General features: G+C 72.9%; 52 protein-coding genes. 21 read left to right on the top strand and 31 right to left on the bottom strand.

The features are described from left to right. The 6 genes from KGA66_RS13035 to KGA66_RS13060 form a co-directional block, all read right to left on the bottom strand. A partial coding sequence (locus KGA66_RS13035) for an MMPL family transporter (RefSeq protein ID WP_211468175.1) occupies positions 1 to 1,044 on the bottom strand: 1,044 nt, incomplete at its 3' end. Between the two features lie 304 nt (positions 1,045 to 1,348). Next, positions 1,349 to 1,834 carry an MFS transporter gene (locus KGA66_RS13040; protein ID WP_211468177.1) on the bottom strand — a complete coding sequence of 162 codons (486 nt, stop codon included), beginning with the start codon at positions 1,832 to 1,834 and terminating at the stop codon, positions 1,349 to 1,351. Between the two features lie 83 nt (positions 1,835 to 1,917). Further along, the gene (locus KGA66_RS13045; RefSeq protein ID WP_211468179.1) at positions 1,918 to 2,133 is read right to left on the bottom strand and encodes a hypothetical protein; all 216 of its coding nucleotides are present in this window, start codon (positions 2,131 to 2,133) and stop codon (positions 1,918 to 1,920) included. Between the two features lie 59 nt (positions 2,134 to 2,192). Beyond that, positions 2,193 to 3,425, bottom strand: a complete 1,233-nt coding sequence (locus KGA66_RS13050; RefSeq protein WP_211468181.1) for a GDSL-type esterase/lipase family protein — start codon at positions 3,423 to 3,425, stop codon at positions 2,193 to 2,195. A 54-nt stretch (positions 3,426 to 3,479) separates the two neighbouring features. Further along, complete coding sequence (locus tag KGA66_RS13055; RefSeq protein WP_211468182.1) at positions 3,480 to 3,770, bottom strand: hypothetical protein; 291 nt, start codon at positions 3,768 to 3,770, stop codon at positions 3,480 to 3,482. Positions 3,771 to 3,885: 115 nt separating this feature from the next. After that, positions 3,886 to 4,317, bottom strand: coding sequence for a hypothetical protein (locus tag KGA66_RS13060; protein ID WP_211468184.1), 432 nt, complete (start codon positions 4,315 to 4,317; stop codon positions 3,886 to 3,888). 89 nt (positions 4,318 to 4,406) lie between these two features. On the opposite strand from KGA66_RS13060, the gene KGA66_RS13065 reads away from it, so the two are divergent. Both KGA66_RS13065 and KGA66_RS13070 read left to right on the top strand, forming a co-directional pair. Beyond that, the gene (locus tag KGA66_RS13065; RefSeq protein ID WP_211468186.1) at positions 4,407 to 4,823 is read left to right on the top strand and encodes a DUF3151 domain-containing protein; all 417 of its coding nucleotides are present in this window, start codon (positions 4,407 to 4,409) and stop codon (positions 4,821 to 4,823) included. Positions 4,824 to 4,903: 80 nt separating this feature from the next. Then, the gene (locus KGA66_RS13070; RefSeq protein WP_211468188.1) at positions 4,904 to 5,383 is read left to right on the top strand and encodes a YbaK/EbsC family protein; all 480 of its coding nucleotides are present in this window, start codon (positions 4,904 to 4,906) and stop codon (positions 5,381 to 5,383) included. Between the two features lie 34 nt (positions 5,384 to 5,417). Here the strand turns inward: KGA66_RS13070 and KGA66_RS13075 are convergent, their stop codons facing one another. Together KGA66_RS13075 and KGA66_RS13080 are read right to left on the bottom strand one after the other, a co-directional pair. Continuing rightward, a complete protein-coding gene (locus tag KGA66_RS13075) occupies positions 5,418 to 6,176 on the bottom strand; it encodes a dioxygenase family protein (RefSeq protein ID WP_211468268.1) in 759 nt (252 codons plus the stop codon). A 152-nt stretch (positions 6,177 to 6,328) separates the two neighbouring features. After that, complete coding sequence (locus tag KGA66_RS13080) at positions 6,329 to 7,009, bottom strand: GTP cyclohydrolase II (RefSeq protein ID WP_211468190.1); 681 nt, start codon at positions 7,007 to 7,009, stop codon at positions 6,329 to 6,331. Positions 7,010 to 7,193: 184 nt separating this feature from the next. Here KGA66_RS13080 and KGA66_RS13085 point away from each other — a divergent pair, with 184 nt between their 5' ends. Both KGA66_RS13085 and KGA66_RS13090 read left to right on the top strand, forming a co-directional pair. After that, a complete protein-coding gene (locus KGA66_RS13085) occupies positions 7,194 to 7,733 on the top strand; it encodes a YbhB/YbcL family Raf kinase inhibitor-like protein (RefSeq protein WP_211468192.1) in 540 nt (179 codons plus the stop codon). 52 nt (positions 7,734 to 7,785) lie between these two features. Continuing rightward, positions 7,786 to 8,406, top strand: coding sequence for an RNA 2'-phosphotransferase (locus tag KGA66_RS13090; RefSeq protein ID WP_211468194.1), 621 nt, complete (start codon positions 7,786 to 7,788; stop codon positions 8,404 to 8,406). 34 nt (positions 8,407 to 8,440) lie between these two features. Here KGA66_RS13090 and KGA66_RS13095 read toward each other — a convergent pair whose 3' ends face one another. From KGA66_RS13095 to KGA66_RS13105, 3 genes are all read right to left on the bottom strand, one after another. Next, positions 8,441 to 8,842, bottom strand: coding sequence for a YjbQ family protein (locus KGA66_RS13095; RefSeq protein ID WP_211468196.1), 402 nt, complete (start codon positions 8,840 to 8,842; stop codon positions 8,441 to 8,443). A gap of 87 nt (positions 8,843 to 8,929) precedes the next feature. Next, a complete protein-coding gene (locus tag KGA66_RS13100; RefSeq protein WP_211468198.1) occupies positions 8,930 to 9,724 on the bottom strand; it encodes an SDR family NAD(P)-dependent oxidoreductase in 795 nt (264 codons plus the stop codon). 109 nt (positions 9,725 to 9,833) lie between these two features. Continuing rightward, complete coding sequence (locus KGA66_RS13105; RefSeq protein WP_211468200.1) at positions 9,834 to 10,703, bottom strand: helix-turn-helix domain-containing protein; 870 nt, start codon at positions 10,701 to 10,703, stop codon at positions 9,834 to 9,836. Between the two features lie 317 nt (positions 10,704 to 11,020). On the opposite strand from KGA66_RS13105, the gene KGA66_RS13110 reads away from it, so the two are divergent. The 6 genes from KGA66_RS13110 (at position 11,021) to mscL (ending at position 19,135) form a co-directional block, all read left to right on the top strand. Next, positions 11,021 to 11,590 (top strand): ATP-binding protein, encoded by a 570-nt coding sequence (locus KGA66_RS13110; protein ID WP_211468201.1) that lies wholly within the window; start codon positions 11,021 to 11,023, stop codon positions 11,588 to 11,590. Positions 11,591 to 11,809: 219 nt separating this feature from the next. Further along, positions 11,810 to 12,586: an SAM-dependent methyltransferase gene (locus KGA66_RS13115; RefSeq protein ID WP_211468203.1), complete on the top strand. Its 777-nt coding sequence runs from the start codon at positions 11,810 to 11,812 to the stop codon at positions 12,584 to 12,586. 435 nt (positions 12,587 to 13,021) lie between these two features. Further along, positions 13,022 to 15,904 carry a helix-turn-helix transcriptional regulator gene (locus tag KGA66_RS13120; RefSeq protein ID WP_211468205.1) on the top strand — a complete coding sequence of 961 codons (2,883 nt, stop codon included), beginning with the start codon at positions 13,022 to 13,024 and terminating at the stop codon, positions 15,902 to 15,904. A 490-nt stretch (positions 15,905 to 16,394) separates the two neighbouring features. Continuing rightward, on the top strand, positions 16,395 to 17,303 hold the full coding sequence (locus KGA66_RS13125) for an NADP-dependent oxidoreductase (RefSeq protein ID WP_246507686.1): 909 nt from the start codon (positions 16,395 to 16,397) through the stop codon (positions 17,301 to 17,303). Between the two features lie 98 nt (positions 17,304 to 17,401). Then, positions 17,402 to 18,391 carry a MerR family transcriptional regulator gene (locus KGA66_RS13130; protein ID WP_211468209.1) on the top strand — a complete coding sequence of 330 codons (990 nt, stop codon included), beginning with the start codon at positions 17,402 to 17,404 and terminating at the stop codon, positions 18,389 to 18,391. Positions 18,392 to 18,628: 237 nt separating this feature from the next. Beyond that, positions 18,629 to 19,135, top strand: coding sequence for a large conductance mechanosensitive channel protein MscL (mscL, locus tag KGA66_RS13135; RefSeq protein ID WP_211468211.1), 507 nt, complete (start codon positions 18,629 to 18,631; stop codon positions 19,133 to 19,135). Between the two features lie 50 nt (positions 19,136 to 19,185). Here mscL and KGA66_RS13140 read toward each other — a convergent pair whose 3' ends face one another. Further along, a complete protein-coding gene (locus tag KGA66_RS13140) occupies positions 19,186 to 19,755 on the bottom strand; it encodes a VOC family protein (protein ID WP_211468213.1) in 570 nt (189 codons plus the stop codon). Between the two features lie 70 nt (positions 19,756 to 19,825). Here KGA66_RS13140 and KGA66_RS13145 point away from each other — a divergent pair, with 70 nt between their 5' ends. Beyond that, positions 19,826 to 20,464, top strand: a complete 639-nt coding sequence (locus tag KGA66_RS13145) for a MarR family winged helix-turn-helix transcriptional regulator (RefSeq protein WP_211468215.1) — start codon at positions 19,826 to 19,828, stop codon at positions 20,462 to 20,464. A gap of 916 nt (positions 20,465 to 21,380) precedes the next feature. Next, positions 21,381 to 23,501, top strand: coding sequence for a putative bifunctional diguanylate cyclase/phosphodiesterase (locus tag KGA66_RS13150; protein ID WP_211468217.1), 2,121 nt, complete (start codon positions 21,381 to 21,383; stop codon positions 23,499 to 23,501). Between the two features lie 51 nt (positions 23,502 to 23,552). Here KGA66_RS13150 and KGA66_RS13155 read toward each other — a convergent pair whose 3' ends face one another. Together KGA66_RS13155 and KGA66_RS30075 are read right to left on the bottom strand one after the other, a co-directional pair. Then, positions 23,553 to 24,605 carry a Gfo/Idh/MocA family oxidoreductase gene (locus KGA66_RS13155; RefSeq protein WP_211468219.1) on the bottom strand — a complete coding sequence of 351 codons (1,053 nt, stop codon included), beginning with the start codon at positions 24,603 to 24,605 and terminating at the stop codon, positions 23,553 to 23,555. Positions 24,606 to 24,835: 230 nt separating this feature from the next. Continuing rightward, entirely contained in the window at positions 24,836 to 25,114 is a 279-nt protein-coding gene (locus KGA66_RS30075) for a DUF6230 family protein (protein WP_246507697.1), read from the bottom strand. A gap of 300 nt (positions 25,115 to 25,414) precedes the next feature. Between KGA66_RS30075 and KGA66_RS13160 the strand changes: the two genes are divergently transcribed. From KGA66_RS13160 to KGA66_RS13175, 4 genes are all read left to right on the top strand, one after another. Then, a complete protein-coding gene (locus tag KGA66_RS13160) occupies positions 25,415 to 26,113 on the top strand; it encodes a TetR/AcrR family transcriptional regulator (protein ID WP_246507687.1) in 699 nt (232 codons plus the stop codon). Between the two features lie 136 nt (positions 26,114 to 26,249). Continuing rightward, entirely contained in the window at positions 26,250 to 26,888 is a 639-nt protein-coding gene (locus KGA66_RS13165) for a hypothetical protein (protein ID WP_211468221.1), read from the top strand. Positions 26,889 to 27,018: 130 nt separating this feature from the next. After that, complete coding sequence (locus KGA66_RS13170; protein ID WP_211468223.1) at positions 27,019 to 27,933, top strand: DUF929 family protein; 915 nt, start codon at positions 27,019 to 27,021, stop codon at positions 27,931 to 27,933. Then, on the top strand, positions 27,930 to 28,502 hold the full coding sequence (locus KGA66_RS13175; protein ID WP_211468225.1) for a vitamin K epoxide reductase family protein: 573 nt from the start codon (positions 27,930 to 27,932) through the stop codon (positions 28,500 to 28,502). The genes KGA66_RS13170 and KGA66_RS13175 overlap by 4 nt, the downstream gene beginning before the upstream one ends. On the opposite strand, the gene KGA66_RS13180 is transcribed toward KGA66_RS13175, so the two are convergent. Beyond that, a complete protein-coding gene (locus tag KGA66_RS13180) occupies positions 28,497 to 29,333 on the bottom strand; it encodes an SCO family protein (RefSeq protein WP_211468227.1) in 837 nt (278 codons plus the stop codon). The two genes, KGA66_RS13175 and KGA66_RS13180, sit on opposite strands and share 6 nt — an antisense overlap. A 188-nt stretch (positions 29,334 to 29,521) precedes the next feature. On the opposite strand from KGA66_RS13180, the gene KGA66_RS13185 reads away from it, so the two are divergent. Together KGA66_RS13185 and KGA66_RS13190 are read left to right on the top strand one after the other, a co-directional pair. Further along, positions 29,522 to 30,235: a phosphotransferase gene (locus KGA66_RS13185; RefSeq protein ID WP_312886894.1), complete on the top strand. Its 714-nt coding sequence runs from the start codon at positions 29,522 to 29,524 to the stop codon at positions 30,233 to 30,235. Further along, the gene (locus tag KGA66_RS13190; protein ID WP_211468230.1) at positions 30,232 to 31,056 is read left to right on the top strand and encodes a pentapeptide repeat-containing protein; all 825 of its coding nucleotides are present in this window, start codon (positions 30,232 to 30,234) and stop codon (positions 31,054 to 31,056) included. Before KGA66_RS13185 ends, KGA66_RS13190 begins: the two co-directional genes overlap by 4 nt. A gap of 44 nt (positions 31,057 to 31,100) precedes the next feature. Here the strand turns inward: KGA66_RS13190 and KGA66_RS13195 are convergent, their stop codons facing one another. The 15 genes from KGA66_RS13195 to KGA66_RS13265 form a co-directional block, all read right to left on the bottom strand. Next, positions 31,101 to 32,234, bottom strand: a complete 1,134-nt coding sequence (locus KGA66_RS13195) for a zinc ribbon domain-containing protein (protein ID WP_211468232.1) — start codon at positions 32,232 to 32,234, stop codon at positions 31,101 to 31,103. After that, positions 32,231 to 32,863 (bottom strand): phage tail protein, encoded by a 633-nt coding sequence (locus KGA66_RS13200; RefSeq protein ID WP_211468234.1) that lies wholly within the window; start codon positions 32,861 to 32,863, stop codon positions 32,231 to 32,233. The genes KGA66_RS13195 and KGA66_RS13200 overlap by 4 nt, the downstream gene beginning before the upstream one ends. After that, the gene (locus tag KGA66_RS13205) at positions 32,864 to 34,879 is read right to left on the bottom strand and encodes a putative baseplate assembly protein (RefSeq protein WP_211468236.1); all 2,016 of its coding nucleotides are present in this window, start codon (positions 34,877 to 34,879) and stop codon (positions 32,864 to 32,866) included. A gap of 5 nt (positions 34,880 to 34,884) precedes the next feature. Further along, complete coding sequence (locus tag KGA66_RS13210; RefSeq protein ID WP_211468272.1) at positions 34,885 to 35,280, bottom strand: GPW/gp25 family protein; 396 nt, start codon at positions 35,278 to 35,280, stop codon at positions 34,885 to 34,887. A gap of 16 nt (positions 35,281 to 35,296) precedes the next feature. After that, the gene (locus tag KGA66_RS13215) at positions 35,297 to 35,689 is read right to left on the bottom strand and encodes a PAAR domain-containing protein (protein ID WP_211468238.1); all 393 of its coding nucleotides are present in this window, start codon (positions 35,687 to 35,689) and stop codon (positions 35,297 to 35,299) included. A gap of 48 nt (positions 35,690 to 35,737) precedes the next feature. Further along, a complete protein-coding gene (locus tag KGA66_RS13220) occupies positions 35,738 to 37,513 on the bottom strand; it encodes a VgrG-related protein (protein ID WP_211468240.1) in 1,776 nt (591 codons plus the stop codon). Then, positions 37,510 to 38,199, bottom strand: a complete 690-nt coding sequence (locus KGA66_RS13225; protein WP_211468242.1) for a CIS tube protein — start codon at positions 38,197 to 38,199, stop codon at positions 37,510 to 37,512. The genes KGA66_RS13220 and KGA66_RS13225 overlap by 4 nt, the downstream gene beginning before the upstream one ends. Continuing rightward, positions 38,196 to 38,633 carry a phage tail protein gene (locus KGA66_RS13230; protein WP_211468244.1) on the bottom strand — a complete coding sequence of 146 codons (438 nt, stop codon included), beginning with the start codon at positions 38,631 to 38,633 and terminating at the stop codon, positions 38,196 to 38,198. Before KGA66_RS13230 ends, KGA66_RS13225 begins: the two co-directional genes overlap by 4 nt. A gap of 70 nt (positions 38,634 to 38,703) precedes the next feature. After that, positions 38,704 to 40,626, bottom strand: a complete 1,923-nt coding sequence (locus tag KGA66_RS13235) for a hypothetical protein (RefSeq protein WP_211468246.1) — start codon at positions 40,624 to 40,626, stop codon at positions 38,704 to 38,706. A gap of 34 nt (positions 40,627 to 40,660) precedes the next feature. After that, complete coding sequence (locus tag KGA66_RS13240; protein ID WP_211468248.1) at positions 40,661 to 40,882, bottom strand: DUF6760 family protein; 222 nt, start codon at positions 40,880 to 40,882, stop codon at positions 40,661 to 40,663. Next, on the bottom strand, positions 40,879 to 41,301 hold the full coding sequence (locus tag KGA66_RS13245) for a hypothetical protein (RefSeq protein ID WP_369015864.1): 423 nt from the start codon (positions 41,299 to 41,301) through the stop codon (positions 40,879 to 40,881). Before KGA66_RS13245 ends, KGA66_RS13240 begins: the two co-directional genes overlap by 4 nt. Before the next feature lie 32 nt (positions 41,302 to 41,333). Further along, positions 41,334 to 41,774 carry a phage tail protein gene (locus KGA66_RS13250; RefSeq protein WP_211468252.1) on the bottom strand — a complete coding sequence of 147 codons (441 nt, stop codon included), beginning with the start codon at positions 41,772 to 41,774 and terminating at the stop codon, positions 41,334 to 41,336. A 54-nt stretch (positions 41,775 to 41,828) separates the two neighbouring features. Further along, positions 41,829 to 43,373: a phage tail sheath family protein gene (locus KGA66_RS13255; protein ID WP_211468254.1), complete on the bottom strand. Its 1,545-nt coding sequence runs from the start codon at positions 43,371 to 43,373 to the stop codon at positions 41,829 to 41,831. 94 nt (positions 43,374 to 43,467) lie between these two features. Further along, entirely contained in the window at positions 43,468 to 43,992 is a 525-nt protein-coding gene (locus KGA66_RS13260; protein WP_211468256.1) for a hypothetical protein, read from the bottom strand. A gap of 14 nt (positions 43,993 to 44,006) precedes the next feature. Continuing rightward, positions 44,007 to 44,777 carry a Pvc16 family protein gene (locus tag KGA66_RS13265; RefSeq protein ID WP_211468258.1) on the bottom strand — a complete coding sequence of 257 codons (771 nt, stop codon included), beginning with the start codon at positions 44,775 to 44,777 and terminating at the stop codon, positions 44,007 to 44,009. A gap of 168 nt (positions 44,778 to 44,945) precedes the next feature. On the opposite strand from KGA66_RS13265, the gene KGA66_RS13270 reads away from it, so the two are divergent. Together KGA66_RS13270 and KGA66_RS13275 are read left to right on the top strand one after the other, a co-directional pair. Continuing rightward, positions 44,946 to 46,328: a COG1470 family protein gene (locus KGA66_RS13270; RefSeq protein ID WP_211468260.1), complete on the top strand. Its 1,383-nt coding sequence runs from the start codon at positions 44,946 to 44,948 to the stop codon at positions 46,326 to 46,328. After that, the gene (locus KGA66_RS13275) at positions 46,325 to 47,371 is read left to right on the top strand and encodes a hypothetical protein (protein WP_211468262.1); all 1,047 of its coding nucleotides are present in this window, start codon (positions 46,325 to 46,327) and stop codon (positions 47,369 to 47,371) included. The genes KGA66_RS13270 and KGA66_RS13275 overlap by 4 nt, the downstream gene beginning before the upstream one ends. Positions 47,372 to 47,418: 47 nt before the next feature. Here KGA66_RS13275 and KGA66_RS13280 read toward each other — a convergent pair whose 3' ends face one another. Then, positions 47,419 to 48,156: a helix-turn-helix transcriptional regulator gene (locus KGA66_RS13280; protein WP_211468264.1), complete on the bottom strand. Its 738-nt coding sequence runs from the start codon at positions 48,154 to 48,156 to the stop codon at positions 47,419 to 47,421. Positions 48,157 to 48,450: 294 nt separating this feature from the next. Here KGA66_RS13280 and KGA66_RS13285 point away from each other — a divergent pair, with 294 nt between their 5' ends. Further along, complete coding sequence (locus KGA66_RS13285) at positions 48,451 to 50,154, top strand: S8 family peptidase (RefSeq protein WP_211468266.1); 1,704 nt, start codon at positions 48,451 to 48,453, stop codon at positions 50,152 to 50,154. The last annotated feature ends 31 nt before the right edge of the window (positions 50,155 to 50,185 follow it).

The following is a 50,185-nucleotide window of genomic DNA, read 5'->3' on the forward strand; positions in this document are numbered from 1 at the left end:
CTGCCCGCCCCCGCCGCCGAGCGCCAGCCGCCGCCGCTCGCGCCGGCTGAAGACGCGCAGCCCGAGCATGCCCAGCAGCGCGGGCAGCAGCGTGAGCGCGGCCAGCACGGTGAACCCGACGGTGATCGACGCGGCCAAGGCCACGCCGTTGAGGAAACCGAGACCCAGCACCATCATGCCGAGCAGCGCGATGCACACCGTGCCGCCGGCGAACAGCACGGCGCGGCCGGAGGTGTTCACGGCCGTGCCGATCGCCTCGCCCACCGGCAGCCCGGAGCGCAGCGCGCTGCGGTAACGGCTGACGATGAAGAGCGCGTAGTCGATCCCGACGCCCAGGCCGATCAGCGCGCCGAGGGTCGGCGCGAAATTCGCCACGTTGAGCGTGTGGCTCAGCAGGCCGATCGCCAGCAGCCCGCCGCCGACGCCCGCCACGCCGGTCAGGATCGGCAGCGCCATCGCGAACAGCGAACCGAGCGCGGCGAACAGCACCACCGCGGCCGCGAGGATGCCGACCAGTTCGCTGTGCGTGTTCGGGTTCTGTTCAAGCTGCTGCACCGCCGAGCCGCCGACCTCGACGTCCAGGGCGCCCGCCGAGGCGTTCTGCGCGGTCCGCACCAGGGTCTGCAGCGCGCCCGCCGAGGGCGCCTTCACGCCGTCCACGAGTTGCACGGATGCGTAGGCGGTGTGCCCGTCGGCACTGACCTGCCCGGTTTCCGCAGCCACATAAGGACTTGAAACGCTCAGCACACCGGGCAGCCGGGCGATCGAGTCCAGCGCGGTGGTCACCCGCGCCTTGACCGCCGGGTCGCGCACCGGGGCGGCGGAGTCGTGCCACACGACGGTGGCCGAGTCGCCGCCGTGGCCGGGGAACGCGGTGTCCAGCAACTGGGAGGCCTTCGCCGACTCGGTGTTCTTCAGCGAGAACGAGTTCGAATACGAACTGCCCGAGGCCAGCACGGCCGAGCCCAGCCCGACCAGCAGGGCGATCCACAGCAGGACTACGACGAGGCGGTGCGCGTGGCACCAGCGCGCGAGTGCGGTCACTCGGTCTCCCGGGGTCGAACAGCGAGTGTCGCGCGCGGTGCGGAAACGTGCTGTTGTGCGAAAGCGGACTATGCGGTTGGCGGTGGGCCGGTCCGTGCGCCGGGCAGCGCGGCGCGGCTCGCCCGCGCCCAGGGGTACGGGACAAATCGTGATCACTCGGAGCTATGCGCTTCGAGCGGTACACAACGGCCAACTCGACTCACCATGCCAGAACGAACCGGATACCGGGACGGTTCCGGGAATATTCTTCTCGCCGTTTCAGCGCTTTACCGCGGGGGCGACGATCTGACGTGGTTTTATAACGCTAAGAGAGCAAGCGGTAACGCCGGAATGCGGGTGATTCAGTGGCGAGAATCACAACGCCGGCGAGCACGGCGAGCCCGCCTGCGGCCACCGCGGTCCGCGCGCCGAGCGCCGCGCAGGCCAGGCCGTGCACCAGATCGGCCGGCCGCGGACCGCCCGCCACGACCACCGTGAAGACCCCTTGCATGCGCCCGCGCATCTGGTCGGGTGCCGCGGTCTGCAGGATCGAGCCGCGAAAGACCATCGAGACGAAGTCCGCGGCGCCGCCGAGCGCGAGCGACAGGCAGGCCCACAGGATCGAACCGGGCAGGCCGAGACCCAGCATCGCCGGGCCCCGGACGGCCACCGCGCCGATCGTCATCGCGCCGTGCCGGCGTGCCCGGGTGAAGGTCCCCGGCAGCAGCCCGCCCGGCAGCAGCCGGTTGGCCCCGACGAACCGGAAACCGTCGGCCACCTGCGCCCAGCCGGTGCGCCGCGCCGCGACCATCCCCGCCGGGCCGGGGGAGAGGCGGCCGCCGGCCGGCAGCGGCGGCAGCGTGGGCAGCCGGTGGACCGCCCTCAGCGTGGCGGTCAGCCCGACCGCGTCGAGCAGGTAGAGCGTCGGCAGGCCCGCGATCGGGTCAGCGCGCCCGCGGCCATGGGCCCGAACAGGGCACCGGCGAGCAGGACGGTCGCGCCGAGCGAGTTGGCCGCCGGAACCTCCCGCGGCGGCACGAGTCGCGCGACCGCCGAGCCGCGCGCCGCCGAGTTGGCCCCGAACAGGCCCTGCTGCACGGCCGGCAGCACGATCAGCCGCCAGATCGAGTGCGGACCGAAGGCGGCCTGGGCCCAGAGGGCGGCCGTGCCTACGCCGCGCTGTCCTGACGGGTCGGGTGCCCGCCGAACGCGCCCTGCGGGCCGAAGACGAGGTCTGCGAAACGTTCCCCCATGCGGCGATATCCGGCCGCGTTCGGGTGCAGGTTGTCGGGCAGGTCCGCCACGTCGCCGGGTCCGAACAACAGCCGCCCGTCCAGGTAGTGCAGATTCGGGTCCTGCGACGAGCGTTCGGCGACGATCCGGGCCAGCGTCCCGCGGATCACGCCCAGGCTCAGGCGGCCCAGCGCGGTCTGCGACGGGTCGCTCGAGGAGACGAACCACGGTTGCGCGCGGCCCGGGTCGGCGATCGTCGGCCCCGGCCGGTCCTCCACCGGCGGGCAGATGATCGGCGAGACGACCAGCAGCGGGGCCTTCGGGTGGCCCTCGCGGACCGTGTCGAGGAAGCCGTGCACGGCCGGGATGAACGCACGTAGCCGGAACGAGTCGGCGTTGACGATGTTGATGCCCAGCTTCAGGCTGATCAGATCGGCCGGCAGTTGCCTGATGGCCCGCGCGGTGAACGGGTCGAGCTGCGCCTGGCCGCCGAAACCGAGGTTCACCACCTCGACCCCGGCGCGCCGGGCGGCCAGCGCCGGCCAGGTCTCGGTCGGGCGCAGCGCCGCGTGGCAATGGCTTATCGAGCTGCCGTGGTGCACCCAGCGCAACTGGCTGCGGCCGGCCGCCGCGGCGGGCCGGATCGGGGCGCGCGCCCGCAGCGCCACCAGCTCGACCCGGGTGTGGTGCGGCAGCCACAGCTCGATCTCCTTCGGCTGATCGCCGAGGTCGTCGAACCGCACCGTGCCGACCCGGCCCGGCCGGCGTTCGGCGATCGCGCCGGTCCCGTCGCGCAGTTCGAGCGCCCCGGTGACCTCGCTCGCCCCGGCGCGCCGCACCACCGAGTCGATCACCAGGTCGAAGCCGTCCGCGCGGGTCGGGACCGGGTCGCCCGGCCACACCGCCTGCGTGGTCAGGACATCCAGTTCGATCGCGTCGGCGGCCGTGCTGAAGGCCAGGCGCACCCCGGAGGGCTGCACGACCATGTCCTCGACGCCCGGCTCGGGGTACTGTGCGCGGGTCCACCTCGGCAGCCGGCGCGGCAGCCAGCCGGACTCGGTGCGTTCGAGGTCCAGCGCCCCGCGCAGCAGCACCGGGCCCGCCGCGAAGTCGGTGACTTCGACAGCCCAGGCCCGGTGCGTGCCGTGCGTCGCGGTCGGTTCCGTCATGGCGCTGACTTTACCGATTCAGTTGTGCTCGATCAGAGGCATTCGATCCGTGTTTCACACGCGGTTGACGAGAGTGGCCACGATGCGGCCGACCGCGAGGTAGAACAGTGCGGCCAGGCCGTAGTTCACGACCACGGCGAGTTTCGCGTTGGAGGGGGTGAACAGGTCCCTGAACCAGGCGGCGAGCGTGCTGGCCCAGTCCGCGTCCGTGCTCACGATGCTGTTTCCACCGTTCGCGCCGACGAGAACGAAGATGATGTGCAGCACGATGATCGCCGCGATGACGATGGCGGCTAGCTCCACGATGTGCCCCGCGGAGCTGCGGCGGGTAGCGTATTCGGCCATGCCCGCGGATGCCCGCGAAAGCCGCATCGAAACGTGCTCATCGCAGGTGGGGCAGGTGGATCCGGCGGTGTCGGTCGAATCCTGATGCGCAGGGTGCGCGATCGCTGACGCTCGGTCAATCCGTCGGCGGCCGCAGGGCCACCGCGTCGGCCGGGGGCGCCGGATTGGGCCGGCGCGGCTCGCGGACCCCGCCGAGGAAGCCGGGGTCGTCCGGGAAGAGCCGCTCGTGCCGCCCGCCGCCGCCGTCGCGCCGTCGCGCGCTGCGGCTGCGCAGCAGGTGGTGCAGCCGGGTCCGCACCCAGCGCGCCGGCGCGGTGAGCGCGATCACGAACGGATGCAGGGCGAAGTGAAAGAGCGCCAGATTCACCCGGTAGCGGGCGGCGGTCAGCGGACCGCGGTGGCGCCGTCCCCACGGGGTCGCCGCCGCGCGCGCGCTGTACCGATGCCGTTCAAGCGTCGGCTCTCCCGCCAGGAGCACGACGGGCGCCAGGAGGAGGGCCAGCAGACCCATCGCGACGAACCAGCCCAGACCGGTGAATCTACCCATGGGTCCATCGTGACCTCGCATCCGGGTCTGGGCGGCTCTGCTCGCGCACAGCGAACGCCTCGCGACCGAAACGTGATAAACAAGCGGGCATGACGGCTCATGAGAACCTGCTCGGCGGCCCGCCGCCGACCCTGCTGCCGGAAGATCCGGCCGCGCGCGCGGCACTGGCCGGGGACGCGGATCCGCAGAAGGTGGCGGCGGATCACCCGGCGTCGTCGCTGGCGTGGGCGGTCCTCGCGGAGCGGGCACTGCATCAAGCGGAGCCGGTCCAGGCGTACGCGTACGCGCGCACCGGTTACCACCGCGGCCTGGACGCGCTGCGCCGCAGCGGTTGGAAGGGGCACGGTCCGATTCCGTGGGAGCACGCGCCCAACCGCGGGTTCCTGCGCGCGCTCGGCGCGTTGGCACGGGCCGCCGAGGAGATCGGCGAACAGGACGAAGCGCGGCGCTGCGTGCAGTTCCTGCGCGACAGCGACCCGGCGGCGGCGCGGGAACTGGGGCTGTGACCCGGTGCGCGCGGGCAGGGTCCTGTTCCGGATGGCGGAAAACAGCGGGCGGTCCGCGGCGGCGCGGTTAGGATCGCGACGTGGATGAGATCGCCCGTCATCAGAACGTACGCGCCGTCGAGGATGCGCTGCGCGCGGCCGGGGCCGACCCGCAGGTACGTGTGCTGCCGGAGACCGCGCCGAGCGCGGCGGCCGCCGCCGAGCAGCTCGGCTGCCCGGTGGCCGCCATCGCCAACAGCCTGATCTTCGACATGGGCGGCGTGCCGCTGCTCGTGCTCACCAGCGGCGCGCACCGGGTGGACACCGGCAAGCTCGCCGCGCACCTGGGTGTGCCGAAGCTGGCGCGCGCGAGCGCCGCCTTCGTGCGCGAGCACACCGGCCAGGTGATCGGCGGCGTCGCCCCGGTCGGGCATCCGGCGCCCATCAGAACGCTGATCGACGAGACGCTGGCCGGGCACGAGCGGATCTGGGCCGCCGCCGGGCACCCGCACACCGTCTTCCCGACGACCTACGCGCAACTGCTCGCGGCCACCGGCGCCGAGCCGGTCGCGGTGAACTGACCGGCCGCCTGCTCGCCGGGCGCCGCCGCCGCGCTCAGCCGACCTGGACGGAGCGCTTGGCCATGCCCATCCAGAACCCGTCGATCACGCTGCGCTGCGTCGCCAGCTCCTCCTCGGCGGCGCCGAGCGTGACGAACAGCGGCGCGAAGTGCTCGGTGCGCGGGTGCGCCAGCCGGCCGGCCGGTGCCTTGTTCTCGAAGTCGAGCAGCGCGTCGAGGTCCTGCGCGGCCAGCGCGCGCCGCCCCCAGTCGTCGAACTCCGCCATCACCGAGGGCACCTGCCCGCCGAGGCTCAGGGCCCGAAGGTTGTGCGTGAAGAAACCGCTGCCCACGATCAGCACGCCCTCGTCGCGCAGCGGCGCCAGCCTGCGCCCGACCTCCAGCAGCCGGCGCGGGTCGAGCGTCGGCAGCGAGATCTGCAACACGGGGATGTCGGCGTCCGGGTACATCTCTGCCAGCGGCACGTACGCGCCGTGGTCCAGGCCCCGGTCCGGGACGTCCTGGACCGGCTGGCCCGCGCCGCGCAGCAGCTTGCGCACGCTTTCGGCCAGCCGTGGCGCGCCGGGCGCCGGATAACGCACCTCGTAGTAGTGCTGCGGGAAACCCCAGAAGTCGTAGACCAGCGGCGCGGTCGTGGTGGCCCCGAGCGCCAGCGGCGCGTCCTCCCAGTGCGCGGAGACCATCAGGACCGACGCGGGCCGGGGCAGATTCTTCGACCAGTCGGCCAGCTGACCCGGCCAGGTCGCGTCGTCCGCGAGCGGCGGCGCGCCGTGGCTCAGATAGATCGCCGGCATTCTGCCCGGCGTGCGGGCCGCGGCGTCGACCGCTTCGGCCCGAGTGTCCGATGCGGACTTCTCCGTGTGTGTGTTTCCTGTCGCGGCTCTCGCCGGGATCGTCGCCTCGTTCATCGCGGTCTCGCTGCTCCCTTTCGTCCTCTTGCTTTCCGTCACGCGGGCAGGTCGAGGGAGTGGTGCGTGTGTGAGACCTTCGCCTGCAGATAACGCAGGTTCGTCTCGGACACGTGCACACCGGTCGGCAACTGCTCGACGATGTCTACGCCCAGGGCGTCCAGCTGGAGCGCCTTGTCCGGGTTGTTGCTCAGAAGGCGGATGCGGTCCGCTCCGAGCGCGTGCAGCATCTGTGCCGCAGCGCTGTAGTCGCGTTCGTCGTCACCATGCCCGAGAGCGCGGTTCGCGGCGTATGTGTCGAGCCCCTGGTCCTGAAGGGCGTAAGCGTCCAGCTTCGCGTACAGGCCGATGCCACGGCCTTCCTGCCGCAGGTACAGCAGGTACCCGCCGGCCCGCGTGATCAGCTCGGCGGCTTCACGCAACTGCGGACCGCAGTCGCAGCGCCGTGAGCCGAACACGTCGCCGGTAAGGCACTCGGAGTGCGGCCGGACCAGCGGGGTCTCGGCGGCCGCGAAGTCGCCGAGGCCGAGCACCAGGTGCTCCTCGCCGTCGACCAAACCGGTGAACGTGAACATCTCGGCCTCGGTCTCCCAGCCGTCCGGAAACCGCAGCGGAACGCGCACCCGCGTGCGGACGGCGGCGTCGGGCAGCGGCGAGACGGCCCGCGGTATCGGCCGAGAGCACGGGTGTCGCTCAGCGACCGGGGTGACTGGGGACATTCTCGCGGCTCCTTGACCCAGGTGAATCGGGTTCCACGCTGCTGTAACCGCAGCCTGGGCCGATATATTTCAACTTTCAAGTTTCTTCGTGGCCGGGCCCCGGGGCACTAGGGTTTCCCCCGAAGGCGCGGGTGTTCGCGCGGACCCCGCGCCGCCGTACGCCGCCGAGAGAGGAACGAACCCGATGGCCGAGCGCGCCCCCAACCCGTACCAGTTCCTGCCGGACAAGCCGGCCTTCCAGCTGACCAGCGACGATGTCGCCGAGGGCGGCATGCTGGCCGAGCTGCACGTCTTCAACGGCTTCGGGCTCACCGGCGGCAACACCTCGCCTCACCTGCGCTGGTCGGGCGCCCCGGCCGGGACCGCCGGCTACGTCGTCACCGTGCTCGACCCGGACGCTCCGACGGGCAGCGGCTTCTGGCACTGGGCGGTGGTGAATCTGCCCGCCGATACCACCGAGCTGCCGCGGGGCGCCGGCTCCGGCGACGATGCGCTGACGGGCTCCGCCTTCCACGTACGCAACGACTACGGTACCCGTGGCTACGGCGGGCCCGCGCCGCTCGCCGGGCCCAAGCGCCACCGCTACATCTTCACCGTGCACGCGCTCGACGAGCCGCTGGGCGTCGACGCCGACACCAGTCCCGCCGCGGTCGGCTTCAATCTGTTCTTCCACACGCTCGGCCGCGCCCAGCTGATCGCCGAGTACGAGGTCCCGGAAGCGTAGACGGATATTCGCTGGCGCCCGGGCCGCGGCGTGGCGTAGAAGTTGCAGCCGTATGCATGAGAGCGGATCGAACGGATTGAACGGATTAGCCGACGAACAACTCGTTCGGCTCTCCAAATGGATTTCGCTGCGCCTGCGCCACGACCCGGCGGCCATCGCGCTGAACCTCGACGCGGCCGGCTGGGCGAGCGTCGAAGAGCTGATCGCGGCGTCCGCGGGCCGCGGCGTGCGCTTCGACCGGGAGGCGCTGGAGGCGGTCGTGGCCGGGAACGACAAGCGCCGCTTCGAGTTCGACGAGAGCGGCGCCCGGATCCGGGCCCGGCAGGGCCATTCGATCGCCGTCGATCTCGGATACGCCGACGCTGAACCGCCCGCGGTGCTCTTCCACGGCACCGCGACGCGGTTCCTGCCCGGGATCCGCAGCGGCGGGCTGCTTCCGATGAACCGGCACGACGTCCATCTGTCTGCTGACGCGACGACCGCGCGTAACGTCGGAGCCCGGCACGGCAGAGCGATCGTGCTGGCCGTCGATGCGGCCGCGATGGTGGCGCAAGGGCACACCTTCCGCGTCACGGGCAACGGCGTCTGGCTCACGGCCGCGGTACCGCCCCGTTACCTGAGCGAACCGGAACACGCCGAGCGGCATCACAGCGAGCCGGCGTCGTCGGACTGACGGACCGCGCGGCCGCGACCGTGCGCTTCCCGCGTCAGCCCGCGAGGAAGGAGATGCGCAGCGTGCGCGTCCGGTTGTCAGTGTTCGAATCCACGATGACCACGCTCTGCCAGGTGCCGAGCTGCGGTTCGCCGCCGAGGACGGGAAGCGAGAGCGACGGGCTGATGAACGCGGGCAGCACGTGGTCGCGGCCGTGCCCGGTCGAACCGTGCCGGTGCCGGTAGCGGTCCACCGGCGGCAGCAGGTCGTCGAGGATGCCCGCGAGGTCGTCCTCGCTGCCGGAACCGGTCTCCATCAGCGCCAGACCGCAGGTCGCGTGCGGCACGAACAGGTTGACCAGCCCGTCGCCGCGACCGCGGCACGCGTCGACGACGCGACCGGTCACGTCCGTGACCAGGCGGCTGCCGGTCTCGATTCTGACGATGCCGCTTTCCACCCGAACCCACCGCCTTAAGCGTGATTGGAACGTAACGTACAGATAGAGCGCGCGTGCGCGTATATCCGCGGGCGCCGGCTTCCTCTTCTACCAGCGTTTCGACATGCCGCGGCTGACGCGCGTCGTGATGGCGCGCGGCACGTAGCGCGTGGCCGCGGTGAGCACCTTGTACTGCGTTCCCGGGACGCTCACGCGCAGGCCCCGGCGCAGGTCGCGAAGCGCCGCCTGCACCACCTCGTCGGCATCCAGCCACATCCAGCCGGGGATGTCGCCGGTCTCGATCTGCGCGCGCTCATGGAACTCGGTGTGCGTGAATCCCGGGCACAACGCCATGCACCGCACGCCGGTGCCGCGCAACTCGGCGGCGACGCTCTCGCTGAACGTGACGACCCACGCCTTCGCGGCGCTGTACGTGCCGCGGGGCGCGAACGCCGCGACGGAGGAGACGTTGATCACTGCGCCGCGACCCCGCTCGACCATGCCGGGCAGCGCCGCGTGCGTCAGGCGCATCGGCGCGCGGACGAGCACGTCCAGCAGCAGTTCCTCTTCATCGGCGCTGCCGGCGAGGAACCCGTGGCCGAGACCGAAACCGGCGTTGTTGACCAGGATGTCGATCGGCGCGGGTTCCTCCTCGCCGGGGCCCTGCGCGCCCGAAGGCGCCCGCAGCCGCGCCTCCACGAGGGCCCGGCCCTGCGTCGTCGAGAGATCCGCGGCGATCGTCTCGACGCGCGCGGCGCCCAGTGCGCGTAGCTGCTCGGCCGCCGCGTCCAGGCGCGCCGCGTCACGCGCGGCCAGCACCAGTCCGTAGCCGGAGCCCGCGAACCGCGCGGCGAAGGCCCGCCCGATGCCTGCCGTGCCGCCGGTGATCAATGCCGTCGTCATGGCGACAGCTTCGCACGCGCCGCAGGACCGGCGCGAGGCCCGGTCCGCGCCCGCCGCGCCGGCGCCCGCACGGCCTTGTCGCGGGCCCCGGGGCCCGGGCCCGGCGGCGTCAAATCAGGTCCCTGCTCGCCTGATGGATGAGCGCCAGCGAGCGGCGCGGATCGAGCGCGCAGGACCGGAGGCGGTCGAAGAACGTGTGATAGCTCGTCACGTCACGCTCGTCGTCCACGTAGCAGGCCGTCGTGGGCTGCTCCAGGTAGACGACGTCCGGATCGCTCCCCGAAAAGGACAGGATCGTGAACGGCATGTCGAGCGCCGTGTGTTCACCCACCGCGAACGGGATCACCTGCACGACGGTGTCCGGACCTTCGGCGCGCTCAAGCAGCCGGTCGAGCTGTCCGCGCATCACCCGTGAGCCGCCCACCGGGCGGCGCAACGCGGCCTCGTCCAGAACCACCCACAGCTGCGGGGGATCCGTGCGTTCCAGCAGCCTCTGCCGGTCCAGACGGAGTTCCACCAGCCGGTCCACCTGCCCGGCCGCGGCGTCCGGCCGGTGGCTGCGCACCAGTGCCCTGGCGTAGTCCGGAGTCTGCAACAGGCACGGAACCAGCTGGTTGTGCATGAAGCGCATCGAGCACGCGACCGCCTCGAAGGCCAGGATCGGGGCGAGATGACCGGGCAGCACGTCCCGGTACGGCTGCCACCAGCCGTGCTTGCCGCCCTCCCGGGCGATCTCCACCAGTTCTTCGCGCAGCACGCCCGGGCCCAGGCCGTAGAGGTCGAGCAGGTCCGCCACATCGCCGTGGTGCGCGGCGACCCGCCCGGTCTCGATCCTGGAGACCTTCGAGGCCGACCAGCGTCCCAGCGGCGCGAGCTGCTCGGCCACCTGCTCCCCGGTCAGGCCCGCCGCGATCCGCAGCCGCTTGAGCTCCCCGGCCAGGCGCTTGCGGCGCGCGGTCGGATACCGGTCCGGCGTCATCGGCGCGGCCCCGGGCCGGAGCGCGGCGGCCGAGACGGGCGCCGTCCGGCAGCGCGCGGCCGCGACGGTTTCAGGGCGCTGTTTTTCAGTGCGCTGTTTCTCACGGCGCTGCTTTTCACGGCGCCGATCCTGACGGGTCAGGAGCCGCCGGGCGAGCCGACCGCCGCGTATTCACCTGAAAGAGTTGCAGCAGTGCAAATTGCATCCACGCGAGCGCAAACGATTCGTAGCATCTGCCTGTAAGCCGTGCGCGCCTCGCAAGGTGGGGCACGCGGGGCGTCAGAACACGATGAACGGGACCTTAAGGTGGCAGCCCGATGAAATCGGCAGCGGCGGAAACAGGGCACCACCCGTGGATTCCGGAACTGCCCGGGCAGGAGCCACCGCAGCCGCCCGCGGTGGCGCCGGACGAGGGCGGGCGATCGCGTGGCGCCGAGTCGCGCGAGGAGAGCGAGTCGCCGGATTCCGCCGCGCTGTCCGCGCCGTGGTGTGCCTTCGCCGCCCTCGCGCCGGCGGCCTCGGCCCGCTGGCAGTTCCCCGCGCAGCCCGTGCACGCCAGGATGGCCCGCATCTGGCTGGAGGCGTGGATCGCGGATCGCGGGCTGGATGAGGAGGCGTGCTACTGCGCCGCGGTGGCGTTCAGCGAGCTGGTCACGAACGCGGTGCTGCACGGGGTGGGCCCGGTCACCGTCGCGGTCGCGATCGCGCCCGGCCGGATCGAATGCGAGGTCAGCGACGCCGCCCGCGACCTGCCGGTGGTCTGCCAGGCCGGCGACGACGACGAGCACCACCGCGGCCTGTCGCTGGTCGACGCGCTGACCGCGCAATGGCGGGTGCGCCAGCACCCGGACGGCGGCAAGGTGGTGGCCTTCGTCATCGAAGTCTGACAGACTGGCGCCTCCCGGGCGGCGCGCGAAGTCCTGACTCGCGCCCGGTCGCGAAACGGCTGCCCCGCGCGGCGTTTCGTGCCGCCCGCTCGCTGCGCGCACAGCGTCTTGTTGCGCCACGCCGGCGGCACAGTAGCTGTTGCCGGCGGTGGACGCGGTAACACAATCCCAGGGGAGGGGCGGAGCTTGACAGTCGGCAGCGCATCGCGGTCGCGGAACATGGTGGACACCGGTAAGGCGCACCCCGCGCGCGTGTACGACTACTGGCTCGGCGGGAAGGACCACTTCGCCGCCGACCGGCTGGTCGCCGAGCGGGTCGCCGCGAACGCCCCGGAGGTGACGCAGGCGTGCCGGGAGAACCGCGCCTTCGTCGGCCGCGCCGTGCGGATCCTCGCCGCGGGCGGCGCCCGCCAGTTCCTCGACATCGGCACCGGTTTCCCCACCATGGGCAACAGCGACGAGGCCGCGCACGCGGTCGCCCCCGACGCGCACGTCGTGTGCGTCGACAACGATCCGGTGGTGCTGGCGCACAGCCGCGCGCTGCTGGCCCGCCGCAGGCCCGAGCACACCACCGTGCTGGCCGGGGATCTGCGCGATCCGCGAAGCATCCTGACGGACCCGCAGCTGCGCGAGGTGATCGATTTCGGCCGGCCGGTGGTGCTGCTGCTCGCGGCGATCCTGCACTTCATCCCGGACAGCGACGAGCCGGCCGCGATCCTGGCCGCCTTCCGCGACGCGATGGCGCCCGGCAGCCACCTGGTCCTGTCGCACGCGACCTACGACTTCAACATCAAGGTGCTGAACAACTCGCGGGTCTACCGGGACGCCACCGCGCCGTTCGTCCCGCGCAGCGGCGCCCAGATCGCCGTGCTGCTCGACGGCTTCGAACCGCTCGAACCGGGCCTGGTCGACGTGGCCGACTGGCGGCCGGACGGAACCAGGCCGCTGCCGCAGCAACGCCTCAACATCTACGGTGTGGTCGCCCGCAAGCCGTGACAAGGCGTCCGGCCCGGTTTCGCGGACAGCCCGGTTTCGCGGCGGATCGGCGGATCGGCGACCTGGCCGAGATCTGAGCGGGCCAAGGGTACGGTCGGCGAAAACCGGACGATCCGGGCGCCGTGGCGACCAGGCGGCCCGGCTCGGCGCACCGGGATCCGGGCCCGCAGGGTGCTTCGGCGCGCCGGGTGGCGGTAGCGGCCTGATGCCGTCGCCGGCAGGACACGCACGCTGTATATAAGGCATCTACTATGCCTACCATTGCCGATTCCCCCATCTCAGGTATATAGTCCCGGCAGTGCTTTATACGGTAGTTGCACGGTCTCGCTGCGTGTGCGCAGTAGGAATCCCCGGGCTGCGCGACCTCGTTCAACGGCGATGCGATGCCGTCGCAGGGCGGGTCCGCACCGCGCCGTCCTTCGAGGAGGTTCGACCGTGTCCACCCTCGTCCGACCCGTCGCGATCAGGGTCGCCCACGGGCGGGGTCCGTTGCTCGCACCCTCTCCCCAGCAGATCGCCGACCCGCCGCTCGGCCGCGACGAACTGTTGCGCCAGGCCCGCGAGCGGCTGAGGCAGGGGCCTGGGGCGCTGCTGTACGGACCGGCCGGGATCGGCAAGTCCAGGGTGCTGACCGCGCTCGCCGCCGAGGCCGCCGGCGCCGGAGTCAGGGTGCTGCGCTGCACGCCCGCGGAGGCGGAGCTGCGGCTGCCGTTCGTCTGCCTGATCGATCTGCTCGGCCCGATCCCGGACGAGACCATCGCCCGGCTGCCCGGCGGCATGGGCACCGCGCTGCGGGCGGCGCTGCTGCGCGGCACCGTGCCGCACAGCGATCAGGACCGGCTCAAGGTGCAACTCGCCGTCCTGCACCTGTTGCGGGAACTGTCCGCGCGCGCGCCGGTGTGGCTGGTCATCGACGACTTGCAGTGGGTCGACCGGCCGACCGCGCAGGTGCTCGGATTCGTGGCCCGGCGGATGGCCGATCTCCCGGTGCGGGTCCTGGCGGCCGAACGCGCTCCGGAAGGCGGGTCGCCGGCATACACCGATCTGGTACCGCCGGATATCGCCGAGTTCGCCGTCGCTCCGCTCGCGCTGGCCGATCTGGCGGCGGTGCTGGACCGTTACACGGGCACGAAGCTGCCCCCGGCCACCGTGCGCCAGATCCACCGCGCCGCCGGGGGAAACCCGTTCTACGCGCTCGAACTGGCTCGCGCGCTGCCCCCGGACCAGTGCGCCCTGGCGCCCGGCGAACTGCTGCCGATACCGTCGCGGCTGCGCGCGGTGCTGCTGCGCAGGCTGCGCGAGCTGCCCGACCCGACCCGCTCCGTGCTGCTGCTGGCCAGCACCGCCGACCGGCCGACGCTCACCCTGCTGGGCAAGGTCGACGGCGAGGCCGACTTCGCGCACCACCTGGCCGTGGCCGAGCGCCTCGGGGTGATCCGGGTCTGCGCGGACGGCCTGATCCAGTTCGAGCACCCGCTGGTGCGCGCCGCGGTCTACGCCGACGCGTCCTCCAAGGCCCGCCGCGCCGCGCACGCGGACCTGGCGGCGGCAGTGGTCGAGCCGGTCGAACGCGCCCGCCACCTGGCGCTGGCCCACCCCGCCGAGAACGAGCAGGTGGCCGCCACCCTGGCCGAGGCCGCGGCCTCGGCCCGCCGCCGCGGCGCCCCCGCGACCGCCGCGGAACTGGCCGCCCTCGCCGCGCAGCGCACCCCCTGCGACGAGGGCACCCTGCGCACCGAGCGGCTGCTGGCCGCGGCCGAGTACGCCTGCGACGCGGCGCTGCGCGGCGAGGCCCGCCGCCTTGCCGAGCAGGTCCTGGGCCACAGCGCGTCACCGGCGCACCGCACCGAGGCGCGCATCCTGCTGTTGCGCTGCGCGGGCAACTCGCTCGGCGGGGTCACGCCGATCATCGCGCAGGGCCTGTCCGAGGTGGCCGGCGACCCGGGGCTTGAGGCGAAGCTGCGCTGCTGGTCGGCGCGTGTCGAACTGGTGGTCGGACACGTCACGGCGGCCGCCGCCTTCGCCCGGGAGGCCGCTGAGCTGGCCCGGCGCGCCGGAGACCCGGCCACCGAGATCTCCGCGCTGACCACCCTCGCGCACAGCCACGGACTGACCGGCGACCCGGCCGGGCGCGCCGCGCTGCGGCAGGCATTCGAGCTCGCCGCGCGCAACCCGGCAGCCGCCGGGGGACCGGCCGGCCTGTGGGAGCCGGTGCGCCGCGAGGCGCTCTACGACATGCAGGCCGACCGGCTCGAGAACGCCGAGCGCAAGGTCGTCGCGCTGCTGGACCGCGCCGGCGACGCGATCGGCGTCGAGGACCTGTGCACGATCCTGATCACCCAGACCGACATCCGCGTGCGGGCCGGGGCCTGCCGCGACGCGACCCAGAGCGCGCAGCGGGCGCTGCGGCTGCTGGAGGACTTGAGTGACAGCTGCGGCCCGGTGCTGTTCGCGGCCGCGCTGGCCGAGACCGCCGGCGGGACGCTGGAACGCGCGCTCTCCTATGCCGAGGCCGGCATCGCCGCCTCGCGCGCCGACGGCGACCAGCACGGCCTGGTGCGCAACCTCGCGGTCCTGGGCCGCGTCCACCTGCTGGCCGACGAGCCGGCCCGCGCGCTCGAACCGTTGCGCGAGGCCGAGCAGATCGAGCGGCGCATCGGCATCAGCGACCCGGCCTCCGGGAACTGGCATGCCGACCTGGCCGAGGCGCTGGTCGCGGTGGGGGAGACGGCGCAGGCCGCCGACCTGGTCGCGGTGGTCTCCCGGCAGGCGCGGCAGTTGGGCCGGCGCGGGGTGCTGACCGCGCTGGAGCGCTCTGACGCGCTGCGGCTCGCCGCGCTCGGCAACCTGGCCGAGGCCGCGGCGCGGCTGCGCGCGGTCGCCGAGCAGCAGGGCGATCTGCCGCTGGAGCGGGTGCGCACGCTGCTGGCCCTCGCACAGGTCGAGCGGCGCCGCCGGCACCCGGGCGCGGCGCGCGACGCGCTGGCCGAGGCGCAGCGCCTGGCCGAGGCCGCGGGTGCGACGCTGTGGGCGAAGAAGGTCGAACGCGAGCGCGGACGGCTCGGCGATCCCGTCGCGCAGGCAGTCGGCGGAGCCGACAACGCGGCGCTGACCGGCGCGGAGCGGCGCTGCGCCGAACTGGCCGCGGCCGGGGCCACGAACCGGGAGATCGCCGCGGCGCTGTTCGTGAGCGTCAAGACGGTCGAAGCCACACTCTCGCGCAGTTACCGCAAACTCGGCGTGCGTTCACGCACCCAGTTGGCGCGCATGCTCGCCGACGCGGCCCCCGCGCCGTCGGCGCGACTGCGCGCGAGCTGAGCGGATCCGTCCGGGCGCGCGGCCGAATACGTCTTCTGCCTCTCGGGTCGGGCCCAAGTGGTCCTGCCGCGCCCGGGCGCCTTCCTCTGCCGAACGGCGCCGGTTGCGCAGATTACCACCAAGTTTCGGGATTTCCGCCGACTGCGGGGGAAGACAAGGGTTTTCCCGCTTATGGCAGCACTCTGCTTCGAATAGCGTGAGAGCCGTGTTCTGGGCCCGCCGGCCGGGCGGTCGCGACCGCGGGAACCCCGCCGGGGCCGAGAGCGCCAGGTCTCCAGGTCTCACCCCCATGGCATGCGCCCGCTGAACAAAAACACCGATAGCTGTCGTCGGTCGCGGCACATGCCGCCACGCGGCCCCCGGATGTGTTCCGGGGGCCGCTGCGGCCTCGGCTTGAGTACAGCGCGCGGCACCGTCCGCGCCTTGACGCCGGGCCGGCGTCCGGCGAGTGCCGGGGTGTGCGCCGCGCAGAACGGGGAGAATGTCAACCATGACACGAGCGATCGTCTTCGACGAGTACGGCGGACCGCAGGTCCTGCGCCTGGTAGATCTGCCCGATCCGGTACCGGGCCCCGGGCAGGTGCGCATCCGGGTGCGAGCCGCCGGGGTCCAGCCCGCCGACAGCAAGCTGCGCAGCGGCGCCTGGAAGAGCTGGGCGCCGGTGACCTTCCCCGGACGGCTCGGCAACGAGGCCGCCGGGGTCGTCGACGCGCTCGGCCCGGAGGTGACCGGTTTCGCCGTCGGCGACGAGGTGCTCGGCCCGGCGAACGGCGCGTACGCGGACACGGTCGTCGCCTCCGTCAAGCTGCTCGCGCCCAAGCCGGCGGCGCTGACCTGGAGCGAGGCCGGGGCGCTGGCGGCGTCGGGACAGACGGCCTCGACGGTCCTCGAGGACCTGGCCGTCAAGCCGGGCGAGACGATCCTGGTCAACGCGGCGGCCGGCGGTGTCGGCCTGATGGCCGTTCAGATCGCCGTCGCGCGGGGCGTCAAGGTGATCGGGACGGCGAGCGAGGCCAACCACGAGTTCCTGCGCGGACTCGGTGTCGTCCCGGTCACCTATGGTCCCGGCCTTGCGGACCGGGTGCGCGCCGCGGCTCCCGAGGGCGTGGACGCGGCGCTCGACGCGGCCGGCGGCGACGCGCTCGAGGTCTCGCTGGACCTGGTCGGCGACCGGGACCGGGTCGGCACGATCGTCGACCAGGGCGCCGCCGCGCGCCTCGCCGTCAAGGCTCTCGGGACGCGGCGCTCCGGCTCGCGCCTGGCCGAACTCGTCGCCCTGGCCGCCGCGGGCGAGTTGCGCGTCTTCGTGTGGAAGCAGTTCCCGCTTGAGCGCGCCGCCGACGCGCACCGGGAGAGCGAGGGCCGTCACGTGCGCGGCAAGATCGTCCTCATGCCCTGATCCGCGCCTGTCGCGCACCGGGCTGTGACCACGGTCACACCGCGTTCGGCGGTCACCGGCTTGAGTCTCCAGTAACTGGAACCGGAAGCGTGGAGCCCATGGAGGACCGCGCCGCGCGGCGGCTGCTGACGATCGGGGAACTGTCCGAGCTGACCGGGGTGCCGGTGCGCACCATCCGGTTCTACTCGGACACCCGTGTCGGCGGCGCCGCGCTCGTCGAGACGGCCGGGCGCAGCGCGTCCGGCTACCGGCTCTACGCGCCGGAGGCGGCGGCCCGGCTCGAACTGGTGCGCACGCTGCGCGACCTGGACATCGACCTGCCGACGATCGCCAAGGTGCTCGCCCGTGAGGTCAGCGTCGCCGAGGTGGCCCGCGCCCACGCGCAGGCCCTGGAGGCGACGGTCAGGGTGCTGCGGCTGCGCCAGGCCGTGCTGCGCGCGGTGGCGGTCCGCGGATCCGATTGGACGGGGATGGAACTGATGCATCGTTTGGCCAAGCTCGACGCCGCCGAACGCCGGCGCATTCTCGACGCTTACCTGGAGAAGGTCTTCGGCGGCCTTGACGAGCGCGAGTCGGGACGCGGCGACTTCGAGCAGATGATGCGCTGCGCTTTCCCCGACCTGCCCGAGGAACCCAGCGCGCGGCAGGTCGAGGCCTGGGTCGAGCTGGTCTCGCTGATCCAGGACGAGGACTTCGTCGCCAGCTGCCGGCGGATGGCCGAACACGGCGCCGCGAAGCGCGCCCGGATGTCGGACGAGCAGTGGCAGCGCGACCAGGCCGCGTTCGGCGGGGTGCTGGTGGCCGAGGCGATCGCAGCATACGGCGACGGTGTCGATCCGCTCTCGGCGCAGGGGCGTGAGCGGGTCGGCGCGATGGTGGCGCGGTGGGCCGAGGCGTCCGCAGTGTCCGACGGGCCGGAGGCCCGCGCCGCGCTTCTGGAGAGCCTGGAGGTGTTCCTCGACCGGCGGGTCAACCGCTTCTGGGAGCTGGTCGCGATCGTGGCCGGCCGGACCGGCCACGCGTCGCAGGGGGCTCCCTCGTTCGAGTCCATGGAATGGCTGGTCAAGGCTCTGCGAGCAGTCCTCTGATGCCGCGCTGAGAGGATACCGGCGGTCCGCGGCGGCAGGGGCGCGGCGATCGAAGGGGGCTGTCCGTTCCCGTGTTCCCGCATCGTTATGCGTAGGACTGGACAAGCCGCGGCGCGATAGGCGAATCTGCCCTCTGCATCGTGCGGAACCCGTGACGGGTGCGCGCCCGATGACGGCAGACGGATGCGCCGCGGCGGACGGTCGCGCGGCCGCGGAACCAGGGGTGGACGTGCACTGATGAACGGCTTCTTCAAATTCGTGATCCGCGGCAACGTGGTCGGGCTGGCCGTGGGCGTCGTGATCGGCGCGGCGTTCAGCACGGTGGTCTCGGCCTTCGTCTCCGCCTTCCTCACCCCGCTGGTGGACTGGGCGACCAGCAACGTCGGCGACTACAGCAAGATGGCTTTCCACCTGGGCAAGAGCACGTTCGGCTACGGCTCGTTCATCAACGCGGTGATCGCCTTCACGCTGACCGCCGCCGCGATCTACTTCCTCGTGGTGCTGCCGGTGAACAAGATCAGCGAGGAGCTCAATCCGCACCACGACCTGGCCAGGGCCAAGCGCGCCTGCCCCGAGTGCCTGACCCAGATCCCGGCGATCGCCCGCCGGTGCAGCGCGTGCACCGCCGTGGTCGAGCCGATCCTGGACGAGTACAGCGACAAGCTGATCGAGGCCGCGCCCGGGCAGATCGAACTGACCGGGTCGGCGGCCCTGTCGCTCAAGGGCGCGGCGAAGGCGGAGTAGTGGCGCGCGCGGTGCCGACGCGCCCTGCGGCGTGGCGTGGTGCCGCGCCGTCACAGCACCCGGGTGCCGTACATCTCGCCGAGCGGGTCGGACAGCAGTTCCAGGCGCGCGCCGTCCGGGTCGCGGAAGTACAGCGAGACGCCGCTTTCCAGCCGGCACGGCACCCCGGCCTCGGCCAGCCTGCCGCGCAGCCGCTCCCAGCGCTGCGGCGTGACCGAGATCGCCAGGTGGTGCAGGCCGCCGAGCACCTCCGCGTAAGGGCCCAGATCGAGACCGGGCAGGTCGAAGAAGCCGAGCAGGTTGCCGTTGCCGAGGTCGAAGAAGAAGTGGTTCGAGCCGCGGTAGTCGCGGTTCTCGAACAGCGCCGTGAGGGGGAACTCCAGCACCCCCTGGTAGAACCGCACGGTGCGCTCCACGTCGGAACACAGCAGCGCGACATGGTGTACGCCGCGCGCGCTGCTCTCCGGGCGCTGCTCGTGAAGATACGCCGCCCGGATCCGGGTGCGTTCCGCCTCGATCCGCCCGTAGTCGATCGTCGTTGCGTCAGCCGCGTCAGCCGCCGCACGGGCTCCCTTCTTGCCGTCGTCCGTGCCGTTGTCGCCCGCGTCTTCCCGTGCCATCTCGCGCTCCTTAGCGGTTCAGGCTGCTTATCCGCGAATCTACCGCCGACGCCCGGTTAGGATTGCGTGTATGACCGGGGCAACGTGGACGCCCGAGACGTGCGCACCACCCGATCCGCGCTGGCTCACCGCCGAGGAGCAGCGCACCTGGCTCGCGCTGCTGGCCGCCATCAACCTGCTGGACGAGGACTTGGACCGCCAACTCCAGCGCGACGCCGGCATGTCCCACGCGTACTACATGGTGCTCGCCGCGCTGTCCGACTCGCCTGGCCGGCGCATGCGGATGAGTGATCTGGCCTCGCTCAACCATGCCTCCCAGAGCAGGCTGACCCACGCGGTCAACCGCTTGGTCGCGGAGGGTTGGGTGCGCCGGGAGAGGTGCACCGGGGACCGCAGGGTCGTCTACGCCGTGCTCACCGAAGCCGGATACGAGGTGCTCAAGGCGGCCGCGCCCGGGCATGTGGAGGCCGTGCGCAACAGCCTCTTCGATCAGCTCACCGAGCAGCAGGTGCGCCAGCTGCGCGAGATCAGCGAGACGTTGGTCTCCCGCCGCGGCGGCTCCCCGCACTGGCCGCGTCCCGAGCACGCGGCGAACGCCGACACAGCGCACGCCGATGACGCAGCGAACGCCGACGCGGCGAACGCCGACGCAGCGAACGCCGACGCAGCGAACGCCGACGATCGGGACTACGAGACCGGAGACCGGTAGCTGTTACCAGCCTGCTGACAGGCTTCGATCGCCGGGTTGACATGCCGTCATGTCGCGGGCGGGCTCGATTCCACCGTTGCCAGGCAAGGAGTTCGGCGTCGCGCACGTGACGGTGTACCGCACGTTCGCTGTATATAAGGAACCTTGGACGGCTGCGCACTCGGCTGCCCTAAGGGCGCTGCGAGGCGGTCACCTTCGTCAGCGGTGTGATCGCAAGGCGTCATGGATCACGAAGTCCTCCGCGTCAGCTCATCCGCGCCACAGGTCGCCGCCGCCGGTCGTGCGTCGCGCGCGACGCCGCGAGGTCTCTGCGTAGCCGGCCATCGTACGACGCGACGGCGCGGCACCCGATCGTGCAGTGTGACGTTGAACACTATGAGACTGTAGGGATTGGGACGCGGCACAACGGGATCGGGTGCGACGCGGCGGCCGCGCCGAGCAGACCGCGGACGGGTGCCGAGGAGGAGGACAGAAGAATGCAGGTGGTTGCGGGCCGTGGCGCGGCCCTGGTGGGAAGCCGGAGGACAAGCGGCGCGACCCTCGTGGGTACGGCCGGGAAGCCGGCGGCTCGCGGCGTCCCTCGACGGCGCCGCGCAACGTCCACTCCATCCATGCTTAACCGTGTATGCGCTGGGGCTATGTGTTTTGTTCCGGTGCTTCACCCGGTCGCGCCACCGCGCCGCGCAGTCCTCTTTCGCGACGCCGTCGTGAACGCATAAGGTGATCGCGCACGCGGCGGAGGGTTGGCGATTATGGCACGACCGATTTTGACCCCCGAGGACGTGCATCCGGTGGTTTCCGCTCTCGTCCGGATGTGCGGCTGCAAGAGCGGCCGCCACCACAGCGTCGCGCAGGGTCGCCTTCCGGGTGCGCCGCGTATGCTCACCCGGCGGCTGATCGATCCGGAGCGGCTGCCTTGATCCCGGCCGAGGCTGTGGAGTCGGTCGCGCGGGCGTGGACGCGCGCCATCGCCGACACGAGCTACGTCACCTACACCCCGGCCGAGGCCGACGCGCTGCTGCTCGAATACACCCGTCAGGCGGCCTGCGCGCTGCGCGGGGAGCGCGATCCGGCCAGCGCCGGCCGCGCCATCGGCGCCGCGCTGGTCTCCGGCCACTACACCGACCCGGCGTCGCTCGCGGCCACGCTCACCGTGTTCGCCCGGCACGGCACCCGCCTGGGCGGCGGGACGGCCGAACTCGGAGCGCTGCAGGGCGGCATCGCCGCCGGTTACTCCACCGCGCTGCGCGAGCTGACGCTCAATCAGCAGGAGGCCATCCGCAGCGCCGCCTTCGCCGCCCGCGACGAGAGCGAGGCCCGGTTCCGGGCGGTGTTCTCGGCCGCCCCCATCGGCATCGGCCTGGCCGACCTCAACGGCCTGGTGGTCGAGGTGAACCAGACCCTGGCCACCATGCTCGGGCGCACCCCGGAGAGCTACCGCGGCCGGCACATCCGCGAGATCGCCGAACCCACCGACCCGCGGGAGCTGTGGGGCTCGCTGTCCGAGCTGCTGCGCGGCGAGCGCGACTTCTACGCGGTGGACAAGGAGTTCTCCCGCGCCGACGGCACCAGCCTGTGGACCCATCTGCGCGCCACCGTCATCCGCGACGAGATCGGCCGGCGCCGATTCCTGCTGGGCCTGTTCGAGGACATCACCGAGCGCCGCTCCATGCACATGCACCTGCGCCACCAGGCCACGCACGACCCGCTGACCGGGCTGCCGAACCGCACCCTGTTCTTCGAGCACCTGGAGGGGCTGCTCGGCACCGCCGATCCGGACTGCAAGGTCGCCCTGTGCTACCTCGACCTGGACGGGTTCAAGGAGGTCAACGACACCCTCGGCCACGTGGTCGGCGACCAGCTTCTGGTGGGCGTCGCGCACCGGCTCGCGGAGTGCGCGCAGCGGCCCGGCCGGCTGGTCGCGCGCATGGGCGGCGACGAGTTCGTGATGCTTCTCGCCGAGCACGCCGACGCCGCCTCGGCGACCAACGCCGCGGACGAGATCCTCGACGCGCTGCGCCGCCCGATCTGTTTCGACGGCCGCGAGATCCCGGTGTCCGCGAGCGTCGGCGTGGTCGAGCACTCCATCGGCGGGGCGCACCCCACCGAACTGGTGCGCGCCGCCGACATCACCCTGTACTGGGCCAAGGCCGAGGGCAAGGGCCGCTGGGCGCTGTTCGACGCCGACCGCAGCGCCTCGGAGATCACCCGCTACACGCTCAGCGCCGCGCTGCCCGGGGCGCTGGAGCGCGGCGAGTTCGTCGTCGACTACCAGCCGATCGTGGACCTCAAGACCGGCGCGGTGTCCGCGGTCGAGGCCCTGGTGCGCTGGCGGCACCCGGACTTCGGCCTGCTCAAGCCGGACCGGTTCATCGGTCTGGCGGAGGAGACCGGGGTCATCGTGCAGCTGGGCCGCTGGGTGCTGGAGCAGTCCTGCGCCGAGGCGGCGACATGGCCGCCGACCGGCCCGGGCAGCGCGCCGCCGGCGGTGAACGTGAACCTGGCGGTGCGTCAGACCCACGATCCGCACCTGGTCGCCGAGGTTTTCAAGATCCTCGCCGACACCGGGCTGCCGCCGCAGCAACTCCAGCTGGAGATCACCGAGAGCGCGGTCATCGGCACCGAGGACGGCTCGCTGGACGTGTTGCGCGAGCTGGCGAAGGCCGGGGTGCGCATCGCCATCGACGACTTCGGCACCGGCTACTCGAACCTGGCTTATCTGCGCCAGCTGCCCGCCCACATCGTCAAGATCGACGCGTCGTTCACCGCCGGTCTGCGGGCCGGCGGCACGGACGGGCACGTCGACGAGCAGATCGTCGGGGCGCTGGTCTCGCTGGCGCACGGCCTGGGCATGTCGGTCACCGCCGAGGGCGTCGAGGACGAGGAGCAGGCCGCGCGCCTGGCCGCGCTCGGCTGCGACTCGGCGCAGGGCTGGTACTTCGCGCGCGCGGTCCCGGCGAACCAGCTGGCCGGGCTGCTCTCGCTGCCGGTCCCCGGCGCGCCCGCGCCGCTGGAGCGGCGGCGCGGGGAGCGGTAACGAAGCGTTCCGCGTGCCCGCGCAGTTCGACTGCCGGACGCGCGCGCTCTTTCAGTCTCGCGCGGCCATCCTGCGCGCGGTCTCCAGGATGCTGAGGGAACGCACCGCATCGGCCGGGTCGACCGGGACCGGCGCCCGGTCGAGCAGCGCCGCCGCGATGCCCGCGTAGTAACGCTCGTATGAGCCGTGCTCGGTCTCGATGCGCTCGCTGCGGCCGGGCGTGCCGAGCATCCCGTAGCGCTCCGGCTCGTCCGCTCCCCACCCCGCGTCGCCCGGTCGGCTGCCCTCGCGCAGCGCGTCCTCCTGCACGTCGAGCCCGTACTTCAGATAGGCGGCCGTGGTGCCGAGCACCCGGAAACGCGGGCCGATGTCGCTGGCGACCGCGCTCATCCACAGGTGCGAGCGCACCGCGTTGTCGTGCAGGAGCGCGATGAACGTGTCGTCGTCCGAGGTGACCGTGGCGCGGCGCCCATCCGTCTCAGCGTGCACGACCGTGGCCGGCCCGAACAGGTCGAGCGCCTGGTCGACCAGGTGGCTGCCGAGGTCGTAGAGCAGGCCGGCCGCCTCGTCGGCGCCGCCGAGTTCCCGCCAGCCGCCCTTGGGTGTCGGGCGCCAGCGTTCGAACCGGGACTCGAAGCGGGTGACCTCGCCGAGCCGGCCCTCGTCGAGCAGCCGGCGCACCGTCAGGTAGTCCCCGTCCCAGCGGCGGTTCTGGAACACCGAGAGCAGCAGCCCCGCCGCGCGGGCCGCCGCGATCAGGTCCGCGGCCTGCGCGGCGGTCGGGGTCATCGGCTTGTCCACCACGACCGGCAGCCCCGCGCGCAGGGCCGCGTGCGCGAGCGGCGCGTGCGAGCTGTTCGGCGAGGCCACCACGACCAGGTCCGCGAGCCGCGGTTGCGCGAACAGTTCGTCGGCGTGCGGCAGGACGCGCACGCCCGGATGTTCGGCGCGCGCCTGCTGCGCGCGCTCGGCCGAGCCCGTGACGACCACCGCGACGCGCATGCGCGGCTCCGCGGCGACCAGCGGGGCGTGGAAGACCGCCCCGGCCAGTCCGTAGCCGATGATCGCGACGTTGAGTTCAGGTGCCGCAGCCGAGTAGGACATGCCGCCAGCCAACCATATCGGCCGCAGATTCACACCAGGCGTGCCCGTGTCCGGCTGCGGCGTGCGTCGCCGGCCCCCTCTCGCGGAGCGCGCGTCTTAGTGTACTGAGGTGCTCGGGTTCTTACTGCGTCACGCCCGCCGCCGCGGACCGGTGCTTGGTTCCGGTTCCGGCTCCGGTTCCGGGTTCGGTTTCCGGTTCGGGTTCGGCGGGCGGTTGCGGGAGGGTCACGTCAGCAGCCGCTGTTCTGGGAGCTCATGCTCAGCCCGGGCAGGCTGAACGAGGCGGCGGTGGTGGCGTAGCCGTCCTGACGCAGGTTACTGATGTCAACGGTCCGCGGCTGCTGGGCGAAGTCGCCGAGCGGCCCGGCGAGGCGCCGGCCCGAGGGGGCGGACCCTGATCTACGGCGCCGCGGCCACCTGACCGGCTGCCGCGGATCAGGGTTCCGTTCGCGGTCGGCCGCGATGCGCTGACCGCAGCGCGCTGACCGGAGGCGGCACGCTCTGCGCAGGGGCGGCCCGCTGCGGTGGTCAGGGTCGGGATCCGGCCGGGCCCGCTACCGGTAGGCTGGGCGCGTGGCCAGGCGATGGAGCACCGACGAGCTTTCGCGCGGAGATCGTCCGGCGGACCCGCGCTCTCGGGCCGGCGGCGCAAGTCGCGTCCGTCCCGCGACACGGCCCGCGCGATCTCACCAGGCGCGCCCACGGACGCGCCCCCCGGCAAGCCCCGGGGAATGCGCGCTAGCGGCGACCTCGCGCGCTCTCCTCCTCCTCGCGTGACTCGCGCTCATGCCGACGGAGAAGCGCTCCCGATGCCCGAGACCGCGACGCCTGGCGCCGCCGCCGTGGACGTCGCAGCCGCCGAGACCGCGGCCATGACCGCGCCCGATGTCGGCCCGGTACGCCGCAGGCCGGTGCAGCGCCGCAGCCTGGAGCGCTTCGAGCGGATGCTCGACGCCTGCGCGCGCCTGCTCGACGAGGTCGGCTACGACGAGTTGACCACCAGCGAGGTGGCCCGGCGCGCCGGCGTGCCGATCGGCACGCTGTACCAGTTCTTCGACGGCAAACAGGCGCTCACCCGGGCCTTGGCGCGCCGCAACCTGGACCTGTTCCTCGACCGGCTGCACGTCCGATTCGCCGCCGCGCCCGCCGTCGAGACCTGGGCCGACGCCGCGTCCGCGGTGGTAGCCGAGTTCGTGGCGATGAAGCGCGAGGTGCCCGGCTTCGCCTCGGTCGACTTCGGCGACGCCCGGCCCGGCAAGGACTACCTGCTCGACGAGCGGCGCGAGATGGAGAACAACCGGATGGTCGCCGAGCGGCTCAAGGTGCTCGGCGTGCACGACCTGGGACTGCCGGACGGCCCCGACGTGGACCGGACCCTGCTGGTCGCGGTCGAGGCCGCGGACAGCGTGCTGCGCCTGGCCTTCCGCCGGCATCCTGCCGGGGATCCGGACCTGATCGCCGAGGCCGATCTGCTGTTGCGCGGCTACCTCGCGGCCCGGCTGCTCTGACACGGCTGCTCTGACACGGCTGCTCTGACTCGGCCGCTCTGACACGGCTGCCGAGGCACTAGGGCCGGATGTCACCTGGTGGAAGCGTGAAAGACGGTTCAACCCGGTCCCGTGCTGTGGCAGCATGATGCTCACGATGGGCGAGCATCCGCTTGTGCTCCTACTTCCGCGCGCGGCGCGTGCAGCGGCGTTGGCTGCCGCCTGCGTGCTGCTGGCCGCGCTCGGCCACGTGCTCGCCTCCCAGGCAGTTCTGCCGCAAAGCACGGTGTTGCAGGCTTGGATCGTGCTGCTGTGCGTCGGGTGCGCCTTCGCGCGCCGCGAGCGCGCCCTCCCGGCGATCGCCGCGTTCGTACTGGGCGCGCAGGCGGCGCTCTTCCTCTGGTTCCAGGCCGCCGAACTGCAAGGCTCCGCCGCGCGCTGCGTCGCCGTGACGAACCTGCCGCCGGGCCTGACGGTGCCCGGCATGTGCGGCACCGCCGTCCCCGGCTGGGCGCAGACCGGTCTGCTGATCTGCATGCACGTCGCCGCCGCGCTGCTGTGCGCCTGGTGGCTCAGGCGCGGAGAGGCCGCGCTGTTCACGCTCGGCCGGCTGCTCGTGGAGTTCGGCCGCGCCCTGCTGACCATTCCCGCGGCGCTGTTGCGGGCCTTCGTCCCGTACGCCGGGCCGCAGCGCTCGAAATTCCCCCGGCGCCGCGGCCGCCCGCCGCGACCGGCCGCCGTGTCGCACCTCCCCGTTGTCCGCAGAGGGCCGCCGCTTCCGCTCTGCTCCGCCTGACCCGCCCGCTTCCCGGGCCGTCGCACCGGAAGCGGGCACGCCGCGCGCCAGCCACCCCCCTGATCACCAGGGCGGCCGGACCGTGAGCGCGTGCGGCTCCTCACTCCGCAGACAGCATCAGGGAGCAACCATGAGTTCGACCCGTCCCACCCGCACGACCCGCGAGGAACGCCTCCGCAAAGCCCAAGCCAAGATCGCCGCGCAGCGCGAGGCCGAACGCCGCCGCCGGCGGCTGTGGCTGGCCGCGGGCAGTCTCCTCGCCGTCGTCGCCGTGTTCGCGGCCCTCGTCATCGCCAAGGCGGCCGGCGGATCGCACACCGCCTCCACGACCCAGTCCTCCGGGCTCTCGGCCGCGGACACGGCCCGCGTCGTCCAGTCCGCCACCACCGTGCCGGGCCCGGTGCTCGACACGATCGGCCGCGGCACGGTCAGCAACGGTCCGGCGGCCATCGCCGGGGCACCGGCACTGGCGAGTGGCGGCAAGCCCGAAGTGCTGTACATCGGCGAAGAGTGGTGCCCGTACTGCGCCGCACAGCGCTGGGCGATCGTCGTCGCACTCAGCCGCTTCGGCACCTTCAGCGGCCTCGGTCTGACCCAGTCCGCCGGCGACGACGTATATCCGAACACGCACACCTTCAGCTTCGCGAAGACCACGTACAGCAGCCCTTACCTCAGCTTCAGCGCGGTTGAGACGCAGGATGCGGACAAGAAGCCGCTGCAGACGATGACCGCCGAGCAGCAGCGCCTGATCTCGGTGTACGACTCGCCCCCGTACGTGCCGTCCTCGGCGGCCGGCGGCATCCCGTTCCTCGACCTCGGCGGCAAGTTCATGATCAGTGGCGCGAGCTACAGCCCGCAGACGCTGGCCGGGAAGAGCTGGTCGCAGATCGCATCGGCGCTCTCGGACCCTTCGAGCGCGGAGGCGCAGGGTATCGACGGCTCGGCGAACGCACTGACCGCCGCCTTGTGCACGCTGACCAGACAGCAGCCCGCGAACGTGTGCTCCGCCAAGGGCGTCACCGAGGCGAAGGGCGCGCTGAAGTGAGTACGAACACGAACACGAACACGAACACGAGCCGGACCGGGCGCGAGGCCGTCGCGGCGTCGCGGCCCGGGGCGCCGCGGTGGGCGCTGATCGCCGCGCCGCTGACGGCCGCCGCGGGTCTTGCGGTGTCGATCTACCTGACGGTCGCGCACTACACGACCACGGTCACCCTGGCCTGCCCGCAGAGCGCGACCGTCAACTGCGAGAAGGTCACCACCAGCGCGCAGTCGCAGTTCCTCGGCATGCCGGTGGCCGTGCTCGGGACCGGGTACTTCGCCGTGATGCTCCTGCTGTGCCTGCCGTGGACCTGGCGCGCGGACCGCCCGGTCGTGCTGCGGCATGTCAGGGTGCTGGCGGCACTCGGCGGCGTCGGCTTCGTCGCCTGGCTCGTCTACGCGGAGCTGTTCGTGATCAACGCGATCTGCCTCTGGTGCACCACGGTGCACGCGCTGACGCTGGTGTTGTTCGGCGTCGTCGCGTTCGGCACCGCGGCCGCCGCGGACCCGGCCGACCCGGCGGACCCGGCGGACGTACCGGCGCGCGCCGGGCGATCAAGGCGCCCGCTATGACAGCGGGATCGGCTTGTGCACGAGGCCGCTGACGATCTGTAGCGCCTGCTGCGTCGTCCAGGCGTCCCCGCCGGGGTGATCGAGGTTCTGGCGGCCGTTGTCGTTCAGGAAGCTCCTGAGCGCCGACGGCAGCGCTGTGCCCTGCTCGACGTGTGCCGGCCCGTCGAGCAGGGTCTGCTCATGGCCGTCGCCGTCGATGAAGAACACGTCGTCGCTGTGGTTGAGGTCGTAGGTGAGGGGCGCGCCGGTCAGCCAGTTCTTGGCCGGGACGGCGCCCTCGGGGACCTTCTGGATCCACACCCCGAAGTTGTGCCACAGCGTCGCAAGGTCCTGCGCCGGACCGGTGAGGATCGCCCAGTCCGCTGGCGCCGGGGCGTAAAGCCGCCGGTACGCGGCCAGTTGGGCGGTGGTGTCGCGTTGCGGGTCGATCGTGATGCTCAGGAACTCGACCCGGTCGCCGAGCCCGGCTTTCTGCACCGCGCGCGCCGCTTGCACGAGGTCCGCGGTGTCCAGCGGGCAGGTCTCCTGGCACAGCGTCATCACGTCGTTGATCACGAGGATCTTGCCCTTGAACGAGGACAGGGCGGCCGGGTGGCCGGACGAGTCTTCCAACGGCAGGTTCAGGATGGCCTGTGGCAGCGCGATGTCCATCGCGCTGTTGCCCGCGCTCGCGCCGGGGGCCGGCGCGGCCGCGCCGGAGGTGTCGCCGCCCGCCGCGGTGCACGCGGACAGCGGCAGGCAGGCGGTGGCGAGGGCCGCGAGCAGCGCCCGCCGTCCAGAACCGCGCCGGCGCGAGCGAGGCGGGCGCGCCGCGTCAGGGTTGTCGGTCACGGCGCTCTTCCTTCGTCTTGCCGGTTTCCTTCGTCTCTCCCGGCCGCGTCACAGCGAGCACGCTCCGGTGCGATTCACGCTACCCGGGCCGCACTGGCCCCATGGCGCGGGGGTGCTGCCGCACGAGAGCGCGGCGACGGCGCAGGTGGAAGGCGCTTCGTGGCGCGGCGGTTGCTAAACTGCCGCGCGTGGGAGAGGAAACGACGGGGGAGCGGGCCGCGGCGGCGCCGGGACGCCTGCTGGGGCGTGGGCGCGACGCGGACGTGTATGACCTCGGCGACGGCCGCGTGCTGCGCCGGTATCGGGTGGACTACGACCATGCGAACGAGATAACGGCACTGAGATACCTGCACGCCCAGGGCTTCCCGGTCCCGCTCCTGCACGAGGCCGACGGCGGTCGCGACATGATCTTCGAGCGCGCCGACGGGCCGACGATGCTCGCCGACCTGCTGCGGCACCCGTGGCGGGCACGGAGCCACGCCCGGCTGCTGGCCGACCTGCATCGCAGGCTGCACGCGCTCGCCGCGCCGCCGGGACTGCCCGGGCCGGCGCCGGATCCGGGCCGCGGCGTGATCCTGCACCTTGATCTGCATCCTGCGAACGTGCTGCTCTCGCCGACCGGACCCGTGGTCATCGACTGGTCGAACGCGGCTGCGGGGCCGGCCGGCAGCGACCTGGCGCACACGCTCGTGGTCATGGCCGTGAGCGAGGTGCCCGATCTGCCGTGGCCGTTGCGCCCGTTCGTCGCGCTGCTGCGCCGCCGCTTCCTGCGGGCGTTCTTGGCCGCCGCGCATGCCGATCCCGCGCCTTTCCTGGCGGGCGCGTGCCGGCGGCGGCTGTCCGACCCGAATCTGCTGCCGTCCGAGGCACGGCGGATCAACGCGATGCTGGCGCGGTCATGACGGCCGGCGGGCAGCGCGAACGGCCCGACCTGCGCGCGGACTGCGGCAGCTGCTTCGCCCTGTGCTGCGTCGCGCTGAACTTCTTCAAGTCGGCCGAGTTCGCGCTCGACAAGCCCGCCGGGCGGCCGTGCGCGAACCTGCGCGAGGACCACGGTTGCGCCATCCACGCGAACCTGCGCGAACGCGGTTTCTCCGGCTGCACGGTCTTCGAGTGCTTCGGCGCCGGCCAGAAGGTGTCGCAGCACACGTTCGAAGGCGTCGGCTGGCGTCAGGACCCGGACACCGCGCGGCGCATGTTCGCGGTCTTCCCCGTCATGCGGCAGCTGCACGAGTTGCTCTGGTACATGAACGACGCGCTGGACCTGGCGGCCGCGGAACCGGTGCACGCCGCACTGCGCCGCGCGATCGAGGAGACCGACCGGCTGACGGGCGCCGGAGCCGAGACGATCCTGAGCGCGGACGTCGCGGCGTTGCGCGAGCGGGTCAATGTGCTGCTGACCCGGGCGAGCGAGCTGGCGCGCGCCGAAGTCGAGCGGCGTGGGCGCAACCATCGCGGCGGCGATCTGATCGGGGCCAAGCTCGCCGGCGCGGATCTGCGCGGCGCGAACCTGCGCGGGGCGCTGCTCGTCGCGGCCGACCTGAGGAAGGCCGATCTGCGGCTGGCCGACGTGATCGGCGCGGACCTGCGCGACGCCGACCTGCGCGGGGCGGACCTGCGCGGTTGCCTCTTCCTCACCCGGTCGCAGCTCCAGAGCGCGAAGGGGGACGCCGCGACGCGGCTCGCGCCGGGCTGTGCGCGCCCGGCGCACTGGGCCGCCTGAGCCGGGCCGGGCCGGCGCTCGGCGCGGCCCGGGTCCCGGCGGGTTCAGCCCGACTTGACGAAGAACTCAAGGTCGCGGATCGCCAGGGCGTGCTGCTTCTGGCCCGGATAGGCGTCCTTGACCGTGATCGTGACCGTGGTGACCTGCCGCAGGGCGGTGCCGCGGCTCTGGAAGTCCGCGGAGTCGTCGAAGGACAGCGTGACCGGCGCCGCGCCCGCCGCGGTGACCACCAGGACGCGCGGGCGGGCGAAGGCGCGGAAGTTCTGCGCGTCCGCACCGGAGAGGATGCCGATCTGGTCGATGTCCACCGGCGCGGCGAAGCTGACGGTCAGCGCCTCGCCCACTCCGTCAGGGTGCTGCGCGCTGGCCCAGTACGTGGTGTTCAGCCCGTCGATCGCCAGCGCCGCGGCGTGGTCCTTCGCCGAGGCGGCCGAGGCGCCGACCGGGGTGACGTTGGCATAGTGCTGATCCACCCGCGCCTTGGCCCTGCCCAGCAGCGTGCTCACCTCGTTCGTCACCCACGTGCGCGCCGGGCCGAGGCCGATGCCCGCCAGTCCGGCGATGATCAGCAGCGGTGCGAGCCTGCCGAGCTTGAGGTGCCGCGGCAGCCGCGGCCCGCGCCGGCCCGCCCGGCCCGTACCGCCGGCCTGGTGGTCGCGGAAACCGCCGGGCCGCTGCCCTGCGGCGTACTGGCGGCGGCGGCCGGTGAGCCGGTCGATCAGCCGCCGCCACCAGCCCCTGCGGGCGGAAGGCGCAGGCACCGGCAGTTGCAGCATCGCGCCGCACGAGCGGCAGAACCGGCGTTCCTGCGGATTGCGCACCCCGCAGGCCTGGCAGTAAGGGCCGGTATGTTCCGGCTCGGACGCTGCCGGCACCGGTTGCGCCCGGCGGGCCTCGGCCGCCGGAATCCAGCCACGCGGCTGTGGTTGCGGCCCCGGCGGGTACGCCGCGGATTCAGGCACCGCCGATTGCGTGCGCCGCACCGGCCCCTGCGCGCGTGGCCCCTGCATCACCGGCCCCGCCTCGACCGGCTCGACCGGCGTCGGCGCCGCCGTCTGCACGGTCGGCAGGATCCGGGTTTCGACGCGTTCCCCGGACCAGTCCAGCAGCGCGCCGCACGACGAACAGAAGCCGTCCGTCGACGGCGCGCTGTTCCCGCATTCCCGACACAGGATCATGATTCGCTCGTACCTCCGTAGGTTCTCGCCCCCTGCGGCCTGGCCCGGCGGTTCGGCGCCGCCCCGGCCTCGGCCACATCCACCGCGATGGCGCAATGCACGCCCGCGGCCTCCTCGATCGCGGCCCGCACCGCCGACCGCGCAGCTTGCGCGTCCTGCTCGCCGACGCGAACCCGCACCCGAGGCGCGGTCCGCGGCCAGCCGGAATCGGCCCCGCCCGGTACCGTCGACCATCTGGTCCCGCCCGGATCGTCCAACTCCACCTGCTCGACCGGCACGCCCGCCGCCCGCGCCGCAGCCTCCCGGACGCCGGACGGCGTGCCGCGCAGCGCGTGATCCCGTACCGCGGCGGCGATCTGCGCGCGTTCGGCGGCCGCGCCCTGCCGTACCGCGCCGCGACAGCCGACCAGATCCGCGAGCCACGGCAGGAAGTCCTCGGGCGCCAGGTAAGGGTCCAGATACGCGTCGAAGCAGTCCACGGCGGTCACCAGCGGCGCTATCACCTCGTCGAAGGCGGCGCACAGATCCATGAACAGCGGATCCTCCTGATACACCGCCGGGATCGCCTGCCGCAGCGCCGCAGCGACGCCCAGCACGCCCGGCTCCTGCTCGCTGATCAGACCCCTCATTCAGCTCACCCGGACCTGGTGGTCGTAGGAGAAGGGAAGCATGTCCGGGCCGAGTTCGATTGCGGCAGCAGCCTCCGCGCGCGCCCCGGTCGTCGGATCGGCAGGGTAGAGCCGTGCCTCCTCCACGTAGTCCGCGCCGGGAACCGCCGCGAGCGCGGCATGCACGTCGCCCAGCGTGACCGCGCGCCCGAACGGCCATCCGGTCCCGTCCGGGCCGCCCTCGCGCGGATGCAGCCGGCGGTAGAGCGCGGCGAGGGCGGCGGCGCGCACCTGCTCAAGGTCCTCGGTGCGTCGCGAACGCAGCCGCACGGCCGCGGTGACGCCCTGGTAGCGCGGCGGCTCGACGACGATACGCACGCCGACCAGACGCCGCTGCTCAAGGGCGGCCGCGATGCTCGTCATGCTCGGCTCGTCGGGCGTGAGCGCGTCGAAGGGAATGCGGCCGGATCCGTACCCTGACACGTCCGGTACGACCAGGACCCGCACCGGTCCGTCCGGCTCGGCGGGCGGCACGCAGCGCACCCGCACCGCGCCGCTGACCGCCTGCGTCGCGATCGCCTCGAAGTCCTCGCCGGTCACCGCGCGGTCCTGGCCGCGCAACGCCCGGGCCGCCCGCACCTTGACCTGCTCGACCGTCTCGCCGTCGTGCCCGCCGCGGGCCGGATGCCGGTTCGTCACCGAGGAGACGTACGGGATCGCCGAGCGCAGCACGGTCAGCCGGTGCGCCGCGACGTTCCCGATCGCGCCGCCGCCGGTCCAGTACTCGCGCACCCGCACCGTCGCGCCCTCGGGCGGCACCCTGCCGTGACAGCGCACTGCGCCGTCGGCCAGCCGCACCGCCGGGCCGAAGGTGAGTTCCCCGGTCATCGGGTCGAGCACGAAATGCGGGTCGTCCCGGCCGCTGGAGGCGAAATCCGGGACCTGATGCCACTGCTGCCAGCCCTCCTCGCCGCAGACCTCGACGACCGGCGGCTCGGAGCCGGGCAGCACGGGAGCGTGCCGCAGCCTGAAGCGCTGCCCCGCCGCGCCCTGCGCGGTGCCGATCACCTCGTCCGTGATCTGTTCGGCGTGCACCGCGGCGACGGTGCCGCCCACGCAGGCCGCGGTCAGCCTGGTCAGTGTGGGGGTCCTGCTGTACGCCGGCACGTCCGGCGCGGCCGTGGTGACCACGGCGCGCAGCCAGGCCGCGCGCACGCCGTTGATCAGGCAGTGCGTGTGCTGCGCGGGCAGGTGCAGCAGTATCTCGCCGGGCCGGTTCAGCCCGCCCGTGGTGTCCCGCTCGACCTCGCAGCGCGCCCAGCCAGAGCTCTGATACGCCTCCCAGTACAGCGGCGGGCGGTCCGGGTCCACGCCGATGCCCTCGATACTGCTGTCCGTGCGCAGCGAGATCAGGCAGGACGGCGCCGCCGCGGAAAGCCCGACGTACAAACGGTCTCCCGGCGCCGGCACCGCGCTGAAGCAGGCCGCCGGCTCGCCCCGGCGCATCAGGGGCCGCAGATCACGCAGGTGGTCGGCGCCGCGGCCCCGGTCCACGGCCCCTGCGGCCGCCGGATCGCCCGCCGCGCCCGGTTCGCCCGGACCGCTCGCGCCGACGGCCGGGGCGGCGCGCAGTTCGGCCAGGCTGACCGGGACGATGTCCAGCGGGGCGAGGGTCGCGAAGGCGATCGGCGTCTCCCCGGGCATCCTGGGCGTGCCGACGCGGTGCCCGGCCGGCACGGTCACCACGTCCGGTCGCGGCGCGGACAGCTTGAAGGTCAGCTCGGCGCGCGCGGCGCCCGGCGGCCTGCGGGTGATGCCGAGCAGGTCGAGGAACTTGCGGTGGTGGCGCTCCGGCACCTGGTTGAGCCGGTAGGCCAGCTGGTCGGCGATGGTGGCCACGGCCTCGATCAGGGTGATGCCGGGGTCGTGCACGTTGTGGTCGCTCCAGGCCGGGACGCGCCGGCGCACCAGGCGCTTGGCGTCGTCCACGAAGTCCTGGAAACGGCGGTCGTCCAGGTCGGGGGCGGGCAGCGGCATCCGGCTCAGTCCTCGGGGATCGCATAGAAGGGGAAGACCAGGTTGCGCCGGTCGTTGGTGGCCTTGATCCGGTAGTCCACCGCGATGCGCAGCACGTGCGCGGCGGCCGGGTCCGGGCTCGCCGCAACGGCGAGCACGTCGATGCGCGGCTCCCAGCGCGTCAGCGCCGCCTCGACCAGCGCGCCGACCCGGCCGGCCAGCGCGGCGTCCACGGTGTCGAAGATCAGCTCGTGGATGGGGCAGCCGAACTCGGGGCGCATCGGCCGCTCGCCGGGGCTGGTGCCCAGGATCAGCCGGATCGACTCGGCCACGTCGCGGTCGCCCGCGGACAGCGCGAAGGCACCGGTGCCGTCGAGCCGCAGCGGGAAGGCCCAGCCGCGCCCGACGAAGTCGTCGGTCACATGCGTCATCGCGGCCTCAACCCCCGATCAGCACGGTCGTGCCGCTGCCGACGAGGGTGCCGGTCGGCTGCCCGCAGCAGGTGGCGCTGTCGCCGGTGCGCGCGGCCGGAACCCCGCCGAGCAGCACGCTGCCGCTTCCGGCCGCGATGACGGCCTGCTGCGCAGGCGGCGCGAAGAAGGGGTCGGCGGGGTGTAGTCCCACATGCGGCGGCGTGTTGACGCCGCTCGCGCCCACGACCACCGCCGGCGCGCCGCAGATGAGCACCGTGGCGCACACCCCGAGCGTGATCGGCGCGCTGAACGGCAGCGGGGGAGAGGGCTGCGGCGCCCCGGTCGCAGGGTTCGGCATCAGGTGCAGTGAGCACACTGCGTTGACTTGGTCGCCGCTGATCGCGGCCGGCGCTGCCATGGTCTCTGCCGCCCCTCTCCGTCTTTCTCGTGCGGTGCGTGTGTCGTGCTAGTTCAACTTGATGACCGACCCCGACACGCTGACCTGCGGTCCGCCGTCGAGGGACGCCCCGGTGCTCCCGGAGAGCTTCAGCTGTCCGCTCGCGCTGAGCTTCAGGTCGCCGCCGTTCGCGTTCAGTTCGATGTCGCCGTCGCTGTGCAGCTTCAGCGGCCCGCCGGCGTGGATCGTCACCGCGCCGGAGCCGTCGATCACGATCTTGGTGTTCGTGGCGTCCAGCGTGACCGTCGCGCTGCCGTCGCCGGTGGCCAGCTGGATCTGCGAGCCCTGATCGTCGTCGCTGAAGACCAGCCGGTGCCCGGCGCGCGAGCCCAGGACCCGGCGCAGCACCTGGCCGGCGTCGCCGTCCACGAGCCGGTCGTTGAGCAGCGGATGGTCCGCGCCGTTGTACAGCCCGCCGAGCACGTACGGTTCGCGCACGTCGCCGTGTACGAACCCGACCAGCACCTCGTCGCCGACCTCGGGCAGCCAGGCCAGGCCGCGCCCGTCCCCGGCGCCGGGCTGGGCGACGCGCGCCCACCAGGACTCGTAGTCGTCGGACAGCCAGGGGAAGGCGACCTTGACGCGGAAGCGCCGGTCCGGGTCGTCGATGTCGGTGACCTGGCCGATCACCAGTCCCGGCCAGGGCCGTCCGCTGCCGCGGTGCGCGTGCTTCGTCGCGCCGAGCGACGCGAGTCCCAGCAGCGTGCGCTCCTGCCGCCCGCTGACCGTGAACTCGGTGTGATAGCCGGTCTCGTCGTAGCGGTGGCGAGTGGCGGACAGGACGTAGTCGCCGTCGTGCGGCCACCCGACGCCGCTGACGGACACCGCCGCGCCCGGCATCAGCGCCGGGTCGCCCAGCGCCAGGCCGGTCATCTCGGCGTGCGCGCCGGCGATCTGCTCGGCCACGGCGGCAGCGACCGCGTCGGCCTCCCGCTCGTCGCGCACCGGCCGGTCCGCGACGAGGAACGGCGCCGCGTTGAAGCGCCCGGCCAGGTCGCCCGGATCGGCGCCGGAACGCGCGCTGACGGTCGAGGTCTTCGCGCTGCCGCGTACCGGCTGCTTCGTCTCCGGGTTCCAGCCGCGCACCCACACCTCGCTCACCTGCTCGGCCGCGGTCACCCTGGGCGCGAGACGCAGCAGGTTGGTGCCGAGCAGCAGTTGCGCCGCCCGCGGCGGCGTCTGCGGGTCGTCGAGCGCGCCCGGCGCCGTCTCGTGCGAGACGGGGGCGTGCCACTGCAGCCGGCCGCCGACGACGGCCACCTCGCGTCCGCGTTCGTTGGCCCGGGCGCGCAGGAACTCCCAGTCGGTCAGGTTCACCTGGCCCACGTGCGGGTGCGCCGTGCCGTCGTCGTCCACGCCGCCGAGTTCGAGCCCTGCATCGCCCGCGACCCGACGCACGATGTCGCCGTCGGTGGCGTCGAGGAACGTGCGGGTGCGCCGCCCGCGGCACAGCCGGTGCGACAGGTCGTAGCCGCGCACCACCGTCCACGTGCCGGTCGCGTCGCAGTCCTGCTCCAGGCCGGTGACCTCGCCGAGGATGAGCGTGCCGGCCTCCTCGTCGTCCCCGCCGGCCGCGGTGGCCGTGATCTCGACCCGGCTGCCGAAGTCGAATCCGGCGCGGCGAACCAGTTCCCGGCCGTGGTCGAGGAATTCGAGCACGAACATGTCGGGAAGGTGCAGTTGCGTGTCGATCAGGACCTTGATCAGGGAGGGCAGCACGTCCTCGGCCAGCGGCGCGCCGTCGAGCGTGATCCGCGGCCTGGTGCCGTACGCGGCGCGGCTCATCGCGGATCACCGCCCACCGCGGCCAGGGCGGCGGCCTGCGCGCGCGGCGGCAGCAGCAGGCCGGTTCCCGGCGGCACCCGGCCCGGGTCGTCGATGTCGTTGGCGATCGCGATGGCCCGCCACAGGTTCGCGTCGCCGTATTCGCGCTGGGCGATCGAGGCGAGCGAGTCGCCCTGGGTGATCTGCGCGCCGCGGCGGCCCGAGATGCCGCCGGAGGTCGGGTTCGTGCCCGGCGTCGGCTGCGGCAGCGCCTGGAGTTGCACGTTGGCGCTCGCGCGCAGCGGCGTGCCGTCGTTGTCGAACAGCAGGTACTCGACCTCGACGCTCTTGAGGAACCCGGTCATGGTCACGTGCGCGCCCCAGCGGAACTCGATCGTGGGCGGCTCGGGCCGGTGCGCCTCCTGCGAACGCTGCGTCGGCTGCGTCCAGTCCAGCAGTTTCTGCACGGTGGTGGCGACGGGCAGCGCGGCGGCGCCGCCGTCTCTGCCGTACGCGTTGAACAGGAGGCTGAGAGTGAGCGTCTGGGGTCCGGTGCCCACGAACTGCGGGCGCGGGTGGTCCCTGGCGTTGCGCGCGGGCGGGGTGGACCAGCCGGCGGACTTGCTCAGCTTGACCGTCGAGGGGTTGAACTGGCAGGTCAGCATCGTCATGTCGTCCTGGTTGCGCAGGTTGGCGAAGACGGTCACGCGAACCCCCGGTGCGAGAGTTCCAGCGATTCGAGCGCGACGGCCTCGGCCGGCTCGCCGAGCGTGGTGAGGGTGGGCCCGCTGTACTTGACCGGCCAGGCGTCGGTCAGTGCCCAGGCGGCGATCTGTGCGCCGTTGCCGTCGTACAGGGTGATGGTCACGTGGTGCGGCTTGGGCTTGCTCGCCTGCGCGGCGAACCATCGCAGCACTTTGGCGCTGTCCTTGTCGACCGGCCGGGTCAACTTCACGTTGGTGTAGGTCAGGCGGCCGGCCAGGGTGACCACCGGTCCGTCGCCGCCGCCCTCCTTCCAGGTGAACGCCTCGTATTCCGCGTCGAGGCCCGCGCAGCCGGTGAACAGCGCGATCTGCTCGCCGTCCACCGTCACGCCGAAGCGCCAGGCGAGCCCGGCCATCCCGAGGTCTTCGTTCGCCATGTCGGTGCTGTCCCTTCTCCGGGTCGAGCGCGGTGGCCGCGCGGGTGCGGTGCGGTCGGGTCAGGTCAGGTCAGGTCAGGTCGGTGAGGAACTGCGCGCGTTCCCGGTCGATCAGCAGCTCGGCGGCCAGGTGCCGGGAGAGGCGGCCGTAAAGCCGGCGGGCGAGCGTGTCGAGCGCGGCCGGGTCGTGGGGCGCGGCGGTCGCGGAAGCCGCCATCCCGGCGGCGCTCGTCCCGCCGATCGGGCGGACCCGGCCGGCTGCGCCTGGGTCCTGAGCCGCAAGGTGCTCGACGGCGGAGCGCTGAATGCCAGAGGTCTGAATGTCGGAGCCCTGGATGCCGGAGCCCCGAGTGCCAGGCAGCTGAACCGCAGCGTCTTGAAATGCGGAGACCTGGCTCGTCGATTCCAGGCTCGCCGGCCAGGGGCCCGCTGCGGCGCCCGGCGCGGTCTGCGGGCGGGAGGCGGCGCTCCGTGCCTGTGTCGGGGACTGTCCCATCGCGCGGAGCACGGAATCGGCGGGGGTCGCAGCCCCAAACCCGAACCCGGACCCGAAACCGGACCCGAAACCGGACCCGGCCGCGGTCTGTGCGAGAGCGGTCGCGGCACGCGCGACAGCAGCGGGCGGCGGCGACGGCGCCTGCGCCGCCAGGTTCGGGAAAGGGGCCGCGAGCGATGCCGCGAAGCCGCCGGCGATCGACCGGGCCTCGCGCACCGGCTGGTCGACCGGTGCCGCCGGTTGTCGCAGGATGCTGATCGGATTCGCGGCGGGAGCGAGCCGGGAGGCCGAGATCAACGGCGCCGCGGCGAGCGAGACCGGATTCGCCGCCCGCGCGCCGGGATCGGCGGTCCGGTGCGCGTCGCCGGAGTGCGCCGGCGCCGGCGTGGCCGCACGGGTGAGCGCGGCCGACGTGGGTGACACGGCCGTATCCGGGTTGGCAGACAGGCCGGCGGCCGCCGCTTCGTACTCGGGCACTGATGCCTGCGACAAGCTCGTTTCGGGACCGGCCGGGGCGCTCTCGGCCGCCCGCGGCCGCGCCGAGGTGCGGACGATCGGGTTGCGCGGCAGGAGGGGCGCGACGACCGGGGCGGACCCGAGCGGGTCCGTCCCCGGCCGCGCCTCGCGGGGTGCGGGCAGGGAGCCGAGGCCGCGGCGTTGGGAGCCCTGCGGGGAGTCGGGCGATCCCGGCTGCGGGTCGGCGTGTGCACCCCGGTCAGGTGCCGCTGCGGTCAGGCCGTCGGTCATGTCCGCGGAAACGGGGCGAGGGTCCCGCGCCTTGACCTCGGCCGCCGCCGAAGAGGGCAGCGCCTGGCGAGTCTGAGCCGTGCCTCCCGACGCCGACGCGACGGCACCGGTGTCGGCGACCGCTGAGCTGTCGGGCGGGCGCACGAAAGTGCGTGCGTCCAGAGAGTTCCGTGAAATCTGTGGACTCTGCGAATCCTGCGGACCCGGCTGTGGGTCCTGTGAAGCTCGCGCACGGCGCGAACCGCGCGCGGCCCGTGAAGCGGGCGGACCGGGGAGGCCGGCCTGCTCGCCGAGGGTGCTGATCCGCTGACCGGACAGCGGCGCGGCCGGCGCCGGAGCCCCCGCCGATGCGTCCGCGGGGCTCGCCGCCGCGGTGGATTTCGACCAGGACGCGCGTGGCATCAGCGCTTTCACATACCGCTTCGGCTCGGCCGCGCTGCCGGTTTCCGCGGCCCGGTACACCAGGTCCGCGGGGCGCGTGTCGAGCGGATCCACGGTCCGTGCCACGCCGCCGACAAGCCCGCCCGGCACGTCCGTGCGCACCTCGTGACCGAGTCGGCCGAGCGCCGGAGGGTTGTGCCAGCGGCTCAGCAGCGAACGGCTGAAGCCCGCGTCCGTCACCGAGGGCGCGGCGCCGAGGACCGGCATCCCGCCGGGAAGATCGCGCCAGTCAGACCGCGCGGCCGGACCGGCCGGCGCCGGGGACGCGCTCAGCGCGCCCGGCTGCGAGCCCTCAGCGGTCGGTGTCACGGCCGGCGAACGGCGAAACGGCCAGCGCACGGGGTCACCAACCGTTCCCGGCCGCGTCCGCGTCCGGGCCCGCGCCCGCCGCCGTCCGCGCGCGTTCCTCGGCGGCCTCGTTCACCGCCGCGTTGATCGCGCCGATGCGCGCCACGAAGTCCCGGCGCAGCGGGTGTTCCAGGTCGAGGATCGTCTCCAGCGGCCAGTGGAAGTGGTAGGCGACGTACGACACTTCCTCCAGCAACAGGTCCGTGCCGTACGTCACGATTCCCCCAGGCGGCTCGCCGTGGGCCCGCAACCGTCCACCGCGAAGTCGTGCTCGCACGCCGGGCAGGTCACCGCGATCCGGGTGTGGCCCTCCGCGTTGATCCGCCGGTAGAGGTCCTGAAGGAACGCCAGGTCCGCGGCGAACATGCTCTCCACGACGCCCGGGTTGATCGAGGACACCTCGCCGAGCGAGGTGATCACCCGGCTGAGCAGGATGACCGTCAGATACGCCTCGTTCTCCCGCACCCGCGGATCACGCAGCGGCAGGATCTCGTCCCGAGCCGTCGCCAGCCGCATCGTGCCCTCGCGGTGCACCGCGCCCGCGCTGTCCACGTACCCGACCGGGAGCGTGAAAGAGAACTGCGTCCGTACCGCATCATCGCCCGATCCCGCCCATCCGGCCGTCCCCGCGGCCATCGAGGTCTGTGACACCGTCGCCCCGGCGGCCATCACTTCACCTCAAGCCGTTCGATCGTGATGACCACGGACTCCAGCAGCACCTGGTCGCCGCCGGCGCTCAGCTTGCCGACCTCCACCTTCGACGGCCAGCCCTGGAAGAAGTTGAACCGGCTGACCTCGCCGTGCGCCAGGTCGTAGAGGATCACCGCGCCGTCCTTGCGGGCCTCGTCGATCCGGCCCTCCTGCACGGTCTTGATCCAGTTCCAGAACGCCGGGTCGTTGACCTTGCCGCGGGAGAGGTGGATGTCCTCGTACTTGACCGAGCCGGGCAGCTTCTGCAGCACCGGCAGGCCGCCGGCCTTGTTCGCCCGGTTCTCGATCACCCCGATCGTGATTCCGAGCCCCTGCACCTCCTTGAACTGCGCGATCGTCAGGCTGTCGATCTCCACCGCGAAGCTGTAGTTCGTCAGCGGATCGGTGATCCCCGCCATCGGTGTTCTCCTACCTCGTGAATGCGCACGCTGACGTGCGCGACGCGCCGGGCCTTACTCGGACAGGGCCGTGCCGGTCGGCAGCTGCGCCAGCCGGAAGACCACGAACTCGGCGGGCTTGACCACCGCCAGGCCGATCTCGCACACGAGCCGGCCGATCTCGATCGACTCCGAGGGGTTGGTCTCGTCGTCGCACTTGACGTAGAACGCCTGCTCCATCGTTTCGCCGAACAGGCCACCGTCCTGCCACACCGTGAACAGGAATGAACGCAGCGTCCTGATGACGCGCTCCCACAGGCTCTTGTCGTTGGGTTCGAACACGACCCACTGGGTGCCGATCCGCACCGAGGACTCGACGTAGTTGTAGAGCCGCCGGACGTTGATGTACCGCCACGCCGGGTCGCTGCTCAGGGTCCTGGCGCCCCACACCCGGATGCCGCGGCCCGGGAACGCCCGGATGCAGTTGACCCCGACCGGATTGAGGTTGTCCTGCTCCGCGCGGGTCAGCGCGACCTGCACGCCGATCGCGCCGCGCACGACCTCGTTGGCCGGCGCCTTGTGCACGCCCCGGGTCTCGTCGTTGCGGGCCCAGATCCCGGCCAGGTGGCCGCTCGGCGGCAGCGCCATGCTCCGGCCGTCCGGGCCGAGCACCTTGAGCCACGGCCAGTACAGCGCGGCGTACTTCGAGTCGTATCCGGCCTCGTTCATCCGCCATTCGCGCACCTGCTGCGGGTTCAGTTCCGGCAGCGGGTCGAGGATCGCCATGCGGTCGCCCATCAGCTCGCAGTGCGCGATCATCGCGGTCTGCACCGCGCGCACGCCGTCGCGGTCGATCCGGCCGGCCAGGTAGGCGGCCATCAAGTCGGGGACCGCGACCATGGTCACCGTGTCGATCGCCTCCAGCCCGCCGAAACCGGTGCGGTCCGCGCCGCTGCCGACGTAGTCGGCCGGATTGACCGCGACCTCGGCGCCGGGCCGCTCGGCCAGCGTCACCACGGCGTTCGCGGGGCGCCGGTCGGCCAGGGCGCCCTGCCCGGGCGCCTCGGCCAGTTCGATCAGCGTCGAGGTCGCGTTCACCTGGGTGACCACGTTGGTGCGGCCGCGGCGCGTGGTGACCGGCTCGAAGACCTCCTCGCGGCCGCCGCCGCGCACGACCAGGCGGAACGCGTCCTGTGGCGCTCCCTCGGCCGCGGTGTCGGTGACCTCGACGGTGACCTCGCCGCGCGCCGCCGTGCCCTTGGCGGTGTCCTTTGCGGTGGCCACGTAGGCGACCGCGTCGGGCGCGGCGGCCGAGGTCAGTTCGGCGCGTGCGCTTGTTCCGGCACCGGCGCCGGGGGCGCCGCCGACCCGCACGACGTACGCCTGGCCGCCGCCGTTGAGGAAGTACCCGTACACGGCGTGGCCGAGGAACGTGCCCGGGGCCGGCTCGCCGAAGGTGTTCGTGTACTGCGTCCAGTTCGTCACCAGCGTCGGGGTGTGCAGCGGCCCGTGGGCGCTGAAGCCGACGAAGGCCGCGACCGCGGTACCCACCCCCTCGATGGGGCGGGTGGCCGACTCCAACTCCTCGACGTAGACGCCCGGGGACTGGTAGTTGGGCATCGCTCGCTCTTCCTTCCGTGTTCGGTGGCCTCGGGTGCCGATCCCGGCTCCGGAGCGCCGGAATCAGCACCCGTTCAAGCGGTGCGGGGTCGGGTCAGTACTCGACGTCGCCGCCGCCCGCGTCGCCACCCATGTCGTAGGAGCCGTCGCCGCCGCTCATGTCCGCCCCGCCCATGTCGCCGCCGTCGCCGCCGCTCATGGCTCCACCGCCGTATCCGCCACCCAGGTCCGAGCCGCCGAGGTCGCCCCCGCCGCCGAGCGGGTCGTCGCCCAGACCGGCGCCACCGAATCCGCCGTCGCCCCCGCCGAGCGGGTCGTCCCCGCCGTGCACGAGGTCGTACACGCCGTCGCCGAGCGCGTTGCCGACGCCCTGCAGGGCCTCGTGACCCAGCTCGTGCGAGTCCGGAAGGCCGACGTGCGGGGCCAGCTCGTCGTAGACGTCCTCGACCGCGGTCGAGATGCCGTCGGTGGCCACGCCGATCGCGCCGCCCGCCATCCGCTGCGCCTGGTCGGCCGCGCCGTCCCAGTCGCCGGTCACCGCGTCGCCGACGGCCTCCGCGCCGTGGATCGCCACTCCCGCGACGTCGCCGATCAGCGGGATGTCTTCCAGTCCGCTCATGATTGCTTCCTCTCTCAACGGTTCGGTCCGGCAGCCGGCTCAGTCGCCGGAGCTGCGGTCTGTGCGGTCGCGGAGGCCGGAGCGGTGCCCGGCTCCGCCTGAGGCGGCTGCGCACCCGCGGCCGCCCCGTCTGTATCAGGGTGCTGCGAGGGCGCGGCGTGCCGCACCGTCTCCGGTGCGCCGGTGCCCGCGGCCGCCGCGGCTTGACCGGGCGCCGCCGGGCTCTGGCCGTTCGGCTTCGGCCCGACGGTGACCTGCGCCTGGCTGACCGCGGGCGCCGCGGGCTCGTCCGGTACCGGCATCGCCACGGTGGCGGTCAGCTCGAAGCCGGCCTTCACCTCGCCCGCCAGGTTCAGGAACATCCCGCGCTTGGTCCCGGGCGCGGTGCTCAGGTGCACCTCGTGCGGCAGCCGGGCCAGCGCCTCGGGCAGCAGCGCCCGCGGCACCGTCGGCAGCGCGCCGAAGCAGCGCAGCACCAGCGCCAGGATCCGGTGCTCCATCGCGATCGGCGCACCCCAGACGGTGACCGTGTAGTGCAGGTCGTAGCGCAGGGCCGGCGGGCGGTGCCCGACGACCTTTCCCCCTTCGTCGCGCACCTGTTCGTACATCACCTCGCGGCGGTGGCTGTTCTCCCTGATGTCGAACAGGAAGAAGTTCACCGCCGGTGTCTTGAGCGCCTGGATCCACGGGCGCGCCGGAGGATCGAAGGTCACGGTCACCGCTGCGTTTCCCAGCACCCGCGTCTTCGTCACGGCGAGCAGCGCCTGGTCGGTCTCGAGGATCACGAGGGGAAGCGTGCCGCCCGCGACCGGTGCCGCGGCAGGCCGCAACGGGCAGGCGAAAGGTCCGCCCGGGCCGCCCTTTCGGGCAGCACGCAAGGGCGGGCGCTGCCGCCCGGTGCGCTGCCCGTCCGCGGCTGCCGATGCGCGGCGCCCGCGCCTACCGTCGCGGCCATGGGAGCAGAAGCGTCACTGACACCGGCCGCGCTGCCGGTCATTCCGGGCGAAGAGGCAGAGGTCGAACTCACCGTGACCAACACCGGCACGGTCGTCGACTCCTTCACCCTCCAAGTCCTCGGCGAACCCGCGGCCTGGGCGGCGGTCGAGCCGGCAACCCTCTCGCTGTTCCCGGGCCAGAGCGAGAGCGCGAAGCTGCGGTTGCGTCCGCCGCTCGACCCGAAGCTGGCCCCGGGCCCGCGCCCCTACGCGGTGCGGATCAGCGCGAACGAGGACCCGCAGCATCCGTGCATCGAGGAAGGCGTCGTCTCGCTCGCGGGCAAAGCGCTGCTGTCGGCGGACCTGTCCCCGCGCACCGGCCGCGCCAGGGGCAGACGAGCCGGCCGGTTCCAGGTCGCGCTGGACAACCGCGGCAACGCCCCCGTGCTGGTCGACCTGACGGGGTTCGACGCGCAGGATCTGGTCGACGTGACCGTACAGCCGCCCCGCATCGAGGTGGGCCCCGGCGCCGCGGCGTTCGTCACCGCCCGCGCCCGCGCCCGCACCCGGTTCTGGCGCGGGCCGAGCGTGCTGCACCGCTTCACCGTCGCCGCCCGGCCGGCGGAGCAGGCCCACAACCCCGACGCTCAGAGCCCCGACGCTCAGAGTCCAGTCGGCCAGGGTCCAGCCGGCCAGAGCCCGCACGGGCCGTCGAGGGCTGACGCCCCGGCGCCGCTGGAGGCGAGCCTGCTGCAGGAGGCGGCCGTGCCGGCCTGGGTCGGCAAGGCCCTCGCGCTCGCGGTCCTCGCCGCGGTGGCTCTCACGGCCCTGTGGTTCACCGTGCTCAAGCCGGTCGTACGCGACGCGGCCACCGGCGCGGCGAACCAGGCACTGACCGCGGCGGGGCTCACGCCGGGCGGCGGTGCGGGCAGCGCGGCCGGCGCGGGCGCTGCGGGCGGTGCGAGCCCGTCCGGCTCCGGTGGCGCGGGCGGCTCGTCGCCGGCCGCGGGCTCCTCGGCCTCGGCCTCCGCCTCGCCGGCCGCCTCGGCTCACGCGAGCCCGCCCGGCCCCGTCCTGCCCGCGCCCGTCGCCTTCGCCGTGGACCTCAAGGCCAACGGCTCGCTGACCGCCGGGACGCACCAGCTGTACACGGTCACCGACCTGGTGTTGCAGAACCCGAACGGCGACACCGGCTCGCTGACCATCACCCGCGGCGGCAACACCCTCATCAGCACTCGGATGGAGAACTTCCGCGACTACGACCTGCACTTCGTCACCGCGATCACGGTCGGCGCGGGCCAGAGCCTGAACATCTCGGTCAACTGCGACAAGCCGGGGGGAACGGCGGCCTCGTGCACGCCCGCGGTTCTCGTCAGCGGCCTGTCGCACACGGTCGCATGAGCGGCGCGCGGCGCGGCGCGCTCGTGCTGTTGCTGATCGGCGGCGGGCTCGCGCACCCCGGCGCGGTCGGCGCCGCGACGGGTTTCTCGATCTCCGTCGCGCCGGCCGAGACGACCCTTGCCCAGTTCACGACGATGGACGTGTTCGTGGACGGCACCGACGCGGGGGAGCAGCTGACGGTCACGCTCCAGGGCGTCCAGGTCGCCAGTGGCACGAGCACGACGGCGGGGGAGGGGCTGTACACCTTCAACTCCGGCGACGTGCCGGTGCCGCCCGGCGCGGCGGGTTGCGGCACGGACGCGGTGAACCTGATCTTCGCCGGGGACGTGGTGGCCTCCACGAGCGTGCGGGTCTACTGCCCGACCGTGAACATCACGCCGGACCCGATCGACTCGGCCGGCGGGCCGGCGGCCTTCACCGTGACCGGCATCGGCTTCCCCGCGGACCGGGACGTCACGTTCAACCTGGACGGCGCGCAGAACAGCTTCGACAGTTCCTTCACCGACGCAAACGGGGCCTTCAGCAAACCCGCCAGCCGGCCCGCGCTGCCCTGCGGGGCGCACCGGCTCGTCGCCTACGGTCAGCCGCCGCCGGTGATCCAGTCGGCGCGGTCCTCGTCGGCCTCGACCGTGGACGCTTTCCCCACGCTGCCGGCGAGCGCCACGTTCACGGTCACCGGCTGCCGGTCGGGGCCGCTCAAGCTCACCGCGAATCCCGCGGTCGTCACCGACGGCACCCTGACCCACGTCACCGGTTCGGGATTCGTGCCGGGAGCGCCGGTGACGCTCGCCTGGCAACTGCCGGACGGCGCGGCACTGACCGCCTGCTCGCCGACCGCGGACTCCGCGCCGCCGCTGTCCGCCGACGCGACCGGAGCGATCGACACGTTCTGCTTCGCGCCCCCGCACCAGATCCTCGGCGTGGCCCGGATCGTGGCGACGCAGACCACGACCCGCGCAACGCTGCACGCGGCCGCCCCCGTGGTGGTCGAGGGCGGCTCCATGCAGCCGTCTTCCGGCGATCAGCTGATATTCCGGCACTGACGAAGGCGCGCGCTGCGCCCGACCGGCTCAGAGTGGCGAACGCCTGCTCAGATCCAGCCGTTGCGCAGCGCGTACGCCACGGCCTGGGTGCGGTTGCGAAGTTGCAGGCGCAGCGTCAGATCCTGGATCACGGTCTTGATCGTGCGCTCCGAGTAGGACAGGCGCAGCGCGACCTCGCGGGTCGAAAGCCCGTCGGCCAGCAGCTGCAGCACGGTGCGCTCGCGCTCGGTCAGCCCGGTGAAGGAGTAGCCGTGCGGGCCGAGCACCTGCCGGTTGAGCCCGGCCAGGTGGTCGAGCAGCTGCCGCAGCAGCTCCGGCGGCAGGTCGCCGTGCCCGGCCGCGGCTGCGCGCACCGCGGCGACCAGCCGGTCCGCGGTCGCCTCCGGCCTGCGCAGCACGCCGCGCACCCCGGCCTCGACCAGCGCCGACAGCGCCCGGCCGTCCACCCGGCCGCTCACCAGCACGACCGGCAGCCCGTCGTGCCGGTGCAGTCCGCGCAGCCAGCGCGTGGCGTCTTCGTCCACCGTGTCCGTCACGGCGATGACCACCTGCGCGACCTGCTCGTCGTGCGCCATGCGGATCTCCGGCCGCGACCGCAGCTGCATCCGCACGCCCGCCTCGGAAATCGGGTCGCGCGCATCGATGCGCACGCACACCGTCTCGGTGCCGCCGACCGGGCCCGCGGCGCCCGCACCCTGCCCGAGCGCCGCGCCCTGCCCGAGCACGGTGCCCAGTGCCGCGCCCTTGTCCTGCCCGACGCGGGTGACCGTCATTGTCGCAACCATCAGTGAGCCCCCTTGGTTTCACGTGTCTCTCCCAGGCCGCCCTTGCTTCCTGAGCCGCGCGGGTGGCGAAGGATTAGAGTGGCGCGCCGCAGTCCCAGATACATGGAAGTACACCCACCCCCCGGACGCCGTACGAGCACGGATAACCGCGCGAGCGCCGCCCCTTGATCCATCGAATCGTTGCGGGTTCGTGACCTGAATCGTGTATTCGCGCCGCCGCACTGTGCCTCTATTAGCACCGGGTCTCCACCCGAGTATTCACAGGGCGGCCGATTCGGTCGGAGGGAAATACGCATGTTGGTGCATTTCAGCGGGCCGCGGGACGAACAGCGGCAGCCGCGACCGCAGCCACCGGGCAATCTCGGTGCGCCGTACCTGTCGCCCGTTCTGGTGAACCGCCACGGCGGCCGCGTCCTGCTGCCGTCCGCCGCGGCGCTCGCGCCCGGAGCGCGCCCGCCGTCCGCGACGGCGTACCGCGCCAACACACTGCTCATCCCGGACTCCTTACTACGCAAGCCGGACGCCGTCGCAGCCCTCGACCAGGCGCTCGCGACCGTCGGGCTCGCGCTGGAGATCCCCGCGCCGCTGCTCGAATCAGCCCCCTCGCTGCGCCCGTGGTTGCGGGAACTGGCCGACGTACCGCGCGCGGTCGTGCTGAAGGTGCGCGAGGGCGCGCCGCCCACGGCGGTCGACGCGTGGGTGGCGCTCCAGGCGATTCGCGCCGCCGCGCGGCCGGCCGACCCGGGCCGTACCGTCGCCGCGGACGCCGACACCGCCCGCATCGGCCTGGACCACCTGCTCGGCGCCGCGACCATCACCGGGGACCCGATCAGCGAGGGCAACCCCATCAGCGAGGGCAACCCCATCAGCGAGGGTAACAGCGCCGGATCAGGGGCCTACTTCAGCTCGACCGCGCGCATCCCGGTCGAGATGCTGGCACCCGCCCCGCGCCGCACCCACATCAAGGCCCTGCCGGTCGGCCGCCGTCCCGTCATCGCGGTCCTCGACACCGGCATCCGCCCGCACGAGTGGCTCGGCATGCCCGACGCCGACCCGGACAGCTTCCTGACCGTCGACGATCCGCTGCAGGCCGCGATCCACCACGAGGAGGTGCGGGTGCGCGACACCGGCGGCCTCGACTTCCCGGTGCTCGAAGGTTACTGGGACGTGCCCGACCCGGTTGAGCCGAGCGTCGGCGCGCTGCCCACGCACATCGGGCACGGCACGTTCATCGCCGGCATCGCCCGGCAACACGCGCCGGACGCCCGGGTGCGCTCCATCCGCATCATGCACACCGACGGCATCGTGCATGAGAGCGTCCTGCTGCTCGCCATCGCCGTGCTCACCGCGCAGATCCGCTCCGCGCTGGCCTCCGGCGAGACCGAAGCGCTGGTCGACGTGGTGTCGCTCTCCCTCGGCTACTTCGACGAATACCCGGCGGACCTGGCCTACACCGGCCAGCTCGCCGCGCTGGTCGACGGCATGACAGACCTCGGCGTCGCGGTCGTCGCCGCCGCGGGCAACCAGGCCACGACACAGCCCTACTTCCCGGCCGCCCTCGCCACGCAGCCGGGTTCCGATCCGGTGCTGCCGTTGATCAGCGTCGGCGCGCTGAACCCCAACGGCAGCAAGGCGATGTTCAGCAACGACGGGTCCTGGGTCACCGCGTGGGCGACCGGCGCGAGCGTGGTCAGCACCTACCCGTCCGACCTGAACGGCAGCCACGAGCCGATGATCACCGCGGGGCCGCCGGACAGCAGGCTGCACCGGCTGCGCGAGACGCTCGACCCGGACGACTTCCGCGGCGGCTTCGCCGTGTGGAGCGGCACCTCCTTCGCCGCCCCGCTGCTGGCCGCCGCCCTGGCCGCCGCGCTGCTTGAGCAGGCCGTGCGGCACCCCGGGGACCCGGCCTGCGATCTCGCCTCGACCGACCGGCTCACCGCGCGCGAACGTGCCACCAGGGCCCTGCGACGGATCGGCGAGCACGAGGATGCCTAACTCGACCCTGCCCGACCCCACCCTCCCGGAG

The sequence above is a fragment of the Actinocrinis puniceicyclus genome (assembly GCF_018283645.1).
GTDB classification, from domain to species: Bacteria; Actinomycetota; Actinomycetes; order Streptomycetales; family Catenulisporaceae; genus Actinocrinis; species Actinocrinis puniceicyclus.

Coding starts and splice junctions, on each gene's coding strand:
- KGA66_RS13040 (WP_211468177.1), bottom strand. CDS start 1,834: ATGGTCGCGGCGCGGCGCACCGGCTGGGCGCAGGTGGCCGACGGTTTC.
- KGA66_RS13050 (WP_211468181.1), bottom strand. CDS start 3,425: ATGACGGAACCGACCGCGACGCACGGCACGCACCGGGCCTGGGCTGTC.
- KGA66_RS13055 (WP_211468182.1), bottom strand. CDS start 3,770: ATGGCCGAATACGCTACCCGCCGCAGCTCCGCGGGGCACATCGTGGAG.
- KGA66_RS13060 (WP_211468184.1), bottom strand. CDS start 4,317: ATGGGTAGATTCACCGGTCTGGGCTGGTTCGTCGCGATGGGTCTGCTG.
- KGA66_RS13065 (WP_211468186.1), top strand. CDS start 4,407: ATGACGGCTCATGAGAACCTGCTCGGCGGCCCGCCGCCGACCCTGCTG.
- KGA66_RS13075 (WP_211468268.1), bottom strand. CDS start 6,176: ATGCCGGCGATCTATCTGAGCCACGGCGCGCCGCCGCTCGCGGACGAC.
- KGA66_RS13080 (WP_211468190.1), bottom strand. CDS start 7,009: ATGTCCCCAGTCACCCCGGTCGCTGAGCGACACCCGTGCTCTCGGCCG.
- KGA66_RS13085 (WP_211468192.1), top strand. CDS start 7,194: ATGGCCGAGCGCGCCCCCAACCCGTACCAGTTCCTGCCGGACAAGCCG.
- KGA66_RS13090 (WP_211468194.1), top strand. CDS start 7,786: ATGCATGAGAGCGGATCGAACGGATTGAACGGATTAGCCGACGAACAA.
- KGA66_RS13100 (WP_211468198.1), bottom strand. CDS start 9,724: ATGACGACGGCATTGATCACCGGCGGCACGGCAGGCATCGGGCGGGCC.
- KGA66_RS13105 (WP_211468200.1), bottom strand. CDS start 10,703: ATGACGCCGGACCGGTATCCGACCGCGCGCCGCAAGCGCCTGGCCGGG.
- KGA66_RS13110 (WP_211468201.1), top strand. CDS start 11,021: ATGAAATCGGCAGCGGCGGAAACAGGGCACCACCCGTGGATTCCGGAA.
- KGA66_RS13115 (WP_211468203.1), top strand. CDS start 11,810: ATGGTGGACACCGGTAAGGCGCACCCCGCGCGCGTGTACGACTACTGG.
- KGA66_RS13125 (WP_246507686.1), top strand. CDS start 16,395: ATGACACGAGCGATCGTCTTCGACGAGTACGGCGGACCGCAGGTCCTG.
- KGA66_RS13130 (WP_211468209.1), top strand. CDS start 17,402: ATGGAGGACCGCGCCGCGCGGCGGCTGCTGACGATCGGGGAACTGTCC.
- mscL (WP_211468211.1), top strand. CDS start 18,629: ATGAACGGCTTCTTCAAATTCGTGATCCGCGGCAACGTGGTCGGGCTG.
- KGA66_RS13140 (WP_211468213.1), bottom strand. CDS start 19,755: ATGGCACGGGAAGACGCGGGCGACAACGGCACGGACGACGGCAAGAAG.
- KGA66_RS13145 (WP_211468215.1), top strand. CDS start 19,826: ATGACCGGGGCAACGTGGACGCCCGAGACGTGCGCACCACCCGATCCG.
- KGA66_RS13155 (WP_211468219.1), bottom strand. CDS start 24,605: ATGTCCTACTCGGCTGCGGCACCTGAACTCAACGTCGCGATCATCGGC.
- KGA66_RS13160 (WP_246507687.1), top strand. CDS start 25,415: ATGCCCGAGACCGCGACGCCTGGCGCCGCCGCCGTGGACGTCGCAGCC.
- KGA66_RS13165 (WP_211468221.1), top strand. CDS start 26,250: ATGGGCGAGCATCCGCTTGTGCTCCTACTTCCGCGCGCGGCGCGTGCA.
- KGA66_RS13170 (WP_211468223.1), top strand. CDS start 27,019: ATGAGTTCGACCCGTCCCACCCGCACGACCCGCGAGGAACGCCTCCGC.
- KGA66_RS13190 (WP_211468230.1), top strand. CDS start 30,232: ATGACGGCCGGCGGGCAGCGCGAACGGCCCGACCTGCGCGCGGACTGC.
- KGA66_RS13195 (WP_211468232.1), bottom strand. CDS start 32,234: ATGATCCTGTGTCGGGAATGCGGGAACAGCGCGCCGTCGACGGACGGC.
- KGA66_RS13200 (WP_211468234.1), bottom strand. CDS start 32,863: ATGAGGGGTCTGATCAGCGAGCAGGAGCCGGGCGTGCTGGGCGTCGCT.
- KGA66_RS13205 (WP_211468236.1), bottom strand. CDS start 34,879: ATGCCGCTGCCCGCCCCCGACCTGGACGACCGCCGTTTCCAGGACTTC.
- KGA66_RS13215 (WP_211468238.1), bottom strand. CDS start 35,689: ATGGCAGCGCCGGCCGCGATCAGCGGCGACCAAGTCAACGCAGTGTGC.
- KGA66_RS13220 (WP_211468240.1), bottom strand. CDS start 37,513: ATGAGCCGCGCCGCGTACGGCACCAGGCCGCGGATCACGCTCGACGGC.
- KGA66_RS13230 (WP_211468244.1), bottom strand. CDS start 38,633: ATGGCGAACGAAGACCTCGGGATGGCCGGGCTCGCCTGGCGCTTCGGC.
- KGA66_RS13245 (WP_369015864.1), bottom strand. CDS start 41,301: ATGGCCGCGGGGACGGCCGGATGGGCGGGATCGGGCGATGATGCGGTA.
- KGA66_RS13250 (WP_211468252.1), bottom strand. CDS start 41,774: ATGGCGGGGATCACCGATCCGCTGACGAACTACAGCTTCGCGGTGGAG.
- KGA66_RS13255 (WP_211468254.1), bottom strand. CDS start 43,373: ATGCCCAACTACCAGTCCCCGGGCGTCTACGTCGAGGAGTTGGAGTCG.
- KGA66_RS13260 (WP_211468256.1), bottom strand. CDS start 43,992: ATGAGCGGACTGGAAGACATCCCGCTGATCGGCGACGTCGCGGGAGTG.
- KGA66_RS13270 (WP_211468260.1), top strand. CDS start 44,946: ATGGGAGCAGAAGCGTCACTGACACCGGCCGCGCTGCCGGTCATTCCG.
- KGA66_RS13275 (WP_211468262.1), top strand. CDS start 46,325: ATGAGCGGCGCGCGGCGCGGCGCGCTCGTGCTGTTGCTGATCGGCGGC.
- KGA66_RS13280 (WP_211468264.1), bottom strand. CDS start 48,156: ATGGTTGCGACAATGACGGTCACCCGCGTCGGGCAGGACAAGGGCGCG.
- KGA66_RS13285 (WP_211468266.1), top strand. CDS start 48,451: ATGTTGGTGCATTTCAGCGGGCCGCGGGACGAACAGCGGCAGCCGCGA.